This window comes from Paracoccus sp. (in: a-proteobacteria) (assembly GCF_035556475.1).
Lineage (GTDB): Bacteria > Pseudomonadota > Alphaproteobacteria > Rhodobacterales > Rhodobacteraceae > Paracoccus.
The window spans coordinates 1-55,272 of the sequence record NZ_DATMFA010000107.1 but is presented as its reverse complement, the minus strand read 5'-3'; the positions used below and the strand labels follow the sequence as shown (position 1 = coordinate 55,272).

The 55,272-nt window shown below is 66.5% G+C and carries 55 protein-coding genes (1 of these 55 only partly in view); 34 read left to right on the top strand and 21 right to left on the bottom strand.

Going from position 1 to position 55,272, the window contains the following annotated elements:
* Positions 1–225: the 5' end (the start) of an Rrf2 family transcriptional regulator gene (locus VNQ78_RS14890; RefSeq protein ID WP_325691162.1), read on the bottom strand. The gene continues 225 nt to the left of window position 1, outside the view; only the first 225 of its 450 coding nucleotides appear in the window; its start codon is at positions 223–225; its stop codon lies off the left edge, out of view.
* 152 nt (positions 226–377) lie between these two features.
* On the opposite strand from VNQ78_RS14890, the gene VNQ78_RS14885 reads away from it, so the two are divergent.
* The 8 genes from VNQ78_RS14885 to VNQ78_RS14850 all read left to right on the top strand — a co-directional run bounded on the left by VNQ78_RS14885 (position 378) and on the right by VNQ78_RS14850 (position 6,469).
* Positions 378–1,595: an NAD-dependent epimerase/dehydratase family protein gene (locus VNQ78_RS14885; RefSeq protein ID WP_325691160.1), complete on the top strand. Its 1,218-nt coding sequence runs from the start codon at positions 378–380 to the stop codon at positions 1,593–1,595.
* Entirely contained in the window at positions 1,592–2,431 is an 840-nt protein-coding gene (locus VNQ78_RS14880) for a glycosyltransferase (protein WP_414694084.1), read from the top strand. Before VNQ78_RS14885 ends, VNQ78_RS14880 begins: the two co-directional genes overlap by 4 nt.
* Positions 2,428–3,258, top strand: coding sequence for an NAD(P)-dependent oxidoreductase (locus VNQ78_RS14875; protein ID WP_325691158.1), 831 nt, complete (start codon positions 2,428–2,430; stop codon positions 3,256–3,258). Before VNQ78_RS14880 ends, VNQ78_RS14875 begins: the two co-directional genes overlap by 4 nt.
* Positions 3,255–3,713, top strand: a complete 459-nt coding sequence (locus VNQ78_RS14870; RefSeq protein ID WP_325691156.1) for a GAF domain-containing protein — start codon at positions 3,255–3,257, stop codon at positions 3,711–3,713. The genes VNQ78_RS14875 and VNQ78_RS14870 overlap by 4 nt, the downstream gene beginning before the upstream one ends.
* Positions 3,691–4,086, top strand: coding sequence for a GFA family protein (locus tag VNQ78_RS14865; protein ID WP_325691154.1), 396 nt, complete (start codon positions 3,691–3,693; stop codon positions 4,084–4,086). Before VNQ78_RS14870 ends, VNQ78_RS14865 begins: the two co-directional genes overlap by 23 nt.
* A 95-nt stretch (positions 4,087–4,181) precedes the next feature.
* Positions 4,182–4,808: a LysE family translocator gene (locus tag VNQ78_RS14860; RefSeq protein WP_325691152.1), complete on the top strand. Its 627-nt coding sequence runs from the start codon at positions 4,182–4,184 to the stop codon at positions 4,806–4,808.
* Complete coding sequence (locus VNQ78_RS14855; RefSeq protein WP_325691150.1) at positions 4,805–5,452, top strand: RluA family pseudouridine synthase; 648 nt, start codon at positions 4,805–4,807, stop codon at positions 5,450–5,452. Before VNQ78_RS14860 ends, VNQ78_RS14855 begins: the two co-directional genes overlap by 4 nt.
* 81 nt (positions 5,453–5,533) lie before the next feature.
* A complete protein-coding gene (locus VNQ78_RS14850; protein WP_325691148.1) occupies positions 5,534–6,469 on the top strand; it encodes an MBL fold metallo-hydrolase in 936 nt (311 codons plus the stop codon).
* 44 nt (positions 6,470–6,513) lie between these two features.
* On the opposite strand, the gene truB is transcribed toward VNQ78_RS14850, so the two are convergent.
* Genes truB through rbfA form a run of 3 tightly spaced genes read right to left on the bottom strand, consistent with a single transcriptional unit; the run spans position 6,514 to position 8,573 of the window.
* Positions 6,514–7,407: a tRNA pseudouridine(55) synthase TruB gene (truB, locus tag VNQ78_RS14845; protein ID WP_325691146.1), complete on the bottom strand. Its 894-nt coding sequence runs from the start codon at positions 7,405–7,407 to the stop codon at positions 6,514–6,516.
* Between the two features lies 1 nt (position 7,408).
* Positions 7,409–8,164, bottom strand: a complete 756-nt coding sequence (locus VNQ78_RS14840) for a phosphodiester glycosidase family protein (RefSeq protein WP_325691144.1) — start codon at positions 8,162–8,164, stop codon at positions 7,409–7,411.
* A complete protein-coding gene (gene rbfA, locus VNQ78_RS14835) occupies positions 8,154–8,573 on the bottom strand; it encodes a 30S ribosome-binding factor RbfA (RefSeq protein ID WP_325691142.1) in 420 nt (139 codons plus the stop codon). The genes VNQ78_RS14840 and rbfA overlap by 11 nt, the downstream gene beginning before the upstream one ends.
* Before the next feature lie 69 nt (positions 8,574–8,642).
* On the opposite strand from rbfA, the gene dapB reads away from it, so the two are divergent.
* Genes dapB through trxA form a run of 6 tightly spaced genes read left to right on the top strand, consistent with a single transcriptional unit; the run spans position 8,643 to position 18,252 of the window.
* On the top strand, positions 8,643–9,449 hold the full coding sequence (dapB, locus tag VNQ78_RS14830) for a 4-hydroxy-tetrahydrodipicolinate reductase (RefSeq protein WP_325691139.1): 807 nt from the start codon (positions 8,643–8,645) through the stop codon (positions 9,447–9,449).
* 33 nt (positions 9,450–9,482) lie between these two features.
* Entirely contained in the window at positions 9,483–10,901 is a 1,419-nt protein-coding gene (gene tsaE / locus VNQ78_RS14825) for a tRNA (adenosine(37)-N6)-threonylcarbamoyltransferase complex ATPase subunit type 1 TsaE (protein ID WP_325691137.1), read from the top strand.
* Positions 10,898–11,569, top strand: coding sequence for a nucleotidyltransferase family protein (locus VNQ78_RS14820; RefSeq protein WP_325691135.1), 672 nt, complete (start codon positions 10,898–10,900; stop codon positions 11,567–11,569). Before tsaE ends, VNQ78_RS14820 begins: the two co-directional genes overlap by 4 nt.
* On the top strand, positions 11,499–14,498 hold the full coding sequence (gene addB / locus VNQ78_RS14815; RefSeq protein WP_414694083.1) for a double-strand break repair protein AddB: 3,000 nt from the start codon (positions 11,499–11,501) through the stop codon (positions 14,496–14,498). The genes VNQ78_RS14820 and addB overlap by 71 nt, the downstream gene beginning before the upstream one ends.
* Positions 14,491–17,877, top strand: coding sequence for a double-strand break repair helicase AddA (gene addA, locus VNQ78_RS14810; RefSeq protein WP_325691129.1), 3,387 nt, complete (start codon positions 14,491–14,493; stop codon positions 17,875–17,877). The genes addB and addA overlap by 8 nt, the downstream gene beginning before the upstream one ends.
* Before the next feature lie 54 nt (positions 17,878–17,931).
* A complete protein-coding gene (trxA, locus tag VNQ78_RS14805; RefSeq protein WP_325691127.1) occupies positions 17,932–18,252 on the top strand; it encodes a thioredoxin in 321 nt (106 codons plus the stop codon).
* 35 nt (positions 18,253–18,287) lie between these two features.
* On the opposite strand, the gene VNQ78_RS14800 is transcribed toward trxA, so the two are convergent.
* On the bottom strand, positions 18,288–19,190 hold the full coding sequence (locus tag VNQ78_RS14800) for a hypothetical protein (RefSeq protein ID WP_325691125.1): 903 nt from the start codon (positions 19,188–19,190) through the stop codon (positions 18,288–18,290).
* A gap of 86 nt (positions 19,191–19,276) precedes the next feature.
* Between VNQ78_RS14800 and hslV the strand changes: the two genes are divergently transcribed.
* From hslV to VNQ78_RS14785, 3 genes are all read left to right on the top strand, one after another.
* A complete protein-coding gene (hslV, locus tag VNQ78_RS14795; protein ID WP_325691123.1) occupies positions 19,277–19,831 on the top strand; it encodes an ATP-dependent protease subunit HslV in 555 nt (184 codons plus the stop codon).
* 95 nt (positions 19,832–19,926) lie between these two features.
* The gene (gene hslU, locus VNQ78_RS14790) at positions 19,927–21,234 is read left to right on the top strand and encodes an ATP-dependent protease ATPase subunit HslU (protein ID WP_325691120.1); all 1,308 of its coding nucleotides are present in this window, start codon (positions 19,927–19,929) and stop codon (positions 21,232–21,234) included.
* Positions 21,235–21,289: 55 nt separating this feature from the next.
* A complete protein-coding gene (locus VNQ78_RS14785) occupies positions 21,290–21,469 on the top strand; it encodes a PLD nuclease N-terminal domain-containing protein (RefSeq protein ID WP_325691117.1) in 180 nt (59 codons plus the stop codon).
* A gap of 29 nt (positions 21,470–21,498) precedes the next feature.
* On the opposite strand, the gene VNQ78_RS14780 is transcribed toward VNQ78_RS14785, so the two are convergent.
* The gene (locus tag VNQ78_RS14780; RefSeq protein WP_325691114.1) at positions 21,499–22,101 is read right to left on the bottom strand and encodes a Smr/MutS family protein; all 603 of its coding nucleotides are present in this window, start codon (positions 22,099–22,101) and stop codon (positions 21,499–21,501) included.
* Positions 22,101–22,757, bottom strand: coding sequence for a Tim44/TimA family putative adaptor protein (locus VNQ78_RS14775; RefSeq protein WP_325691111.1), 657 nt, complete (start codon positions 22,755–22,757; stop codon positions 22,101–22,103). The genes VNQ78_RS14780 and VNQ78_RS14775 overlap by 1 nt, the downstream gene beginning before the upstream one ends.
* Positions 22,758–22,865: 108 nt before the next feature.
* Between VNQ78_RS14775 and VNQ78_RS14770 the strand changes: the two genes are divergently transcribed.
* From VNQ78_RS14770 to VNQ78_RS14760, 3 genes are all read left to right on the top strand, one after another.
* Complete coding sequence (locus tag VNQ78_RS14770) at positions 22,866–23,426, top strand: FxsA family protein (protein WP_325691108.1); 561 nt, start codon at positions 22,866–22,868, stop codon at positions 23,424–23,426.
* Between the two features lie 67 nt (positions 23,427–23,493).
* On the top strand, positions 23,494–23,994 hold the full coding sequence (gene secB, locus VNQ78_RS14765; protein ID WP_414694086.1) for a protein-export chaperone SecB: 501 nt from the start codon (positions 23,494–23,496) through the stop codon (positions 23,992–23,994).
* A 112-nt stretch (positions 23,995–24,106) separates the two neighbouring features.
* Entirely contained in the window at positions 24,107–24,718 is a 612-nt protein-coding gene (locus VNQ78_RS14760) for an HD domain-containing protein (protein WP_325691102.1), read from the top strand.
* Between the two features lie 32 nt (positions 24,719–24,750).
* Here VNQ78_RS14760 and VNQ78_RS14755 read toward each other — a convergent pair whose 3' ends face one another.
* Together VNQ78_RS14755 and VNQ78_RS14750 are read right to left on the bottom strand one after the other, a co-directional pair.
* Positions 24,751–25,059: an H-NS histone family protein gene (locus VNQ78_RS14755; protein ID WP_325691100.1), complete on the bottom strand. Its 309-nt coding sequence runs from the start codon at positions 25,057–25,059 to the stop codon at positions 24,751–24,753.
* 86 nt (positions 25,060–25,145) lie between these two features.
* A complete protein-coding gene (locus tag VNQ78_RS14750) occupies positions 25,146–25,697 on the bottom strand; it encodes an ActR/PrrA/RegA family redox response regulator transcription factor (protein WP_325691098.1) in 552 nt (183 codons plus the stop codon).
* A gap of 156 nt (positions 25,698–25,853) precedes the next feature.
* Here VNQ78_RS14750 and VNQ78_RS14745 point away from each other — a divergent pair, with 156 nt between their 5' ends.
* The 3 genes from VNQ78_RS14745 to VNQ78_RS14735 all read left to right on the top strand — a co-directional run bounded on the left by VNQ78_RS14745 (position 25,854) and on the right by VNQ78_RS14735 (position 29,568).
* Entirely contained in the window at positions 25,854–27,194 is a 1,341-nt protein-coding gene (locus VNQ78_RS14745; RefSeq protein WP_325691096.1) for an ActS/PrrB/RegB family redox-sensitive histidine kinase, read from the top strand.
* A 72-nt stretch (positions 27,195–27,266) separates the two neighbouring features.
* Complete coding sequence (locus VNQ78_RS14740) at positions 27,267–28,850, top strand: PAS-domain containing protein (protein WP_325691094.1); 1,584 nt, start codon at positions 27,267–27,269, stop codon at positions 28,848–28,850.
* Positions 28,851–28,917: 67 nt separating this feature from the next.
* Entirely contained in the window at positions 28,918–29,568 is a 651-nt protein-coding gene (locus VNQ78_RS14735) for a 5'-methylthioadenosine/S-adenosylhomocysteine nucleosidase (RefSeq protein WP_325691092.1), read from the top strand.
* Positions 29,569–30,043: 475 nt separating this feature from the next.
* Here the strand turns inward: VNQ78_RS14735 and VNQ78_RS14730 are convergent, their stop codons facing one another.
* From VNQ78_RS14730 to VNQ78_RS14685, 10 genes are all read right to left on the bottom strand, one after another.
* Positions 30,044–31,066: an aspartate-semialdehyde dehydrogenase gene (locus VNQ78_RS14730; protein ID WP_325691090.1), complete on the bottom strand. Its 1,023-nt coding sequence runs from the start codon at positions 31,064–31,066 to the stop codon at positions 30,044–30,046.
* Between the two features lie 76 nt (positions 31,067–31,142).
* Positions 31,143–31,760, bottom strand: coding sequence for a glycosyltransferase family 29 protein (locus tag VNQ78_RS14725; protein ID WP_325691088.1), 618 nt, complete (start codon positions 31,758–31,760; stop codon positions 31,143–31,145).
* Positions 31,757–32,788, bottom strand: a complete 1,032-nt coding sequence (locus tag VNQ78_RS14720) for a glycosyltransferase family 4 protein (protein ID WP_325691086.1) — start codon at positions 32,786–32,788, stop codon at positions 31,757–31,759. Before VNQ78_RS14720 ends, VNQ78_RS14725 begins: the two co-directional genes overlap by 4 nt.
* A complete protein-coding gene (locus tag VNQ78_RS14715; protein WP_325691084.1) occupies positions 32,775–33,974 on the bottom strand; it encodes an MFS transporter in 1,200 nt (399 codons plus the stop codon). The genes VNQ78_RS14720 and VNQ78_RS14715 overlap by 14 nt, the downstream gene beginning before the upstream one ends.
* 70 nt (positions 33,975–34,044) lie before the next feature.
* Positions 34,045–35,289 carry an MFS transporter gene (locus VNQ78_RS14710; RefSeq protein ID WP_325691082.1) on the bottom strand — a complete coding sequence of 415 codons (1,245 nt, stop codon included), beginning with the start codon at positions 35,287–35,289 and terminating at the stop codon, positions 34,045–34,047.
* Between the two features lie 65 nt (positions 35,290–35,354).
* Entirely contained in the window at positions 35,355–36,530 is a 1,176-nt protein-coding gene (locus tag VNQ78_RS14705) for a TIGR03862 family flavoprotein (RefSeq protein ID WP_325691274.1), read from the bottom strand.
* Positions 36,531–36,544: 14 nt separating this feature from the next.
* A complete protein-coding gene (gene holA, locus VNQ78_RS14700; protein WP_325691080.1) occupies positions 36,545–37,573 on the bottom strand; it encodes a DNA polymerase III subunit delta in 1,029 nt (342 codons plus the stop codon).
* Positions 37,570–38,055 (bottom strand): LPS assembly lipoprotein LptE, encoded by a 486-nt coding sequence (gene lptE / locus VNQ78_RS14695; RefSeq protein WP_325691078.1) that lies wholly within the window; start codon positions 38,053–38,055, stop codon positions 37,570–37,572. Before lptE ends, holA begins: the two co-directional genes overlap by 4 nt.
* Entirely contained in the window at positions 38,042–40,579 is a 2,538-nt protein-coding gene (leuS, locus tag VNQ78_RS14690) for a leucine--tRNA ligase (protein WP_325691076.1), read from the bottom strand. The genes lptE and leuS overlap by 14 nt, the downstream gene beginning before the upstream one ends.
* A 65-nt stretch (positions 40,580–40,644) precedes the next feature.
* Positions 40,645–41,109, bottom strand: coding sequence for a DUF3576 domain-containing protein (locus VNQ78_RS14685; RefSeq protein ID WP_325691074.1), 465 nt, complete (start codon positions 41,107–41,109; stop codon positions 40,645–40,647).
* A gap of 434 nt (positions 41,110–41,543) precedes the next feature.
* Between VNQ78_RS14685 and VNQ78_RS14680 the strand changes: the two genes are divergently transcribed.
* The 6 genes from VNQ78_RS14680 (at position 41,544) to VNQ78_RS14655 (ending at position 47,966) form a co-directional block, all read left to right on the top strand.
* Positions 41,544–42,575, top strand: a complete 1,032-nt coding sequence (locus tag VNQ78_RS14680) for a porin (protein WP_325691072.1) — start codon at positions 41,544–41,546, stop codon at positions 42,573–42,575.
* Positions 42,576–42,644: 69 nt separating this feature from the next.
* Entirely contained in the window at positions 42,645–43,298 is a 654-nt protein-coding gene (locus VNQ78_RS14675; protein WP_325691070.1) for a YggS family pyridoxal phosphate-dependent enzyme, read from the top strand.
* 104 nt (positions 43,299–43,402) lie between these two features.
* Positions 43,403–44,263, top strand: a complete 861-nt coding sequence (locus VNQ78_RS14670) for a calcium-binding protein (RefSeq protein ID WP_325691068.1) — start codon at positions 43,403–43,405, stop codon at positions 44,261–44,263.
* Positions 44,264–44,409: 146 nt separating this feature from the next.
* Positions 44,410–44,679 (top strand): 30S ribosomal protein S15, encoded by a 270-nt coding sequence (gene rpsO, locus VNQ78_RS14665; RefSeq protein WP_325691066.1) that lies wholly within the window; start codon positions 44,410–44,412, stop codon positions 44,677–44,679.
* Positions 44,680–44,951: 272 nt separating this feature from the next.
* A complete protein-coding gene (gene pnp, locus VNQ78_RS14660; RefSeq protein WP_325691064.1) occupies positions 44,952–47,096 on the top strand; it encodes a polyribonucleotide nucleotidyltransferase in 2,145 nt (714 codons plus the stop codon).
* Between the two features lie 72 nt (positions 47,097–47,168).
* Positions 47,169–47,966 carry a hypothetical protein gene (locus VNQ78_RS14655; protein WP_325691062.1) on the top strand — a complete coding sequence of 266 codons (798 nt, stop codon included), beginning with the start codon at positions 47,169–47,171 and terminating at the stop codon, positions 47,964–47,966.
* On the opposite strand, the gene VNQ78_RS14650 is transcribed toward VNQ78_RS14655, so the two are convergent.
* Both VNQ78_RS14650 and VNQ78_RS14645 read right to left on the bottom strand, forming a co-directional pair.
* Positions 47,963–48,601, bottom strand: a complete 639-nt coding sequence (locus VNQ78_RS14650) for an FMN-binding negative transcriptional regulator (protein ID WP_325691060.1) — start codon at positions 48,599–48,601, stop codon at positions 47,963–47,965. The two genes, VNQ78_RS14655 and VNQ78_RS14650, sit on opposite strands and share 4 nt — an antisense overlap.
* Positions 48,602–48,700: 99 nt before the next feature.
* Positions 48,701–49,357 carry a peroxiredoxin gene (locus VNQ78_RS14645; protein WP_325691058.1) on the bottom strand — a complete coding sequence of 219 codons (657 nt, stop codon included), beginning with the start codon at positions 49,355–49,357 and terminating at the stop codon, positions 48,701–48,703.
* A gap of 173 nt (positions 49,358–49,530) precedes the next feature.
* Here VNQ78_RS14645 and VNQ78_RS14640 point away from each other — a divergent pair, with 173 nt between their 5' ends.
* The 5 genes from VNQ78_RS14640 to VNQ78_RS14620 all read left to right on the top strand — a co-directional run.
* Positions 49,531–50,973 carry an aldehyde dehydrogenase family protein gene (locus tag VNQ78_RS14640; protein WP_325691273.1) on the top strand — a complete coding sequence of 481 codons (1,443 nt, stop codon included), beginning with the start codon at positions 49,531–49,533 and terminating at the stop codon, positions 50,971–50,973.
* 132 nt (positions 50,974–51,105) lie between these two features.
* Positions 51,106–51,999, top strand: coding sequence for a sugar kinase (locus VNQ78_RS14635; RefSeq protein ID WP_325691056.1), 894 nt, complete (start codon positions 51,106–51,108; stop codon positions 51,997–51,999).
* Positions 52,000–52,133: 134 nt separating this feature from the next.
* Positions 52,134–53,180, top strand: coding sequence for a sn-glycerol-3-phosphate ABC transporter ATP-binding protein UgpC (locus VNQ78_RS14630; protein WP_325691054.1), 1,047 nt, complete (start codon positions 52,134–52,136; stop codon positions 53,178–53,180).
* 77 nt (positions 53,181–53,257) lie between these two features.
* Entirely contained in the window at positions 53,258–54,571 is a 1,314-nt protein-coding gene (locus VNQ78_RS14625) for an ABC transporter substrate-binding protein (RefSeq protein ID WP_325691052.1), read from the top strand.
* 47 nt (positions 54,572–54,618) lie between these two features.
* A partial coding sequence (locus VNQ78_RS14620) for a sugar ABC transporter permease (protein ID WP_325691050.1) occupies positions 54,619–55,272 on the top strand: 654 nt, incomplete at its 3' end.

Genomic DNA, 55,272 nt, shown 5'->3' with positions numbered 1-55,272 from the left:
GATTTCCTTGGGTTGCTTGATCAGGATGTATCCGCCGGCGCGCCCACGGCGCGAGCCGACATAGCCCGCATTGCGAAGCTCCAGCATGATATGTTCGAGGAAGCGCTTGGGCGCGCCGGATCGCTGCGCGATCTCTTCGATCGTCAGCGCGCTTCCGCCTGCGGCAACCTCATCTGCCAATGCCATCAGGGCCTTGATGGCGTATTTCGTTTTCTGCGAGATCATAGGAAAATCAATACTGATCGCGGCGACGTCTTGCAATCGTTTCGCATATTGAAAGGAAGCGCAGATTGCATGGAACACAGGGCTATCGTCAAAGCGTTATAATCCTGAAACATTGCGCGGGCATTCCTGCCGCGCAACAGAAGGAGATGGTGATGCGCATTGCAGTCCTCGGAGGAGACGGTTTTGTCGGTTGGCCGACCGCCCTTCATCTTTCCAGCCTTGGACATGAAATCCATATCGTCGACAACCTGTCGCGGCGCTGGATCGACACGGAACTGGGCGTGCAATCGCTGACCCCGATGGATTCGATCCAGGAACGCTGCCGGATCTGGCATCAGGAAACCGGGCGCAAGATCCATTTCCACCTCCTGAACCTCGCGACCGAATATGAACGCCTCAAGGGCTGGCTGGCCGAGCAACGCCCCGATGCGGTGATCCATTTCGCCGAGCAGCGCGCCGCGCCCTATTCGATGAAGACCGACCGCCACAAGGTCTATACCGTCAACAACAACACCAACGCGACGCATAACCTATTGGCGGCGCTGGTGGAAACCGGCATCGACGCGCATCTGGTCCATCTTGGGACGATGGGAGTCTATGGCTATTCCTCGGTCGGTGCGCCGATCCCCGAGGGCTATCTCGACGTGCGGATCGACACGCCGACAGGCCCGCGCGATCAGCAGATCCTGTATCCGACGCGCCCCGGCTCGGTCTATCACATGACGAAAAGCCTCGATCAGATCCTGTTCCAGTTCTACGCCCAGAATGACGGGCTGAGGATCACCGACCTGCATCAGGGCATCGTCTGGGGCACCCATACCGACCAGACCCGCCGGCACGAACAGCTGATCAACCGCTTCGACTATGACGGCGATTATGGCACCGTGCTGAACCGCTTCCTGATCCAGGCCGCGATCGGCTATCCGCTGACCGTGCATGGCACTGGCGGCCAGACCCGCGCCTTTATCCACATCCAGGATTCGGTGCGTTGTATCGAGCTTGCGCTGAAGGATGCCCCCCCGGCGGGCGAACGTGTGCGCATCTTCAACCAGATGACCGAGACCCACCGCGTCCGCGATCTGGCCGAACTGGTGGCGAAGCTGACCGGGGCCGAGGTTGCCTATCTGCCGAACCCCCGCAAGGAGGCGGACGAGAATGAGTTGGTCGTCAAGAACGATCAGTTCCTCGCGCTGGGTCTGAAGCCGATCACGCTGGCCGAGGGGCTGCTCTCGGAAGTGGTCGAGGTGGCGAAGAAATACGCCCACCGCATCGACCGCTCGCGCGTTCCCGCCGTCTCGGCATGGACCAAGGACATCGCGAAGCGGATCGAGCATGATCCCGAAGGCAAGAGGCTGCGTTCCGTATCGTGACCACCGGCGTCCATCCCGAAGGCAAGGCGCGGTCCGACCGCGCCTTTGTCACATTGGCGACCAATCCCGACTACGCGACCGGCGCGGCGGCGCTCTTCCGGTCGCTGCGTCGCACCGGCACGACGGCGGATCTGGTGCTGCTTTACACCGACCTGCCCGCGGGGGCCGTGCAAGACCTGCGCGCGCAGGGGGTTCGGCCCGTGCGCGTGGACCTGCTGCCGACCTCGGACGGGTTCAACCAGCGCCATGCCCGCGACCGCCTGCATGGCGCAGCCCCCTTCACCAAGGGCGAGAAGCCGCCCTTTCACACCCCGCTCGACAATTTCGCCAAGCTGCGGCTGTGGCAGCTCGACTATAACCGGGTGGTTTTCATCGACGCCGATGCGATCGTCTTGCAGAACATCGACCGGCTCTTCGACTATCCCGAGTTTTCTGCCGCGCCGAATGTCTATGAAAGCCTTGGCGACTTTCACCGGCTGAATTCGGGCGTGTTCACGGCGCGCCCCGCGCAGGCGACTTTCGATGCCATGCTGGCGCGGCTGGATCAGCCCGGCCAGTTCTGGCGGCGCACCGACCAGACCTTCCTCGAGAGCTATTTCCCGAACTGGCACGGCCTGCCGGTTTTTGACAACATGCTGCAATATGTCTGGCTGAACCTGCCGCAACTCTGGCGCTGGCAGGATATTCGCGTGCTGCATTTCCAATATGAAAAGCCGTGGCAGGACCATGCCAAGGCGGACAGCCTGCGGGTGCTGATCGACCTGTGGCACGCCCATGCCGGCGAGGGGCCGGTGCCCGACCTGCGCGACCTGCCCCTGCCCCCCGGTGCGGCATGAGGATCGCGCTGACCGGGGCCACGGGCCTTGTCGGCCGCTGGATCGCCCGCGCGGCCGAGGCGGCGGGCCATAGCGTTGATCCGCTGCCCGGCTGGCGGCTGGGCGAGGTGCCCGATCTGGCAGGTTGCGACGCGCTGGTTCATGCGGCGTTCCGGCACGTTCCGGGCCGGTATCGTGGCGGTGAGGGCGACGACCCGGAGGGCTTTGTCCGCACCAATCTGGATGGCTCGCGCGCGCTTTTCCACGCGGCGCGGGATCAGGGCGTGGGGCGGGTGCTGTTTCTGTCCTCGCGCGCGGTCCATGACGGGCACGCGCCCGGAACGGAACTGGCCGACGACCTGCCCCCCGCCCCGACCAGCCTCTACGGAGAGGTGAAGGCCGAGGCCGAGGCCCTGCTGGCCGCGATGGAGGGACCGGACTTCCGCACCGCCAGCCTGCGCCCGACCGGGGTTTTCGGGCCGGGCCAGCCGCAGAAATGGGCGGGGCTGATCCGCGACTTTCTGGCCGGGCGCTCGGTCCCGAGCCGAGTCGCGACCGAGGTTCATGGCGCCGACCTTGGCGCGGCGGCGCTGCTGGTTCTGGATGATCCGGCGATGGGCGGCAGCTATAATGTCAGCGACCTGATCCTTGACCATCACGATCTGCTCTCGGGCATCGCGGTGCTGACGGGCAGCCACATGCAGCCGCCGCGCCGCGCCGATGCCGGCAGCCTTCGGGTGCCGGTCTGCGCCCGGCTTGACGCGCTTGGCTGGCGCCCTGACGGGCTTGCGCGCCTTCACGCGGATCTGCCACAGATCCTTCGGGACGCCACCGGGGAAGAATCATGAAACAGGTCGATTACGACGAACTTGGCCGCACCATCGCCAGCCTGACCCATGGTGAAACCGACGAGGTCGCGCTGATGGCGACGCTGGCTTGCGAGATCCATCACGCCGACGACCGCTTCGACTGGACCGGCTTCTATCGCGTGACCGGGCCGGAAATGCTGAAGATCGGACCCTATCAGGGCGGTCACGGCTGCCTTGTTATCCCCTTTTCGCGGGGTGTCTGCGGCGCGGCGGCCCGGACGGGGGAAACCCAGCTTGTCCCCGATGTCGATGCCTTCCCCGGCCATATCGCCTGCGCCAGCTCGACCCGGTCGGAGCTGGTCATTCCCGTCTTTGGCCCCGGCGAGCGTCTGATCGGCGTCCTTGACATCGACAGCAACCAACCCGACGCTTTCACGCAGCAAGATGCGGACCGCCTGCGGGAGATTCTGGATGCCAGCTTCGGAAGATACTGAATTCACCGGCCACTGCCTCTGCGGAAAGATCCGCTTTCACGGCACCTATGACGACAGCCACGGCCTGAACGCCTGCCATTGCAGCCAGTGCCGGCGCTGGTCGGGCCATGTCTGGGCGGCGATCCTGCCGAAATCCATGGTGATCGAGGGCGAGCCAAGCTGGTATCGCGCCTCGGACTTCGCGCGGCGCGGGTTCTGCGCGACCTGCGGCTCGTCGCTGTTCTGGCAGCGCGACGGATCGGACATCATCGACGTGGCGGCGGGGGCGCTCGACAGCCCGACACGGCTGCATCTGCTGGGCCATATCTTCGTCGCCGACAAGGGCGATTACTACGACATCTCCGACGGTCTGCCGCAGTTCCAGACGGAGTGAGGCGGACGTGAAAGGTTGACGTTCCGGCGGCTGCGTCCGATACGCCCGCCAAAGGTGGCCTGCATTCCGATGGCCGCCGCGTGACGGGGTCTGGGATGATCTGGGATACACTCGCGAATTTTCCGGCCGAGCATCTGCTGGCTTTCATGGCCGGCGCTTTGGTGCTGAACTTCGCGCCCGGTCAGGACGTGTTCTTCGCCAGCGCCTGCGGCATCCAGAACGGCCCGCGCGCCGGCGCGCTTGCGGGGCTGGGCGTCGGACTGGGCGTGGTCTGCCATGTCATCATGGCGACGATCGGGCTGGGTGCGCTGGTTGCCGCCCATCCCGGCGCGCTGGTCGCGATCAAGTTCGCCGGCGCGGGCTACCTGCTGTGGCTGGCGTGGAAAAGCTGGACCGCGGGCGAGGTCGACCCGCGCGCCCGCGCCGCAAGCTCCACCTGGAACATCCTCCGCCGCGGCGCGCTCTCGAACCTGCTGAACCCCAAGCCGGTGCTGTTCCTGCTGGCGTTCCTGCCGCAATTCACGCGGCCGGAATTCGGCCCGATCTGGCAGCAGATCCTGGGGCTTGGCCTGATGTTCATGGCCTCGGGCACGCTGGTCACGATGGGATACGGCATCGTCGGCGGCTATGCCGGCCATGTCATCGGCAAGCGTCTGGGGATCGTCAACCGCATCGCCGCCGTGATGTTCGCGGGCCTTGCCCTACGGCTGGTGGCGAAATGAGCTTTGTCTACCAGCCCACGGACGAACAGCCCGAGATCATCCATGCCGATCATGAGGTTCTGGTGGTCTCGAAACCTGCGGGTCTGCTTTCCGTGCCGGGTCGCGGCGACGATCGCAGCGATTGCCTGATCGAGCGGCTGCGCGGCGCCTTTCCCACCGTCCTGCTGGTGCATCGGCTGGACATGGACACCTCGGGTGTCATGGTCTTTGGCTTGACCCCCCATGCGCAGCGCCACCTGTCAAAGCAGTTTGAGGACCGCAAGACCAAGAAAACCTATGTCGCGCGGTTGTGGGGCCGGCTGGAGCCGAAGACCGGCACCGTCGACCTGCCCCTGATCGTCGACTGGCCGAACCGCCCCCGGCAGATGGTTGACCACCAGAACGGCCGTCCGGCCCAGACCGATTGGCGCGTGGTCCGGGCCAATGATCAGGAGACGCGGGTGCGCCTCTCGCCCATCACCGGGCGCAGCCACCAGTTGCGCGTGCATATGGCCGAGCTGGGCCACCCGATCCTTGGCGATCCGCTTTATGCGACCGGCGCGGCGGCGGATTTCCCGCGCCTGATGCTTCATGCCGAAAGCCTGCGCTTCAAGCATCCCGAAACCGGGGTCATGCACAGCTTTACCGCGCCCGCGCCTTTCTGAGCCTGTCACGACAGTTTCACTCGGGCATCCTCGCCTTTTCGCGTAAGATTGTGCCGGATCAATCAATTGGAGAGCGAAGAGATGTCGAAAACCGAAATCAGCCGTCGCGATGCCATTCTGATCGGGGGATCGCTGCCCGTGCTGCTCGCCTTGCCGTCGGTCGCTCTGGCGCAGGCCGCCGAACCGCAGAAGGCGGGGCCGGTCGGTCAGGCCCATACCGTCAAGCTTGGCAGCTTCGAGGTGACGACGCTGCTTGGCGGCGCGTCGATGCGGGAAAACCCGATCGAGACCTTCGGCATCGGCGCCGAGCCGGCCGAGTTCGCGACCCTCAGCGAGGCGAACTTCATTCCCGCCGACCGCTCGGGCCAGTCCTTCACCCTCACGCTGGTCAAGACGCCCGATGCGCTGGTGCTGTTCGACACCGGCATGGTCCCCGATACGAACGCGGCCGCGATGGCCGCGGCAGGCTATGCGCCCGGCGATGTCACCCATGTCGTCCTGACACATATGCATGGCGACCATGTCAGCGGGCTGATGCAGGGCGAAACGCCGGTCTTTGACAATGCCAAGCTGATCGTGCCCAAGGACGAGAACGACTATTGGGCCGCCAATCCCAGCGAGGCCTATACCACCCATGTCGCGCCGCTGATCGGTGCCGCGACGCAGATCGGGGACGGGGACGAGGTTCTGCCCGGCATCACCGCCGCTGCGGCCTATGGCCATACGCCGGGGCACACGACCTACCTTCTGGAAAGCGATGGGCAAAAGCTGCTGATCACCGGCGACAGCTTCAACCACTATGTCTATTCGGTCCAGCGGCCCGACTGGCATGTCAGCTTCGACGTCGACAAGGAAAAGGGTGCCGAGACCCGCAAGGCCGTTCTGGCGCGGCTGGCGAGCGAGCGGATCCCCTTCATCGGCTATCACATGCCCTTCCCCGCCATCGCCTTCATCGCGCCGGGCGAGGGCGAGGGCAGCTTCCGCTATGTGCCTGCGACCTATCAGTTCGCGGGCTAGCGCCGATTGCCAGCCTGCCGTCGCGGCGGGCTGGCCTTCATGCGTCAGAGATTGAACACCCGGCTGGGCTGGACCTCGCCGCCCATGTAGCGGCCGATGCAGAGGGCGCGGCCCTGACGGCTGACCCAGACCTCCTCGCCGAACTCGGCATGGCCGAGGACCTGGCCCGGATTGCCGTTCAGGATGCGGATCTCGCCCATCTCGGTCGCCTGCATTTCGGGCAGGTCGGCCAGCGCGGACTGGATCGGCAGCAATGCGGCCTCAATCTCAGCCTGATTGGCGCGGTCGATGCGGTCGAAGGCGATGCCGTCCGATGCCTCGAACGGGCCGGACCAGATGCGGCGCAGATGCGCGACATGGCCAAGGCAGCCCAGCTTGCGGCCAAGGTCGCGGGCAATCGCGCGGACATAGCCGCCCTTGCCGCAGACCATGCGCAGGTCGGCGGAGTTTTCGGAAACCCCCAGCAGCTCCAGCGACTCGACCCAGAGGGGGCGGGCGGCAAGCTCGACCACCTCGCCCTCGCGGGCAAGGTCATAGGCGCGCGCGCCCTCGACCCGAACGGCCGAGACGGCGGGCGGAACCTGCATGATGTCGCCGGTGAAGGCGGGCAGCGCGGCCTCGATCGCGGCGGCGTCGGGGCGGGTCTCCGAGGTTTCGCGAACCTCGCCCGAGGCGTCGTCGGTCGAGGTTTCGGCCCCCCAGTTCACCCGGAACTCATAGGCTTTCAGCGCGTCGGTCAGGATCGGGACGGTCTTCGTCGCCTCGCCAAGCGCAATCGCCAGCACGCCGGTCGCGTCGGGGTCCAGCGTCCCGGCATGGCCGGCCTTCTTCGCGTCCAGCGCCCAGCGGACCTTGCCGACCACGTCGGTCGATCCCACGCCGGCGGGTTTGTCCACGATCAGCCAACCGTGGATCTCGCGTCCCTTCTTGCGGGCCATGTCAATTCTTTCCTGTATATCCGATGATCGGGCCGAGCCGGCGCCCGAAATCCGAGCGCCTGAGCTCGGGCGAGTAGAGCCGCGAGATCGAGCCGTCGAAGTAAAGCGCATCGCGCGCGCCAAGCCCGTCGCGGAACAGCCGCCCGAACTCGTGAAACGTCACCGCGTCGTCCGAGATCGCGAACCACGCCATCTGCCCGTCGGGCGACACGCCGACGCCGTTCCTGATATAGCGGCTGTCGCTGTCGACCAGAAAGCGCGGATGGAGGTCGCCGTCGATGACCAGCATCGGCCCCGATTGCGTGGCGATGCGGCATTGCGGCTGGGCCTTCTGGAAGGCGCGGCTCTCGACCACCTGATAGGGCCGCGCGCCGCCCGCGCAAAAGACGCCGTTCGGCAGCAGGCCGAAATTCCCGCCGCCGCCTGCCGTGACCAGATCATGTTCCTTCTGCCCCTCGCTGACATAAAGGCCGACGGGGCTGTAATCGGGGTGATACATGCCGGCATTCATCGCAAAGGCCAGAACCTCGCCCTCGGGCAGGGTCTTGCGGACGCTGTGGAAGTCGCCCAGCACCTTGCCATTGGCATCGTTCAGCCACAGCTTCAGCCCCGGCTCCTGCCCGGCGGCAAGCGTGCAGATGACATAGCCGCGCCCGTCGAAATCGCGTTTCTCGCAGATGCCGGCCATGGCGGGCAGCGTCATCGCGACCAGCGCGCCGATCGCAAGGCCCAGCCGCCGCTTCAGGTCAATCTTCATCGTCTTCTTCGTCGTGATGCTCGACATCGCGGCGCACGCGGTCCTCGTTCAGAAGGCGGCGGGTGTCGTCCATGCGGTCGAAGGTCTCGTCCAGCACGAAGCGAAGCTGCGGCGCGTATTTCAGCGTCATGGCCTTGGCGACCAGATGGCGCAGCTCGCCCGCATTGCGGCGCAGCGCGGCCAACGCTTCCTCGGCGCCCTGACCGCCCAGCGGCAGGACATAGGCGGTCGCGACCTTCAGGTCGGGAGACGTCCTGACCTCGCCCACCGTGATCGAGTGGCGGTTCAACTCGGGGTCATGGACGTCGCCGCGCAGCAGGACGTCGGACAGCGTGCGGCGGATCAGTTCGCCCACGCGCAGCTGACGCTGCGAGGGACCTGTGCCGGAATGAAAGCGGTTCTGTGCCATGCGCGCAGATGTAGGGGGTCGCGGCGCGCGCCGCAACGGGATAGACCATGCCAAAACGGGGGTATGGACATGGAAAAGCCGGGAATCGTCATCACGGGTGCGTCGGGTCGCATGGGACAGATGCTGCTGCGGACCGTGCTTGCCTCCGATCAGGCGCGGCTGGTCGGCGCAATCGTGCGCGAGGGCAGCCCTTGGGCCGGCAGCGACATCGGCGAGGCGATGGGCGGCGCGGCGGTCGGCGTCATCGCCACCGACGATCCGATCGACGCGATCGCGAAGGCGCAGGCGGTGATCGACTTCACCACCCCCGCCGCGACCGTGGCATTCGCCGAGCTGACCGCGCAGGCCCGCGCCGTCCATGTCATCGGCACCACTGGCTTTGCGTCCGCGGACCTCGCCCGGATCAAGGCCGCCGCCCGCCACGCCCCGATCATCCGCGCCGGGAACATGAGCCTTGGCGTCAACCTGCTGGTCGGCCTGACCCGCAAGGTCGCGGCCGTGCTGGGCGAGGACTGGGATGTCGAGGTGGTCGAGGCCCATCACAACCGCAAGGTGGACGCCCCCTCGGGGACCGCGCTGATGCTGGGCGAGGCCGCGGCCGAGGGGCGGGGCCGCGACCTCGACGAATTGCGCACGCCCGCGCGTGAGGGGATCACCGGCGCACGCGTGCCGGGAACCATCGGCTTCTCGGCCATCCGGGGCGGCGACGTCGTGGGCGAGCATGACGTGATCTTCGCCACCGGGGGCGAGCGCGTGGTGCTGCGCCATCTTGCCACCGACCGCGCCATCTTCGCGCGCGGCGCGCTTCACGCTGCCCTTTGGGGTCAGGACAAGGGGCCGGGCGAATATGACATGGCCGATGTGCTGGGGCTTTGACGCCCGGCCGCGCTGCCCTTTAAGTTCACCGACATGACCCTGCTTGCGACGCTCGACCCCGCCGATGCCGACCTGACCGCCTGCCTTGCGCGGGTGATGGCGGCTGTCCTGAAACCCGGCGACGTGGTCGCCCTCGGAGGGCCGGTGGGGGCGGGCAAGACGCATTTCGCCCGCGCCTTCATCCGCGCGCGTCAGGGCGACATGGCCGAGGATGTGCCCAGCCCGACCTTCACGCTGGTCCAGACCTATGACGATCCGATGGGGACCGAGATCTGGCATGCCGACCTCTACCGCCTGACCCATCCCGATGAGCTGGTCGAGCTGGGGCTGGACGAGGCGATGCGCGAGGCGATCGTCCTGATCGAATGGCCCGATCACGGCGGCCCCCTGCCCGACCCGCTGGTGCTGGGGCTTGAGCCGCTGGCCGATTTTCCCGATCTGCGCCGCATTACCCTTGCCGGGGCCGCGCCGCGCTGGGGCGGCATGGCGCGGCTTCCGGCCATCGCCCGGCTGATCCATCGCGCCGGCTGGGGCGAGGCGCGGGTGCTGCCGCTGGCGGGCGACGCCTCCTCGCGCCGCTATTTCCGGTTGATCGAGGACGGGCGCAGCGCCGTCCTGATGGATGCCGCGCCCGGCAGCGTCGGACCCTTTGTCGCGATGGCGCAATGGCTCCGGGGTCGCGGGCTTCACGCGCCCGAGATCCTCGCCGCCGATCAGCCCGAGGGGCTGCTGCTGATCGAGGATCTGGGCGACGACCTCGTCGCCCGGGTGCTCGAGGCCGAGCCGCAGCTTGCCCCGCGCATCTATGACCGCATGACCGACCTGCTGGTCGAGCTGCATGGCCATGCGCCGCCCGATTTCGTGCAGGCGCTGGACGGGCCGGAACTGGCGCGGCAGGTCGGGCTTTTCGCCGAATACTACCCCGCCGCCGCGGGCACGCCCGGCCTTGGCGCCGAGGTCGCGCCGCTGATCGAACGGCTTCATGCCGAACTGGCCGCCGACATGCCGCCGGTTCTGGGCCTGCGCGATTTCCATGCCGAGAACCTGATCTGGCGCGACGACGTCCCGCTGGGCCTTCTCGATTTTCAAGACGCGGTGGCGGTGCATCCGGCCTATGACCTCGTCTCGGGGTTGCAGGATGCGCGCCGCGACGTCGACCCGGCGCTGGAGGAGGCCGAGATCGCCCGCTACATCGCCGCGACCGGCGTGGATGGCGCGCGTTTCCGCGCCGCTTATGCCTTGCTGGGCGCGCAGCGGAACCTGCGGATCATGGGGATATTCACCCGCCTCGCGCAGCGCGATGGCAAGCCGCGCTATCTGGCCTTCATGCCAAGGGTCTGGAATGCGATCGAGCGCGACCTCGCGCATCCGGCGCTGGCCCCATTGGCCGCGGCGCTGGAGGGGATTCCCGCGCCCTCGCCGGAGGTGATCGAAAGGATCGCGCTAGGATGACGCTGCCCCTGATGATCTTTGCCGCCGGCAAGGGCACGCGGATGGCCCCGCTGACCGATGTGACGCCAAAGCCGCTGATCCGGGTGGGCGAGCGGACCCTCCTCGACCGCGCGCTGGATCTGGGCCGCGCGGCCGGGGTCGGGCGCATCGTTCTGAACACCCATCATCTGGGCGATCAGATCCGCGACCATGTCGCGGGGCAGGGCATCCTGATCTCGGACGAGGCCGAGTTGCTGCTGGAAACCGGCGGCGGCCTCAGGAAGGCGCTGCCGCTGCTGGGGCCGGGGCCTGTGATCACAATGAATCCCGATGTGATCTGGACCGGCGCGAACCCGATCCGCGCGCTTCTGGATGCCTGGGACGACAGCATGGATGCGCTGCTGATGCTGGTCCCGATCGCGCAGACGCATGGTCGTCAGGGCGGCGGCGATTTCAGCCTCGACCCTGAAAGGCGGCTGATCCGCAAGGGCGATCTGGTCTATGGCGGCGCGCAGATCATCCGCCCCGACCGGCTGGCCGGGATCGAGGGGGAGGGGTTCTCGCTCAACCGGCTCTGGGATCTGCTGATTGCCGATGGCCGGGCTTATGGCCTGATCCATGATGGCGAATGGTGCGATGTCGGTCGCCCCGACTGCATCCCGCTGGCCGAGGCGCTGCTCGATGGCTGACTGGGAGAGCGGCCTGTTCGCCCTGCCCTGCGGCGCGGATTTCGCCGGCGCCTTCGCCGATGGGCTGATCGCGCGGATGCGGTCCCGGCCGCCGCAGGACATGGCGCGGGTCACGGTCTTTGCCAATTCCGGGCAATCGCTGATGGCGCTGCGCGATGCGCTGATCTGGCGCGGGCCGCTGATCCTGCCGCAGTTGCGGCTGATCGCCGATATCGGTGGCGGCGCGGCGACCCCGCCCCTTCAGCGGCGGCTGGAGCTTGGCCGGCTGATCGACGCGGCGCTGCGCGCCCAGCCTGATCTGGCGCAGGGCCAGTCCGTGCCCGAGCTTGCGACCTCGCTGGCGGGGCTGATGGCCGAGATGCAGCTTGAGGGGCTGGGGCCGGAGGCGCTGGACCGGATCGACGCGGGCGAGCACGCCCAGCATTGGGGCCGGGCGCTGGCCTTTCTGCGCATCGCCGCCGGCTATTACCATTCGGACCCGCCGCAGGACCGCGAGGCGCGCCAGCGCGCCGCCGCCGAAAGCCTTGCCGCCGACTGGGCGCAGGGCCGGAACCTGCCCGACGGACCGGTGGTCATCGCCGGTTCGACCGGCTCGCATGGCGCGACGCGGGATTTCATGCGCGCCGTCGCCCGTCTGCCGATGGGCGCGGTGGTGCTGCCGGGCTTCGATCCCGACCTGCCGGCATCGGTCTGGGACGGCCTAGACGCGCTGGAGGATCATCCGCAGGCCCGCTACGCGCCTTTCGTGGCCGAATTCGGCATACCGTCGGACTGGGTCGCGGGGACGGCCCCCGATCCGGGGCGGAACCGGCTGATCTCGCTGGCGCTGAGGCCCGCGCCGGTCACCGACCAATGGATCGAGGAAGGCCCCGATCTTGGCCCGCTGGTCCCCCTGACGCAGAACCTCACGCTGATCGAGGCTGAGAGTCCGGGCGAGGAGGCCGAGGCGATTGCGCTGATCATCCGCGAGGCGGTGGAGCGCGACCACCCGGTCACGCTGATCACCGCCGACCGGATGCTGACGCGGCGCGTGCAATCCGCGCTGGACCGCTGGGGGATCATCCCCGACGATTCCGCGGGACGGCCTTTGCCCCTGACCGCGCCCGGCCTGTTCCTGCGCCATGTCGCCGATCTTTACGGCGCCGAGATGATGATCGACGGGCTGCTGGTCCTGCTGAAGCATCCGGTCATGGCGACCGGCCTTGGCCCCGAGTTCCGGCGCGAACACCTGCGCCACAGCCGCGATCTGGAACTGGAATTGCGCGCGAACGGTCCGGCATTTCCGGGTGGCGACGCGCTGAGGGACTGGGCCGATCGCGGGGACGAACGGCGCAAGCCCTGGGCGCTGTGGTTGGCCTCGCTGCTCGACCGGATCGTGCCGCTGGCGCTGGACCGCGGCCCGCGCCCGGTCGCGGCGCGGCTGGCCGACCTGCGCCGTCTGGCCGAGGATCTGGCCGCCGGGCCTGAGGGCAGCGCCGACGCCTCCGAGCTCTGGGGCAAGGCGGCGGGCGGGCTGGCGCGCGGTGTCCTCGACCATCTGGCGCGGCACGCGGATCACGGCCCGCCGCTGCGTCCGGGCGAGTTCGGCGACCTGCTGCGCGGAGAGTTGCAGGCTCAGGCGGTGCGCGAGGACGTGGCCTCGCATTCCCGCGTGCGCTTCCGTGGCCCGCGCGAGGCCCGGACCGAGGCGGTGTCCGAGGGGGCGGGGCTTGCGATCCTTGCCGGGCTGAACGAGGGCGGTTGGCCGCAGGCCTTGCCGCCCGATCCCTGGCTTTCGCGCCCGATGCGGCTTGCGGCGGGGCTGACCCTGCCCGAGCGGCGGGTGGGTCTGGCCGCGCATGACTTCCAGCAAGCCGTCGGCGCGGCCGAGGTGATCCTGACCCGCGCCCGTCGCGATGCCGAGGCCGAGACGATCCCCTCGCGCTGGCTGAACCGTCTGGTGAACCTGCTGGGCGGGTTGCCCGACCAGCAGGGGGGCGAGGCGCTGGCCGATATGCGCAAACGTGGGCAGGACTGGCTCGATCTGGTCGAGGTTCAGGGCCGCCCGCGCCGGCAGCTGGAACCGGCGCGCCGCCCCTCGCCCATTCCGCCCGCGCCCGCGCTGCGGCAGATGTCGGTCACCGAGGTCAGGACGCTGATCCGCGACCCCTATGCGATCTATGCCCGCCGCGTGCTGGGACTGCGCGCGCTGGACCCGCTGCGCCCCGAAGCCGATGCGGCCGAACGCGGCACCGTCCTTCACGACATCATGGACCGTTTCCTGCGCGGCCTGCCCGAACTGCCCGAGACGCCCGAGGTGATGAAGGCGCGGCTTCTCGGGATCACCGGCGAGGTGCTGGAGGTGGGGGTGCCCTGGCCCTCGGCCCGGCTGTTCTGGCGCGCGCGCATCGCGGGCATCGCCGACCGGCTGATGGCGGACGAGGCGCGGCGTCTGGAGCAGGGCCGCCCCACCGTGGTCGAGGAATATGCCGAGCTTGGCATCCCCGGCGTCGATTTCCGCCTGATCGCCAAGCCCGACCGGCTGGACCGCCTGCTGGACGGGCGGGTGCATGTCTATGACTACAAGTCCGGCAAACCGCCGAGCGACGCCCAGGTCCGGCATTTCGACAAGCAGTTGCCGCTGGAGGCCGCGATGGTCGAGGAAGGGGCCTTCAAGAGCCTTGGCCGGGCCGAGGTCGAGGGGATCAGCTATATCCAGCTTGGCGGCGAGGGCAAAACCGAGACGCGCGACTTTCCCCCCGGCTTCGCGCGCGAGACATGGGTGGGCTTTGTCGACCTGATCGGCCGCTATCTGCGGGGCGAGCGCGGCTTTACCGCCCGCCTCGCGATGGAGCGGACCGGGAATGCCAGCGATTACGACCATCTCTCGCGCCACGGCGAATGGGACGCGACGCAGATTTCCGTGCCCGAGAGGTTCCGCGATGACTAGCCCGGCATTCGACGACGCGACGCGGGCGCAGGTTCAGGCCGCCGACCCGCTGCGCTCGACATGGCTCACGGCGAATGCCGGCTCGGGCAAGACGCGGGTGCTGACCGACCGGGTGGCGCGCCTCTTGCTGGCCGGGACCGCGCCCGAACGCATCCTCTGCCTGACCTATACCAAGGCCGCCGCGACCGAGATGCAGAACCGCCTGCTGGCGCGGCTGGGCAAATGGGCGATGCTGCCCGAGGCGGAGCTGCGCGCCGAACTGGCCCGGCTGGGCGAGGCGCGCGCCCCCGACCTGCGCGCCGCCCGCCGCCTGTTTGCCCGCGCGATCGAGACGCCGGGCGGGCTGAAGGTCCAGACCATCCACAGCTTCTGCGCCGGTGTCCTGCGCCGCTTTCCGATCGAGGCGGGCGTCCCGCACGGCTTTACCGAGCTTGACGACCGCAGCGCCGCGCTGATCCGGGCCGAGATCATCGAGGATATGGCGCGCGAGGATGCGCCCGAACTGGCCGACCTGCTGGCGCTGCATTCGGGCGTGCAGCTGGACGGCTTCCTCTCGGGCCTCAAGGGGTTCGAGGAGGCGGCCGACATGGGTGCGATCTGGACCGCCTGCGGGCTGGAGCCGGGCGAGGATCTGTCCTCGCTGATCGCGCGCACCTTTGCCGATGGCGCGCTGGTGATCGCGGCGCTGATCCCGCATCTGTTGAAAAGCGGCACGAACGACCAGAAGGCGGCGGCGAAGCTTTCCGTGGGTGACTGGACTCGGCCGGGACTGGCCGAGCTTCTGATCCTCGAGACGGTTCTGCTGAACGGCGATCGCACCAAGGAACCCTTCTCGGGTAAATACCAGACATTTCCGACCAAGGCCCTGCGCAATGGCCCCTGCGCCGAGCTGATCGACGACCTGATGATCCTGATCGAGCGCGTGGAAACGTCCCGCCCGCGCCGCGTCGCGCTGAGCCATGCCGAAAGGACGCTGGCGCTGCATCGCTTTGGCCATGCCTTCCTGTCGCGCTATCGCGGGGAAAAGGCGCTGCGCGGCTATCTCGATTTCGACGACCTGATCGACCGGACGGCGCGTCTGCTGTCGGAGGGCAGCATGGCGCAATGGGTGTTGTTCCGGCTGGACGGCGGCATCGACCATATTCTGGTCGACGAGGCGCAGGACACCAGCCCCGGCCAATGGCAGGTGATCCAGAGCCTGACGGATGAGTTCACCTCGGGTCAGGGCGCGCGCGAGGCAGGCTCGCGCAGCCTGTTCGTGGTCGGCGATCCCAAGCAGTCGATCTATTCCTTCCAGGGTGCCGACATCAAGGTGTTCGAGGACCGGCGCGTGGGGTTCTCGGAGGCGTTCGCGGCTGTCCAGAACCCGATGCAGGTGCTGGAATTGCGGCACAGTTTCCGGTCCTCGACCGCGATCCTGTCGTTGGTGGATCAGGTCTTTGCCGGTGCGGCCTCCGACGGGCTGGGCGATCCGCCCCGCCACCTCGCCTTCCGGTCCGGGATGCCGGGACGGGTCGATCTGTGGCCGCCGGTCCCGAAGCCCGAGAAGCCCGAAGCGGGCGACTGGACCGATCCGGTGGACCAGCCAGCCGAGAATTCCGCGACCACGCAGCTTGCCCGCGCCATCGCCCGTGCCGTCCGCGACATGCTGGGCAGCCCGATCTTCGACGCGAAAAGCGGCGAGGTCCGGCAGATCCGCGCGGGCGACATCCTGATCCTCGTCCAGCGCCGGTCCGAGATTTTCGCCGAGGTCATCGCGGCCTTGAAGGCGGCAAGCCTGCCGGTCGCGGGCGCCGACCGTCTGAAGCTGGCCGGAGAGATGGCGGTGCGTGACATCCGCGCCGTGCTTTCCGTCCTTGCCACGCCCGAGGACGATCTGGAACTGGCCGCCGCGCTGCGCTCGCCCTTGTTCGGGATCTCCGAGGAACAGCTTTACCGGCTGGCCGCCGGGCGGAAGAAGGGCGAATACCTGTGGCGGCGTCTGCGCGATTCCCACCATCGCGCGGCGGTGGACCTGCTTTCGGACCTGATGGGCCAGACCGGTTTCATGCGGCCCTATGACCTGATCCAGCGCCTGCTGATCCGTCATGGCGGGCGCGAGCGGTTGATCGCCCGGCTTGGCTCCGAGGCCGAGGACGGCATCGACGAGCTGCTGTCGCAGGCGATGAATTATGAAAGCTCGGAAACGCCGTCGCTGACCGGCTTCCTCGTCTGGCTGAGCGGTGACGATGTCGAGGTCCGCCGCCAGCCCGGCAGCGCGGGCGAGGATGGCGAGGGGCTGATCCGGGTGATGACGGTCCACGGCTCGAAGGGTCTGGAAAGCCCGATCGTCATCATGCCCGATGCAGCCAAGCGCAAGCCTCCGCGCGAGGATCAGGTGATGGTCGGCCCGGGTGGCATGGCGCTCTGGCGCGGCACCAGAGGCGAGCGTCCCGAGATGGTCGAGGCACTCGCTGCCGAGCGCACCGCGCGCCAGTTGCAGGAGCGCAAGCGCCTGCTTTATGTCGGGCTGACGCGGGCGGAAAGCTGGCTGATCGTCGCGGCCGCGGGCGTTACGGATGCGGAAAGCTGGCATTCCATGGTCGAGGCCGGTGTCTCCCGCAGCGACCTGACCGAGACGCGCATCCCCGCAAGCTGGGGCGGCGAGATCCGGCGTCTGGCATTCGGCGACTGGCCCGAAACCGCGCCCGAGAGGGTGCAGGTCGCGCGTCCCGAGATCGCCGAACCCGCATGGCTGCGCGCCGCGCCGCCGCCAATGCCCCCGAAGCGGCGCCCGGTCGCGGCGACCGGCCTTGGTGGCGCGAAGGTCATGCCGGGTCAGGGCGAAGGCGATGGCGAGGCCGCGATGCTGTTCGGCACCCGCCTGCATCTGCTGCTTGAGCATCTGCCGGGGCGCGATGCCGGCGACTGGCCGGCCATCGCCCGCGACCTGCTGGCCGATGCCGAGGGCGGGCTGCCCGAGCCCGCGCTGCTCTCGGCCCTGCTCGATGAGGTGCGTGAGGTTCTGACCGCGCCCGCGCTCTCCGAGGTTTTCGAGCTGCCCGAGGGTGCGGAGGTGTTTCAGGAACTGGCGCTTTCCGCGCCGCTGCCGGGGATCGGGATGCTCTGGGGCAAGATCGACAGGCTGGTGGTCGCGCCGGATCGGATTCTCGCCGTCGATTACAAGTCGAACCGCGACGTGCCTGCGCGCGCCGAGGACACGCCCTTGGGCATCCTGCGGCAGATGGCGGCCTATCGCGCGGCGCTGCGCCAGCTTTGGCCCGACCGGCGGGTCGAAGCGACGGTCCTCTGGACCGCGCCGCGCCGCCTGATGACATTGCCCGATCCGCTGCTTGATGGCGTCATTGCGGCCCTTGACCGCACCCCCCCGCATGCCTAGCTCTGGTAGGACATGCCCTGCCGGACCCTACCCGGCGTATTGCAGGAGTTCTTCATGGCCACCCAAGCCGTTTCCGATGCCGAATTCGACAGCGAAGTCCGCCAGTCCGCCACCCCGGTCGTGGTCGACTTCTGGGCCGAATGGTGCGGCCCCTGCCGTCAGATCGGCCCTGCCCTCGAGGAACTGGCCGCCGAATATGGCGACAAGGTCAAGATCGTGAAGGTCAATGTCGACGAGAACCCGGAAAGCCCGGCCGCGCTTGGCGTGCGCGGCATTCCGGCGCTGTTCCTGTTCAAGGACGGACAGGTCGTCTCGAACAAGATCGGCGCGGCACCCAAGGCGGCGCTGAAAGCCTGGATCGACGACGCGATCTGATCGCTAGCGGAATTCGAACGAGTGAGGGGCGGCGGTCAGATTGGCCAGCCGCCCCTTCTCATTGCGGCGCGGATGCGTTCGGCGGCATCGGGGAGCGTCGCGTTGACCGATTTCTCCTGCAGGAACCAGTAGACATAGCGGTCGAAATCCGGCGCATGGCGCAGGGCGGCGTCAAGGGCCGGCCTCGCCTCCATATCCGCGACATTAAGGCCGATATGGTGGAAGTCGATCTGGGCGAAGAGGACCGCGGGCTTGCCGAGGATATAGCCGTCGAAGGCGACCGCGCTGTTCTCGGTCGCGACGAAGGCGCAGTCGCGCAGGATGTCGGGCGTCCGCCCGCCGATCGTGAGATGTGCGTGCCGCTGTGCCAGGTGCCGGAGGGCCTCGATCTCCGCCTCCGGCAGGTCGAGCTTCGGATGCAGCGTCGCGGTCACCGGCCGCCCGGTCGAGGCCACGCGGTCGAGCATGTCGAGCGGGCTCATGGTCTGGAAGCTGCGGCATTTGCGCAATTCGGCCTGGAGGGGGACGAGGATACGCTCGCCCCGCCGGGGCGGTGGGCCGGGCAGCACGCGTTCGCGCAGACGGTCCATGAAGCGGCGCGCCTCCTCCGGGTCGATCGCGCCGGGGTCGAAATGGCTGCGGGCCACGTCGAATCGCCAGCGCTGCTGCGCGCGTTCGATCTGCCAGAACGGATAGTGATAGGCGCGGCGGAAGGTCAGCGCCCGGTCATGGGTCGGAGCCTCGGCATGGTAGAGCGCATATCCGTCGAAGTCCGGGGCGCGGTTTCGCGCCTCGCGCCCGGTCTCGCACCATTCGACGCGCCAGCCCACCTCCTCGACCGCGCGGCGAAGCACGTTCAGGAAGTTGAAGCTGCCCTCGCGGGCGGAGTTGAGCATCGGGGCTTCGAGATAGACGCGTAGCGGGGTCGGTGGGCTCATGGTCAGGAAGCCTAGCGGCAGTGGTCGGGTTGCGAAAGACCCGCGTGACCCATATCTGACGGCCAAGACGAAAGCGGAGAATACCGATGTCCGATGAGAAATTTCCCGGCTGGCACGGCACCACGATCCTGGCGGTGCGGCGTGGCGGCAAGGTGGTCGTCGCCGGGGACGGTCAGGTCAGCGTAGGCCCGACCGTGATGAAGGGCACGGCGCGCAAGGTGCGCCGCCTGTCGCCCGGCGGGCATGACGTGGTCGTGGGCTTCGCCGGCTCGACCGCCGATGCCTTCACCCTGCTGGAGCGGCTGGAGAAGAAGCTGGAGGCCGCGCCCGGCCAGCTTGCCCGCGCCTGCGTCGATCTGGCCAAGGACTGGCGCATGGACAAGTATCTGCGCAACCTGGAGGCGATGCTGATCGTCACCGACGGCCGCGAGATTTATGTCGTGACCGGGGCGGGCGATGTGCTTGAGCCCGAGCATGACGTGGCGGCGATCGGATCGGGCGGGAATTTTGCGCTGGCCGCCGCGCGCGGGCTGATGGAGAGCGGGCTGGATGCCGAGGGCGTCGCCCGCAAGGCCATGGCCATTGCCGCCGATATCTGCGTCTACACCAACGGCAATCTGACGGTCGAGGTTCTGGGCTGAAGAAGGGGGCGCTGCCCCCCGTCCTGCGGACTCCCCCCGGGGTATTTTGGAAACGGTGAATTCCAGCCGGTTTCCGCGAAGAAGAAAGGTTCAACATGAGTGATTTGACGCCGCGCGAGATCGTGTCCGAGCTGGATCGCTTCATCATCGGGCAGAAGGAGGCGAAGCGCGCCGTCGCGGTCGCTCTGCGCAACCGCTGGCGTCGGCGCCAGCTGGGCGACGATCTGCGCGATGAGGTCTATCCGAAGAACATCCTGATGATCGGGCCGACCGGCGTTGGCAAGACCGAGATCAGCCGGAGGTTGGCGAAGCTGGCGCGCGCGCCCTTCCTGAAGGTCGAGGCGACGAAGTTCACCGAGGTCGGCTATGTCGGGCGCGATGTCGAGCAGATCATCCGCGACCTTGCCGATGCCGCCGTCATCGAGACGCGCGAGCGGATGCGCGAGGAGGTCAAGGCCAAGGCCCATAAATCCGCCGAGGACAGGGTCGTGGCGGCGCTTGCCGGCGAGGGCGCGCGCGAGCAGACCCGCGAGATGTTCCGCGACAAGCTGAAGCGGGGCGAGCTGGACAATACCGTCATCGAGCTTGAGGTGCAGGACAATTCCAATCCCTTCGGCATGATGGAGGTTCCGGGCCAGCCGGGGCAGGCCATGGGTGGGATGATGGATCTGTCGGGCCTGATGAAAGCCTTTGGCGGAAGGCGCGTGCGGCGCAAGGTCACGGTGGCGGAAAGCTATGAGCTGCTGATCTCCGAAGAGGCGGACAAGCTGCTGGATGACGAGGCGGTCAAGGCCGCCGCGCTGGAATCGGTGCAGGAGAACGGCATCGTCTTTATCGACGAGATCGACAAGGTCGCGGCGCGGACCGATGCGCGGGGCGGGGATGTCAGCCGCGAGGGTGTGCAGCGCGACCTGCTGCCGCTGATCGAGGGCACCACGGTCTCGACCAAATATGGCCCGGTCAGGACCGACCATATCCTGTTCATCGCCTCGGGCGCGTTCCATATCGCCAAGCCCTCGGACCTGCTGCCGGAATTGCAGGGCCGCCTGCCGATCCGGGTGGAGCTGCGGGCGCTGACCGAGGAGGATTTCATCCGCATCCTGACCGAGACGGACAATGCCCTGACCCGGCAATATACCGCGCTGATGGCGACCGAGGGGGTCGAGGTCAGCTTCACCGAAACCGGCATCCGGGCGCTGGCGCGGATCGCGGCCGAGGTGAACAGCTCGGTCGAGAATATCGGCGCGCGGAGGCTCTATACCGTGATCGAACGGGTCTTCGAGGAGCTGTCCTTCAGCGCGCCGGATCGCTCGGGCGAGGCGGTGGTCGTCGACGACGCCTTTGTCGAGAAGCATCTGGGCGATCTTTCGCGCTCGACCGACCTGTCGCGCTACGTCCTGTGAGGAACTTCCCGCTGCCGCCATCGTTCTTATGGCGGCAGCAGCTTGGGGAAGGCTCATGGGTTATGTCATCAGCGCGATCATCTTTGCCCTCGACATCTGGGCGATCGCTTCGATCATCAACACGGATGTCCAGACATCGACCAAGATCATCTGGATCCTGCTGGTCGCGATCCTGCCGGTGCTGGGGCTGATCATCTGGTGGTTTGCCGGGCCGAAGGCCAATTACCGGTCCTGACAGGGCGGCCTTCGGGCCGCCTTTTTTCGTCAGCGCCGCAGATAGACGTAATAGGCGCCCTCGCCGCCATGACGCCGATGCGCCGGGCGGACCTGCAGGACCAGCTGGTTGAGTGGCGCCATATGCAGCCAGAGCGGCACGTTATGGCGCAGCGCGCCGGGGCGGACGGGCAGCGGCGCCTCGGGTCCGCCCTCGCGCCCCTTGCCGGTGATCACCAGAACCAGCCGCAGACCCGAGGCCTGGGCGTTCAGCACGAAGCGCATCAGCGCCGGCTGGGCGACGGCCAGTGTCATGCCATGCAGGTCGATGCGCGCCTCAGGCGCGAGCTTGCCCTGGCTCATCCGGCGATGGGTCTTGTGGTCCATGCGGACAGGCTGGTCGCGCAGCGCGTGGCCGGGATGCGGGGAAAGGTCGATCCGGGTCGCGGCGGGCTTCAAGGGCCGCGATCCGATGCGGAAATCGCCGAGCGGCAGGGGATCCGGGGCGGGCGTGACCGCAGGAACCGTGGGCGCGGGCCTGGGAGGCTCGGGCTGGATCGGGGCCTTGCGTGCCGGGTCGAGCGGGACCGCCGTTGCGGCGATGCGGGACCACAGGGCCTTTTCGTCGGCCGTGAGGCCCCGTCGCCGTGCCATTACGCGGTGGCGACGAGCTGCCAGTTCGGATCCTCGGCGCCCATCTGGCGCGCGAAGGTCCAGGTGTCGCGCTGCTTGCGCGCGGCCTTGGCATCGCCTTCGACGACATTGCCCTCGGCATCGCGGGTCGCGATGATCACCTCGCCCACGAAGCGGACCGAGATCTCGGCCTCGCCGGTCGTGGGGTTGAATTCGGCATTGGTCAGGGTCGTCTCGCGCGTGCCGAGGAATTGGGCCTCGGTCGTCAGGCCGCGGGCCTTCCGGTCGGCAATGACGCTCTCGAAGGCCTCGGCCACCTGCGGGGCGAGAAAGGCGCGGACCTCGGACAGGTCGCCGCGCTCGAAGGCCATCAGGATCATCTCATACGCGGCCTTGGAGCCGGAGAGGAAGGGGCCGACGACAAAGCTCGGCTCGACCTGTTTCATCGCGGCTAGAGCGCGCGCATTGGCGCTGCCGGGCTCGACATGGTCGTCGATGTCATTGTCGAAATTCTCGGCCGTGCCCTCGATCACGTCGAAGCGACGGGGCGGCGTGGTTTCGTCGGGGACGCGCGGGGCCTCGAAGCCGTCGCGGGTGCCCAGGACACCCCGCAGCCGCAGGATCAGGAATACGGCAATTGCGGCGAGAACGAGAAGCTGCAGCATGGGGTTCGACATCAACGGTCCTGGAGGAGCTTTCTAACTGGGCATCAAATACCTATGTAGGGTGCAGGGCGGGCCAAGTCCAGTTGCCCCCCTGCGAAGTCAGAAGTTAAGGGGGCGCCCATGTGGCTGCTATTGCCATTCGTGATCCTGCCGATCGTCGAGATCGCGTTGTTCATCCAGGTCGGCGGCGCCATTGGTGTTCTTCCGACCATCGCGCTGGTCATCCTGTCTGCGCTGGCAGGGGCCGCGGTGATGCGCCGCCAGGGCGCGGTCGCGATGCTGGATGTGCAGCGCGCGATGCAGGAATTCCGCGATCCCACCGCGCCGATGGCCCATGGCGCGATGAGCATGATCGCGGGCGTACTGATGATCGTGCCCGGACTTTTCACCAGCGCGATCGGCCTGCTGCTGCTGGTCCCGGCGGTCAGGGATCTGGTCCTGCGCTGGATGGGCGGACGGGTCAGGGTCGCGGGTTATGGCTATCCCCGGCGCGGGAACGAGAGTGATTATGCCGGCGATTTTCCGGCCGGCTTCGGGCGCGGGCGTTCACGCGGGGATGGTGTCATCGACGGCGAATACTCGGTCCAGGACGATCCGCCCGCCCCCATCCGCGAAGGACTGACGGACCAGCGGCCGGGCGAGGACGGGACGCGGGGCAAATCCGGCTGGACCCGCCATTGAGCGTGGCCCGAGTGAGTGCTAGAACCTCTCGCAAAATCCAGGGAGAGCCCCAATGAGCGATGAAACCATCACCGACGCACCTGCGGCCAATTCCGGCGCGCAAGCTCCGGTGCGCATGCAGGTCCTGACCCAGTATATCCGGGATCTGTCTTTCGAGAACGCGGTCGCGCAGAAGGGCCTGCCCTCGGGCGACGTGCAACCGGAAATCACCGTGCAGGTCAGCCTCGACGCCCGCAAGCGCGCGGTCGAGCACCAGTACGAGGTCGTGACCAAGTTCCGCGTGCAGTCGACCAATGCCAAGGACAAGTCGCCGATCTTTCTGTGCGAGCTGGATTACGGCGGGATCTTCCATGTCGAGGGCGTCCCCGAGGACCAGCTCCACCCGTTCCTGATGATCGAATGCCCGCGGATGATGTTCCCCTATGTGCGGCGCATCATTTCGGACATGACCCGTGACGGCGGCTTCCCGCCCTTCAATATGGACCCCGTCGATTTCGTGGCGCTCTATCGTCAGGAAATCGCCCGGCGCGCACAGGCGGAACGTCCGGCGGACCAGCCGCTTTCCTGAAGCATCACATTTACGTCAAGGCCCGCCTTTCGACCAAAGGCGGGCCTTATTCATTTGCTGGCGCGGACCCAATTCGCGCGCTAGCCTGCCCGGAATTGACGGAGATGTGATCATGGCAAAGCGCGCCAGGCGTGCATGGCAGAGAATGTTGTCGGGCCGGCGGCTGGATTTGCTTGATCCCACGCCATTCGACATCGAAATCAGTGACATCGCGCATGGATTATCCTTTGTTGCCAGATGGAACGGCCAGACGCATGGCGACTGGCCCTATTCGGTTGCCGAACATTCCCTGCTGGTCGAGGAAATACATCGCCGCACCGAACCTGAAAGCCCGGTGCTCTGGCATTTGGCCGCCTTGCTTCACGATGCACCGGAATATGTGATCGGAGACATGATCTCGCCGGTAAAGGCGGCGCTTGGCAGCGAATATGGCGAAATGGACACGCGTTTGACGGCGGCAATTCACCGGCGCTTCGGACTGCCTGCGCAATTGCCCAAGGAAGTGAAGGGCGCCATCAAGCGTGCCGACCGGGTTTCCGCCTGGCTCGAGGCGGTCCAGATCGCCGGATTTTCGCGCGCGGAGGCCGACAAGCTTTTTCCGGTTCCCGATTCCGGGCTGCTGGAAGGGCTGGAGATCAGGCTGAGGCCGCCGGTCGAAACGCGGAATGCTTATCTTGAGAGATTTTCCGCGATCATTGCGGAAATCGACGCCGGCCGGAAATGAAAACTCCGCCAAGTGGCGGAGTTTTCATTATTTCAGATTTCCAGTTCTTCCAGCTTGCGCCCGGCATCCAGCGCCTCGACCACCCAGCGGGGCTTGCGGCCACGGCCGGTCCAGGTCGCTTCGGGATCGGCCGGATTGGCGTATTTCGGCGCGACCTTGCTGCGGCTCGATTTGGCATCGGCAAGGTCGGCAAGGCTGAAGCCGAATTCGCGCGCGGCGGTTTCGACGGCAGCCAAGGCCTCGCGCTTGCGGCGATCTTCAAAGGTCGAAATTGCTTTTTCGACCTTGTTGCGGAAATCGCGAAGTTCGCGAAGGGACAGTTTGTCCAGATCCAATTCCATAGGTTCGCTTCCTGCCGAGCTATTTATATATGCCCAACACATTAGAAGATGCGTTCGTTCCAATGCAACCTATGTAAAAGGTTAATTCAGCGCGGGCTTCGTTTGGCCAGAATCCGCTGAAGCGTTCGGCGATGCATATGCAGCCTGCGGGCGGTTTCGCTGACATTGCGGTCGCATTGTTCATAAACGCGCTGAATATGCTCCCAGCGGACCCGGTCAGCGGACATGGGGGATTCCGGCGGCGGCGGAAGGACTTCTTCGGTGCTGGAAATCAGGGCACGCATGACTTCGTCGGCATCCGCGGGCTTCGAGAGATAATCCGTCGCCCCCATTTTCACCGCAGCAACGGCAGTCGCAATCGCGCCATATCCCGTCAATACCACGATGCGGGCCTCTGCCCGCGCCTCGCGCAGCGCATCAACCACATCGAGGCCATTTCCGTCCTCGAGCCGCAGGTCGACGACAGCATAGGCCGGCGGAGCCTCAGCGACGATCCCGCGCGCCTCGCTGACCGATCCGGCGGTCGAAACCTCGAAGCCGCGTTTTTGCATGGCCCGCGCCAGCCTGCTCAGAAAGACCTCGTCATCGTCAACCAAAAGGAGGCTGGCATCAGGTCCAATATTCCGGCTTTCCGCCATGTCCAGTTACCCCTGAAATTTACCGACGTGCTTCTATGGGCTTTCGGCGCAGCGGTCAAACCCCGCAGAGGGCGGAGGCGCCGGGACATGTTCCCGTTGTTCAAATCCCGCAGCCGGCGTATCAACCCGTGGTTTTTCGCAAGGGGGAGAAGTCCTTTGTTCATCGGCCTTGTCTCGCGCCGCTTCGATCTGCTGCCGGGCCAGCCCGGGCCCGAGCCGATCCGGCTGCGCACCCTGATCCTGCTGCGCTGGGTCGCGATCGCCGGCCAGTCGGCCGCTGTCGCCGCGGCGCTGATGATCGGCGCGCACCTGCCCTTCCTGCCGGTGCTTCTGGTGATCGGGCTGGCGGTGCTGATGAACCTCGCGCTGATGCTGCGCACCACGCGCCGGATCACCGCGAACGAGGCGGCGTGGCAGCTTGGCTTCGACCTTGCCCAGATTGCGGCGTTGCTGTCGCTGACCGGCGGGCTTTCGAATCCCTTTGCGCTGCTGCTGCTTGCTCCGGTTACGGTGGCGGCGACCGCCCTGCCCGGCCGGCAGCTGATCGCGCTTGGCGTCGCGACCTTCATCATGGTCTCGATGGCGGCATGGTTCGCGCGGCCCCTGACCTTTGCCGAGGGACCGATCCTGACCCTCGCCAATCCGCTTCTGGTCGGCGACTGGTGCGCGATCATTATTGGCGCGGTGTTCTTTGCCTTCTACGCCCGGACCGTCACGGCCGAGATCAGCGCGACCTCGGACGCGCTCTTCGCTGCGCGCATGGCGCTCGAGCGCGAGCAGAAGCTGCAGCATCTGGGCGGCGTGGTGGCCGCGGCGGCGCATGAGATGGGAACCCCCCTTGCGACGATCAAGCTGGTCAGCGCCGAGCTGGAGGACGAGATCGCCGAAAGCCTGCCCGACCGCTCGGACCTCAGCGAGGATCTGGCCCTGCTGCGCCAGTCGGCGGAACGCTGCGCCGCGATCCTGAAATCCATGGGCAGCGCGGGCAGGGATGACCTGCTGATCCGAACGGCCCCCCTGCGCGAGGTGCTGGAGGAGGCGGCAGGCCCGCACCGGGATCGGGGCATCCGCATTCGGATCGAGGTGCCGGGCTCTTCGGTCGGCATCCAGCGCGACGCGGCCCTGATCCATGGCCTGCGCAACCTGATCCAGAATGCTGTGGACTTCGCCCGGGCCGAGGTGCTGATCGAAGCGAGCCTCGGCCGTCGCGAGCTGCGACTCAGGATCGCCGATGACGGGCCGGGATTTCCCGTGCAGCTTCTGCCCCGGATCGGCAGCCCTTTCCTGACCACTCGCCCCCGGGCCGAGGACGGGCGCGGCTATGAGGGCATGGGGCTTGGCCTTTTCATCGCCAAGACGCTGCTGGAGCGGTCCGGCGCGACCGTCCGCTTCGGCAACAGCCAGCGCGGCGCGCAGGTCACGATCGCGTGGCCGCGCGGGTTGATCGAGGCGGACGGGCGCGGCCCGCTGGGGCAAAACCCCGAAATTACCGCCTGAATCCCGTTAACCCTTCATTCAGCTTCTGGGGCTAGCTGTTGGTGGAACGTGATTCACCGGCAGGTCGTCCCGATGCTGACACAGTTCCTGATCGCCTTTGCCGCAGCCCTTGCCGCCGTGATGCTCGCGCGCCTCGCCGCAAGCCGATGGGGTCGGGACGCGCATCCCGCCCAAACCGCCTCGCTGGAGCGGGAGCTGGAGCCGATCGTCTTCCTGTTTCGCGACCGGCAACTGGTCGATGCCACGGCGCCCGCGCGTGCCTTGCTGACCGTTCTGCCGGGCGAGGGGGACTGGCAGCGCCTGCTCTCCTGGCTGGCCTCGCGGATGCCGGATGCGGTCGAGCCGCTGAATGACCTCGGCCGGCGCGACCGGGTCGAGCTGGCGAGCCGCGATGCCGGTCTCTCGGGCCTGCGCGTTCTGGCCGAGGATCTGGGCCAGGGGCATCTCAGGCTGACCCTGACCGATCCGATGGCCGAGAATGCCGGGATCGTGGTCGACTCGCTCACCCTCGCCGCGATGGAGCATGAGCTGGAGATCCTGCGCAGCACCATGGACCATTCCCCCATGCTCGCCTGGCGGCAGGACGAATTCGGCCATGTCACCTGGGCGAACTCGGCCTATCTGCAACTGGCGGATGTCGTGATGCAGGGCCAGACGCTTTGGCCTCTGCCCCGGTTGATCCAGCTGTCACCCCGGAGCGAGGTGGGGCAGGCAACCCATGGCGCGCAGCGCGTCCAGATCCAGGCCGACCGGCAAAGCCGCTGGTATGAATGCCATTCGCACGAGATCTCGGACCAGACGGTGGCGATTGCCCTGCCCGCCGATGCCGCCGTCCGGGCCGAGCGCAGCCTGCGCGAATTCGTCCAGACCCTGACCAAGACCTTTGCCGACCTGCCGATCGGCCTTGCCATTTTCGACCGCGACCGCAATCTCCAGCTGTTCAATCCGGCGCTGATCGACCTGACCGGGCTTGCCACGGGCTTCCTGACCGCCAGACCGACCCTCTACGCCTTTCTCGATCGCCTGCGCGAGGCGCGGATGGTGCCCGAGCCTAAGGATTACCGAAGCTGGCGGCAGCGGATGAACACGCTGGAAACCGCCGCGGCATCCGGCCACCATGTCGAGATGTGGTCCCTGCCCGGCGGCCAGACCTATCGCGTGACCGGCCGGCCCCATCCCGACGGCGCGCTTGCCTTCCTGTTCGAGGACATCACCTCCGAGATTTCGCTGACGCGCAAGTTCCGCGCCGACCTCTCGCTCGGGGCCGAGGTTCTGGACGGGCTGGCGGATGCGCTGGCGGTCTTTGCCGCGAATGGCGAATTGCTGCTCTCGAACCGGGGCTATACCGAGCTTTGGGGCGGGCCGGATCGCGCCGGGGTCGAGGAGCAGGTCGCGCGCTGGATCTCCTCCTGCGGGGACAGTCCGGGCCTCAATGCGCTCTGCGATGCGGTCCGGCTGCCGCTGAACGCCGCCACCCCGTCAAAGGGACTGCTGGTCGGTCCAACGGGCGGGCTGCTGACCTGGTCGCTGCGCTCGCTCTCCGGCGGGCGGCTTCTGGTCAGCTTTCAGCTTCCCGTCAGCCATCCCGCGCGGGATCCGGCGCTGCTTGCTTCGGCCTCGGCCTCCGCGGCGGAAACGCGCGTGATGCCGGGTTGAGGCCGGGGGCGACTTGTGCCAGCACTGGCCGGACCGATCCCGCTTCGCAGCAAAGGTGAGACAAGCGATGCATCCGCTGCCGGTGATAGACAGGATCGCGGGCCATGACGTCCTTTTCGTCATGGCGGTCGATGCGGAATATGGTCCCCATCTTCGCCAGCGGATCACGCCCCTGATGACCGGCGTGGGCCCGGTCGAGGCGGCAGTGGTCCTGACCTCGGCCCTTGCCGGGTTGCAGGCCGTCGGGCGCTTGCCCGCAATCGTGGTGTCACTGGGCTCCGCCGGCTCGCGCGTGCTGGAACAGGCGCGGGTCTATCAGGTTTCGACCGTCGAATATCGCGACATGGACGCCTCTGCCCTCGGGTTTCCCAAGGGGCAGACGCCGATGCTCGACCTGCCGCCGCGGGTGGCGCTGCCGCAGATGCCCGGCCTGCCGGCGGCGAGCCTCGCGACCGGCGCAAGCGTGGTCAGCGGGGTAGGCTATGATGCGACCGCCGCCGAGATGGTCGATATGGAAACCTTTGCCGTCCTGCGCGCCTGCCACCGTTTCGGCCTGCCGATGATCGGGCTGCGCGGCATTTCCGACGGCGCAGAGGAGCTGTCGCATCTGGATCACTGGACGCAATACCTGCATCTGGTCGATGAGCGGCTGGCGGAAGCGGCCGATCTACTGACCGGCGCCCTCGAGCGGGGTCTGCTGCCGGGACTGAAGGCTTAAGCGGCTGCTGCAAAAGTTTTTGGGGACGCGGCGGAAAACGCTCCAGATCCGGTGAAGATCGAGCCGAAAATGGGGGCGGCCGGTTTGCGGCGGCCTCTTTGATCCCGATCCGCGCTGCCCCGCCGCACGGGCTTTTCGGCGGAAACGCTGCCCCATCGGCTTCAACTCATGCGGAAGTTGAGCGGTCCCGAAAGGATGATCTCGTCCGGGCCGCTTAAGGCTCGCCGCCGCTTGGCAGGTTGAAACCGATTCCCGCGCGTCGCCCGGCCATCTTTTCTTGCCCGGCTTCATCCTGCGGACCGTCGACAAGTGCCATGACTACCGCGATCCGCTGTGCCCTTAAGCCGCATCGTCAGAGGCCGCGATCTGCTGCACCCCTCCTTATGAAAGCACAGAAAGAACCCGCCCTCGAACGCCGCGCCCAAATTAAAATGGCGCCCCTTGGGGCGCCATCATCTTGCGAGCGGTGGAAGGCTCAGCCTTTCTTCAGACAGCGGCTCCCCAGCAGTTCCGCGATCTGGACCGCGTTCAGCGCCGCGCCCTTGCGCAGGTTGTCCGAGACGATCCACAGGTTCAGCCCGTTCTCGATCGTGACGTCCTGGCGGATGCGCGACACGAAGGTCGCGAAATCGCCGACGCATTCGACCGGCGTGACGTAGCCACCCGGCTCGCGCTTGTCGATGACCAGGATGCCCGGCGCCTCGCGCAGGATGTCGCGGGCCTCGTCCTCGTCAAGGAAATCCTCGAACTCGATGTTGACGGATTCCGAATGGCCGACAAAGACCGGAACGCGCACGCAGGTCGCCGTGACCTTGATCGACGGATCGACGATCTTCTTCGTCTCGGCCGTCATCTTCCACTCTTCCTTGGTGTCGCCGCTGTCCAGGAAGACGTCGATCTGCGGGATCACGTTGAAGGCGATCTGCTTCTGGAATTTCTTCGGCTCGACCTCCTGACCGGGGACATACATGCCCTTGGTCTGGTTCCACAGCTCGTCCATGCCGTCCTTGCCCGCGCCGGAAACCGACTGGTAGGTCGAGACGACCACCCGCTTGATCCGCGCGCGATCATGCAGCGGTTTCAGCGCGACGACCATCTGCGCGGTCGAGCAGTTCGGGTTCGCGATGATCATCTTGTTGCGGTATTCTTCGACCGCGTCCGGGTTCACCTCCGGCACGACCAGCGGGATCTGCGGGTCGTAGCGGTAAAGCGACGAGTTATCGATCACCACGCAGCCCTGCGAGGCGGCGATGGGCGCATAGATCTTGGTCGCGTCCGAGCCGATCGCGAACAGCGCGATGTCATAGCCGGTAAAGTCGAAACCCTCGATGTCCTTGCACTTCAGTGTCTTGTCGCCAAAGCTGACCTCTGTGCCAAGGCTCCGGCGCGAAGCCAGAGCAACAACCTCATCGGCAGGGAACTGGCGCTCGGCCAGGATGTTCAGCATTTCGCGGCCCACATTCCCCGTGGCGCCGGCGACAACGACCTTGTAGCCCATCTGGGGGTCTCCTCATCTAAGGACATCGCGATATAGGGCAGGAAGCGGGAAAACGAAAGCCTATTCCGGTGACGGATCAGCGGATATGCCGGATACGTTGGTCGTTTTTCTGCAATTCTGCCACCCATTCCGCCTCTTTGCCGAAATCATGCGGCACTTTGCCCGCCGTCCTGCTGCCCGAGAGCGAGAGCGAGGCAAAGAAATCAAAGCCATAGAGGCTGAGGCGGGTCATTTCCGAGCGCGCGATCAGGTCGATCATCATGGCCCCGGTCGTCGGCGGCGCGCCGAGGCGCTGCTTCAGCGCCTCGAAATCGCCAAGCGGATGCAAGTAGAATCCGGGGCTGGTGGCGGTGCGCCAGTCCAGCCGCTTGCGCTTGTGCGACATCCAGAGGATCCGCCCCGGCTGGATGCGCGCGCGATCCGCCTCGCCCAGCCGAACGGCGACGGCGAGCCAGTCGGTCCGCCGCCCGTGGCTTTCGGGGTCGGGCATCGGCGCGCGATTGATCCGCACCACCACATCCGCGCCGTCGATCTCGGCCCCGTGGTGCGTGCGGGAGAGCGCGCGCGCATTCCCGACCAGCGCCACGCTGCGACCCGCCAGATCGTCCAGCAGCAGGGACTGCGGCACTGACAGTCTTTGCAGCGCAGCCTCGTCCCGCAGAGTCCGGGCGAGGAGGAAGCCGAGCCGGTTCACGCCAGCAGCTTCCGATAGACCTCGACGATGGCGCGCGCCTCGCCCTCGATGGCGTGGTTCGCGACGACACGGGCGCGCGCGGCGCGGCCCGCCGCCTTGCGGGCGGCATCGTCGTCCAGCCAATGCGCCAGCGCCGCGGTCAGCGCATCCGCATCCTCGCGCGGGACGAGGCTGCCCGTCTCTCCGTCGCGGATCAGGGTCTCGAAGGCGCCGACCCGTGCTGCGACCACCGGAACCTCGCAGGCCATGGCCTCGAGCGGGGTCAGCCCGAACCCCTCCCATCGGGCGGGGGCGGCGAAAAGGTCGATGGCCTGATAGTTGCGGACCACCTGCTCCCACGGAACCTCACCCAGAAAGCGGATGCGGTCGGAGAGGCCAGCGGCCTCGATCCTTGCCTTGAGGTCGTCGGCGAACTTCTGGTTGTCCGCCGTCACCCGGCCCGTGAAGATCAGTTTCGCGCGCGGACGGGTCGGAAACAGGCGCAACGCCGCCTCGACCAGCAGGTCCACGCCCTTCTGTGCGCGGATGCGGCCGAAACAGCCGATCACGATGTCATCGGGAGAAAAGCCCAGTTCCCGCCGCAATCCGGCGCGATCCGGGGCGGGATGGAAGACCGAAAGATCGACGCCATGCAGGATCACCGTCGCCGGACGCTCCAGATAGCTTGCCGCTTGGGGCGAGGTCGCGATCAGCGCGTCCTGCTGGCGGATCAGCCAGCGCGTGAACCCCGTATGTTGTCTTTGCGCGGCTGAGGTAAACAAAAGCTTGTATTTGCGCCCCAGCAGGCGACGCAGGATCAGGCCCAAAGCCATCTCGGTATTGCGGCGGGCGTGCCAGACGCGCCAGCGGTCGCGGGGCAGCGACGCCGCGCGGCTCAACGGGATATGTGGCAGTTCGGGGGGCAGGCCCGGCCCGGTGGTGACGATGCCGATCATCCGCGACTGGACCGGGATCAGCCGCACCACGGTCGCGGTCACCCCCGAGAGGCGGCGTTTCAGGTTCGGGGCGACGACCTCAATTTCCGGCATGGCGATCCTCGGAGCTGAACAGATAGATAACCAATCCAAGCGCCAGAGGTATCAGGAAGAAGAGGAAGATGTAACCATATGCCGTCGGCGCCTCGTGGCGTTCCGACGCGGCCAGATAGACCGGGCGCGACATGAACTGCATCACCCCCACCCCGGCGATCGAGACCATGTTGAGGAAAGTGATGCCCCGACCGACGAGGTGATGGGGCAGGAACACCCGCCCATGCGACATGATCAGCGAATAGGAACTGTCCGAGATGCAGACCATGACCAGCAGCGTGGCGGAGAGCCCGAGGCTCATCCCCGGCGCGAAGGCGAGCGTCGCGAGGACGGAGCAAAGCAGCGCGGTATTGGCGACCGAGGTGCGCTTGTCCGAACCGAAGAGCCGCACGATCCAGCCCACCGACAGGTTCGCCGTCACCATGGCAAGGCCCATGCCCAGCGTGACCCAGCCGATCAGGTAGTCGCTGGCCCCGAAAACCTCGACCAGATAGGGCCCGGCCCAGAGGCCACGGATGCAGGCCGAGGCGGCATAGGTCACGCTGAGCAGCGGCAGGATCGGCCAAAGCTCGCGCACCTTCAGCAATTCGCGCAGGCGTGCGGGCGGCAGCTTTCCGGCGGGCCGGTCGGGGTTCTTGACATAGAGGAAGATGGTCGCGGCAACCGCCAGCGTGACCACGGCCAAGACCAGCAGCGTCTCGCGCCAGCCGATCTGGTTGACGACCCAGACCAGAGGTGCGGCGCCCAGCATGTTGCCGAGCGAGCCGAGCCCGACCACCGCGCCGCCCGCCGCGCTCATCGAGGCGGGGGGAAGGGTGCGGGCAAAGATGAAGAAGCTGCCCATCATCACCGGGGCGCAGCCGACGCCCAGCAGCGCCATGGCGACATGGGCATGCCAGGGCGCGGTCGCCAGCGCAAAGACCAGCGCGCCGCCCCCGCCTCCCAGCGCGAGGAGGAAGGCCACCGTCTCGCGCGGACCATAGCGGTCGAGGCCCCAGCCGACCGGGATCTGCATCGCCGCGAAGGCGATATACCAAAGCCCCGATGACAGCGCGAGATCGGCCGGCCCTGCCCCAAGCTCGCTTTGCAGCGTGGGGGTCAGCACGGCAAGGAAGGCGCGGTAGAACTGGCTCAGCGCATAGCCAAGCACAAGGGACATGAGTCCCGGCGTCATGATCCAGCGCATGTTCTCCCCCTCCGCTTGGTGGCCGGCAAACTGCGTCAGCGGGGCGGCAAGTTCAAGCCGCCCGCGACGGTCAGGCGGCCGCCAGACGCGCGGGGGCCTCGCGCACCGGCAGGTGGATCAGGGCGCTGAACGCGCCGACCCCGACGCCGACCCACCAGACGAGGGTGTAATCGCCGTAAAGGTCATACATCTTGCCGCCCAGCCAGACCCCCAGGAACGAGCCGAGCTGGTGGCTGAGAAAGACGAAGCCATAAAGCGTGCCCATATAGCGCAGCCCGTAGATATAGGCGACGAGGCCCGAGGTCAGCGGCACGGTGGCCAGCCACAGCGCGCCCATCACCAGCGAGAAGATGATGACGCTGGTGGGTGTGATCGGCAGCAGGATGAAGGCGGCCGCCGCGATGGTGCGCAGGGTATAGATCCCCGCCAGCAGGTATTTCTTGGTATAGCGCTTGCCGAGCCAGCCGGCGAAGATCGCCCCGGCGATATTCGCAAGCCCGATGAGCGAGATCGCGGCCGCGCCAAGGGCCGAGGTCGTGGTGATCCCGATGCTGGCCAGCGTGCCCATCGGACTGATCGGGCCGCACATCTCGGTAATCATCGCGGGGAAATGCGCGGTGATGAAGGCAAGCTGATAGCCGCAGGAGAAGAAGCCCGCGAAGATCATCAGGTAGGAAGGATCGGTGAAGGCGCGCTTGAGGACGGTGCCCATGCTCTCCTCAAGCTCGTGGCGCGAGGCAGGCTTGCGCCCGCCCAGCATCGGCAAGAAAAGCAGGCAGGTCAGCACGACCACGCCGAAGATGACGAAGACCGTCTGCCACGGATAGACCGAGAGCAGCCCCTCGGCCAAGGGCGCGCCAAAGACCTGCCCGGCCGAACCCGCCGCCGTCGCGATGCCAAGCGAGAGGCTGCGGTTTTCGTCGCTGGAGGCGCGGCCGATCACGGCGAGGATAACCCCGAATCCGGTGCCGGCGACGCCGAAACCGACCATGATTTCAAGCAGTTGCATCGTCGCCGGATCGCTGGCGAAGGAGGTCAGGATCAGGCCCGCGGAATAGAGGAATGCGCCGATGATGATCGACCAGCGATCACCCCAGCGTTCCCCCAGCGCGCCAAAGATCGGCTGGCCGATGCCCCAGGCAAGGTTCTGGATCGCGATGGCAAGGCTGAACTCGGCCCGCGGCCAGCCGAATTCGGTCGCGATCGGGATCTGGAATACGCCGAAGCTGGCACGCAGCGCGAAGTTGATCAGCAGGATGAGCGACCCGCCGATCAGGACCGGCGTGAAGAGTTGCGCGCGCGTGGCGTTGGTCATGGCGTGATCCTTGGTATGGCAGTCCCAATTCCTGCGCCCGGCCGCAGGGGAGGTCAATGGCCCGCCTATGGCCGCGAGGGGCGCAGGCGCAGTTTTTCCGCCGCCGCCTGCCCGGCCAGCCGCCCGGAGGCGAGGCAGGCGGTCAGAAGATAGCCGCCGGTCGGGGCCTCCCAGTCAAGCATCTCGCCCGCGGCAAAGACGCCCGGCATGGCCCGCAGCTCCAGCCCGTCGAGGCTTGTCGCGGTGATGCCCCCGGCCGAGGATATGGCGCGCTGAAGCCCCATTGCGCCCGAATGGATCAGCGGCAGCGCCTTGGCGCGCCGGGCCAGCTGGAGGGGATCCGTGGGCAGGGGCCGTCCCCATTCCATCAGCAGCGCCGCTCGGACCGGATCGCCCAGCACGCGCCGCAGCCGGTTCCCCACCGAAAGCTTCGCGGGCGCGTTCGCAAGGCGGCGGGCAAGTTCCTCGGACGAGAGGTCGGGGGCGAGGTCGATCGTGGCGGCGGAGCCGTCGCGGATGACCTGTGCGACCTCGTAGATGCCGCCGCCCTCGATCCCGGTCTGCGTCACGACCCATTCGCCCCGGCTGGAAAGCCTGCCCGCGTTCAGGGCGACGCCCTTGACCGCCTGCCCGAAATGCCGAGCCATTGCCGGCGACCAGTTGACGCGGAAACCCATATTCGCCGGGCGGAAGGGCGCGATCCCGACCCCGCGCGCGGCGAGCCACGGCACCCATGCGGCGTCGGAGCCGAGGCGCGGCCAGCTTGCCCCGCCAAGGGCGAGGATGACGGTTTCGGGTTGCAGCACGGCCGCGCCCTCAGGCGTGTCGAAGCGCCAGCCCTGCCCGTCGAACCCGGTCCAGCGCCAGCGCGTCCGCAGGTCCACGCCCAGACCGGCCAGCCGCGACAGCCATGCGCGCAGCAGCGGCGAGGCCTTCATGCCCAGCGGAAAGACCCGCCCGGTCGATCCGGTGAAGAGAGCAATCCCAAGCCCCTCGGCCCATGCCATGACCTCGGCCGGTCCGAAGGACTGCAACCCGAGGTCGATTTCGCCGGTCACGCGCCGGGAAAAGGCCGCGGGCGATTCGCTCTTGGTCAGGTTCAGGCCGGACTTGCCCGCCATCAGGAATTTGCGGGCCGGGGTCGGCATCGCCTCGGCCACGACCACGCGGGCGCCCTGCCCGCCCAGGACTTCCGCCGCCATCAGACCGGCAGGACCCGCGCCGATGACCAATGCGTCGATCCGTTCGACCGGACTCACCGGCCCCCCCGGGGCATCATGGTAAGCCGCAGGAGCATCCGCTCCATCACCGCCATGGCGGGCGCGCGAGAGGCGGAGCGCAACTGCAGGTCGGTGTCGATCAACTGGTGGACCGCATCCTCAAGCGCGCGCATACCCCAGGCTTGTGCCTGCCGCAGCATCCGGTCGCGGCGCGGCCCGAAGACCGGCGGACGCAGGCGCGCGAGTCCCGCCCCCGGCCCGCCCGGATCCGAGGCGCCGGCATGGAGCGCCCGGAAATGGCGCAGGGCGGCGATGCAGAGCGTGACCGGCAGGATGCCCTGCCCCTCGATCCGGCGCATCAGCAGGCCGAACTCGCCCGCCCGACCCTCGGCCACGCAGTCGATCAGTTCGTCCACCTCGGTCTCGATCGTGGCGGGGGCAAGCAGGGCGATTTCGGCCGGGGTCAGCGGGCTCGGGTCGTCGTATTTGTAGAGGCCGATCTTCTCGACCGTCTGGCGGAAATCGCCGGGATCGAGCGCGCGGCTGAGCGCGACCAGATCCCGCATCGCGTCGCGCGGCACCTCGCGCAGCCCGGCATCGGACAGCCAGCGGGTGATCTCCTCCTCGCCCGGCGGGTCGTCATAGATCGGCGCGGTCACGGCGGCGGGATGCGGCTCGAAGAGCTTGCGCAAGGCGGAAGATTTGGAGAGCCCGCCCGCGGCAATGACGATGACCGCGTCGCCGCTGCGCCATTCCTTGATCGCGGTCGCGATGGCGGGGGCCGCCGCATCGGGCGTGTCATCGACAAGGACGAGGCGCTGGCCGGGAAAGAAGCCGACCGCCTTGACCGCATCGAGCAGCGCGGCCGGATCCTTGCGCAGGTCGCTGCCGGGCAGGCGGGTCAGGCGCATCTCCTCCTCGGCACCCTCGCCGACGAGGGCCTTGACCGCCTCGGCCCGCTTCAGGGCGACGCGCATCGCGTCCTGACCATAGATCAGCAAGGCAGGGCGCGTCGGATCGGGGCGCGCCAGATAGCGGGCGATCTCGGCGCCCTTCAGGATCATGGAATCGTTGCTGGATCGACTGCCAGCAGACGCGTCACGACCATGTCGGCCAGAAGCCGGGCCAGACGCTTATGCGCGTCCTGCTCGGCCGTCATCGTGGCGATCGTGGTGCCCGTGGTCGAATAGGAGGTGAAGCTGCTGACCTGCCCGCGCGTGACCGCCCGCCCGGTCGCAAGCTCGGTCAGCGTGTAATAGGCGCTGCCGTTCAGGGCGTAGCGGGTCGTGACCTCCTCGGGCGTGATCGCCTGCGGCACGACGGCGATGCGCATCTGCCATGCCAGCTCATAGGAGGCGCTGGCCTCCGGTCCCAGACGCTCGGCAATGCGCCCGGCAAAGGCGAAATCATCGGGCGAGTTCGGATCGGCGGTGCGCACCTTGCCGAAAAGCCGCCCGCCGGTCCCGCCCGGTCCATAGACCGGGGTGAAGCCGCAGGCAGCGAGCGCCAGCGCGCCGAGGACGAAGGCGCGCCTAGACCACGACATTGACGATACGTCCCGGCACGACGATCAGCTTTTTCGGCGCTGCGCCGTCCATGAAGCGCAGGACGGTTTCATCCGCCAGCACCATTGCCTCGATCTGTTCTTTCGGCATGTCCTTCGGCACCTCGATCTCGGCCCGACGCTTGCCGTTGATCTGGATCGGCAGAACGACGCTGTCCGAAACGAGCAGCGCCGGGTCCGCCTCGGGCCAGGCGGCATTGACCACCATGCCCTCTCCACCGGCTTTCGACCAGAGTTCTTCGGCAAGATGCGGCACCATCGGCGCAAGCAGCCTTGCGAGGATGCGCAGCGCCGCGCGCCGCTCCTCGCCGCCTGCCTTCGACTTGCCGATGGCATTGGCAAGTTCGTAGAGCTTGGCGACGGCCTTGTTGAAGGCAAAACCCTCGATCGCCTTGGTCACATCGGCGATGGCGCGATGCGCGGCGCGCAGCAGGTCTGGATCGTCGCCTTCCGCGGGGATCTCGTCGGCAAGGCGCCAGACGCGGGACAGGAACTTGTTCGCGGCCTCGGCCCCGGCGGCGGTCCATTCCACGTCACGCTCGGGTGGGCTGTCCGAGAGCATGAACCAGCGCGCGGTATCGGCGCCGAAGCTGGCGACGATGTTGACCGGATCGACGACGTTCTTCTTGGATTTCGACATCTTCGCCGAGGGCACGATCTCGACCGCCGTGCCGTCGGCCAGCTTTCCGTCCGTCACCGCCTCGGGCAGGTGATAGACTGGCCGGCCGCGCTCGTCCCGGGTCATGTAGATTTCATGCGTGACCATGCCCTGCGTGAAGAGCGCGTCGAAGGGCTCCTTCGCGCTCTCAGGCAGGTGGCCGGTCTTGACCATCGCGCGGGCGAAGAAGCGCGAATAGAGCAGGTGCAGAATCGCGTGTTCGATGCCGCCGATATACTGGTCGACATTCATCCAGTAATCGGCTTCCTCGCGCACCGTCGGGGTCGAGGCGTGAGGTGCGGTGAAGCGCGCGTAATACCAGGACGAATCGACGAAGGTGTCCATGGTGTCCGTCTCGCGCCGGGCGGGCTTGCCGCAGACCGGGCAGGCCACGTTGCGCCAGGTCGGGTGGCGGTCAAGCGGGTTGCCGGGCACGTCGAAGGTCACGTCCTGCGGCAGCAGGATCGGCAGGTTTTCCTTTTTCTCGGGGACCGTGCCGCAATCGGGGCAATGGACGACGGGAATCGGGCAGCCCCAATAGCGCTGGCGCGAAATGCCCCAGTCGCGCAGGCGGAACTTGGTCACGCCCTCGCCATAGCCTTCGGCCTCGGCGTGCTGGATGGCGGCGTCGACCGCCGCCTCTCCGGTCTGCTCGACCGCGCCCGAGAAGCCGCGCACATAGGTCACGACCTCGGATTTCAGCGGCACATAGGGGGCCTCGGCGACAAGCGCGTCCGCCTCGGCCAGCGTCGCGCCTTTCGGTCCGAAGGTGGCGCGGATCGGCAGGCCGTATTTCTGCGCGAATTCATGGTCGCGCTCGTCATGCGCGGGCGAGCCGAAGATCGCGCCGGTGCCGTAATCCATCAGCACGAAATTCGCGATCCAGATCGGCAGTTTCCATTCTGGATCAAGCGGATGGCGCACGGTCAGGCCGGTGTCGAAGCCAAGCTTCGGCGCGGTCTCGATCGCTTCCTCGGTGGTGCCGATGCGGCGGCATTCGGTGCAGAAATCGGCGATCTCGGGGCGGGTTTCGGCCAGCGCCTTGATCAGCGGGTGATCCGGCGACAGCGCGACGAAGCTTGCGCCCAGCAGCGTGTCGGGACGGGTCGTATAGACCTCGATCCGGTCGAAGCCCTCGGGCGCGTCCACGGTCTCGAAGCCGAATTGCAGCCCGCGCGACTTGCCGATCCAGTTCTGCTGCATCAGCCGGACCTTTTCCGGCCAGCCGTTCAGGTTGTCCAGCGCCGAGAGCAGCTCCTCGGAATAGTCCGAGATGCGGAAGAACCATTGCGTCAGCTCGCGCCGCTCGACCAGCGCGCCCGAGCGCCAGCCGCGCCCGTCCTCGACCTGTTCGTTCGCAAGGACGGTCATGTCGACCGGATCCCAGTTCACCATCGCCGACTTGCGATAGATCAGCCCGGAATCGAGGAAATCGAGGAACAATGCCTGTTGCTGGGCGACATAATCGTCGTCGCAGGTGGCGAATTCGCGGCTCCAGTCGATCGAGAGGCCCAGCGGCTTCAGCTGCTCGCGCATGGTGGCGATATTGGCATAGGTCCAGGTGCGGGGGTGGCCGCCCTGCTCCATCGCGGCGTTTTCGGCCGGCATCCCGAAGGCGTCCCAGCCCATCGGATGCAGCACGCTGAAGCCCTGCGCGCGCTTGAAGCGCGCCACCACGTCGCCCATCGTGTAGTTGCGAACATGGCCCATATGGATGCGCCCCGAGGGATAGGGAAACATCTCGAGGACGTAGTATTTGGGCCGCTCGTCCCGCACGGCAAGGAACGTGCCGGCTTCGTCCCACGCCTGTTGCCAGTGCGGCTCGCTGATTGCGGGATCATAGGGCATGGGAACCTCCGGGCGTCAGATTGCCCGCAGGGTATTATATGCTGCTTGCCCGCAGGTCCAGCCGGTCAGAGCTTGCCGTCGCGGACGCGCATCTGACGCGCGCGGGTCAGGATCGCATCCTCGACCGCGCGGACGGTGTCGGGGGCGACTGCGCTGCCGCCCGGTCCCTGCAGCGAGACCTTGAGCGCGCGGGCGTCAAGCGACGGGTCCGAGACCTTGATCGTCGCGCGATAGGAACGGCCTCCGCCAGGGGGCGTGCCGTAGCCCGTGACGATCACCCCGGTAAAGGGATCGACCGTCTGGATCGGCAGGAAGTTCAGCACCTCGAGGCTCGCGTTCCACAGATAGCGGTTCACCGCCACCGTGTCGTTCGAGCTGCGGCGATTGCCGAACAGATCCCAGAGCGAGGCATCGTCAGGCGCCACCTCGTCCTGCCGTCCGGTGTTCTGGCTGGAGCCGGAGCCCGAACAGGCGGCAAGCCCTGCGCAAAGAAACAGGGCGGCGGTCAGCCGTGCGGCGCGTCTGGTCATCTGTCATCCCCCGGATCGTCCTTCGCCGAGCCATAGCGCAAATACGGCCCTAGCGACAAGAGAGGGGATTTCAGCCCCGGAAGGCCGCTGGCCTGCGTCCAGAGGGCCACTTCCGGTGTGGCGCATGCGTGCCCGCGTCGGTTCGGAGCATCCGCAAGTCACGATCCGGGGGTCCGCCCTGCGCGCTGCCTTCCATACCGTATGTCGCGACGATTGCAGAGAAAATCCCGATAATCCCCGCCCTTCCGACCCATTCTGGCGGCGCGGCTTCCGGGCGGTTTCAGCTGGTGTGGCCCTTGTGCATCACAGCCATCGCTAAACAGAGAGTTCGAACCTGAATCCGTTGCAATGAAATGGGGAACAGGCGACATACCGGTCCATACCTCATGCCGGCGTGCCGGTTGGGGCACACGAGAGAGACAAGAGGGAAAACCATGAAAAAGGTTCTTTTCGCCACCAGCGCCCTGGTGCTTTCGGCGGGCTTCGCCTCGGCCGAAGTCGCTGTTTCCGGCGACGGCCGCATGGGTGTGATCTATGACGGCAACGACGCGCAGTTCTCCAGCCGCGCTCGCGTTCGCTTCACCCTGACCGGCGAATCGGATGCTGGCCTGTCGTTCGGCGGTGCGTTCCGCGTCGACCAGGAAAACTACAGCGACTACCCGGACTCGCTGCGTTCGGCCGCTCGCGGCACCGCTGGCGCCGTCTGGGTTTCGGGCACCTACGGCAAGCTGTCGATGGGTGACGTCGTTTCGGCTTCGGAAAACGCGATCGGCGACCTGTACGAAGTCGGTTACACCGACGGTACGTTCGGTAACGACATCGAAGAAATCTCGTACCTGACGGGCGACGGTGAAAACCTCGACCAGGGTCCGAGCATCCTGTACGAATACACCTTCGAGAACTTCTCGGTCTTCGCTTCGGCTTCGGACGGCGTGAACACCAGCGGCCCGGCCATCACCGGTCGCGGCGACGCAGTTTTTGACGAAGACGGTGCGTTCATCGGTTACGAAACCGACGTTGACACCGCTTCGACCGCCTGGAACATCGCGGCGAAATACGAAGCCGACAACTTCTGGGTCGCTCTGGGCTATGCCAAGCATGACGACGCAGACGAAGTCGTTCTGGGCGCCGAAGGCACCTTCAACAACTTCTCGGTCAAAGGCGTCTACTCGAAATACGGCGACCGCTACTCCGCGTTCGGCGACGACGGTACCGCCACGGAAGAATACGATCAAAGCTATGGTATCGCTCTGGCCTACCAGATGGATGCGATCCTGATCGAAGGCTTCTACCGTCGTGACGAATACAACGGGCTGGTCGACGGCGTCTCCGACTCCGACTACGACTCGTTCGGTATCGGTGCCGAATACGACCTGGGCGGCGGCGCTGTCCTGGCTGGCGGTATCATCGACAGCGACTTCATGGACGACACCGTTGCCGACCTCGGTGTGAAGTTCAAGTTCTGATCCTTCGGGACAACGAACGGATGAAGAGCGGGCCTTGTGCCCGCTCTTTTCTTTTGGGAATTTCGCATCATGGGACTGGAACAGATCAGAAGCCGCATTGCCGCGGCCGAAATCGCCGCCGGCCGGCCGCAAGGCTCGGTTCGGCTGATTGCCGTCAGCAAGGTCCAGCCGCCCGAACGGGTCGAGGCCGTGCTGAACGCCGGCCAGCGCGTCTTTGGCGAGAATTATGTCCAGGAGGCTGCCGGGAAATGGCCTGAATGGCGTGAGCGCTATCCGAATGTCGAATTGCACATGATCGGGCCGCTGCAGACCAATAAACTGAAGCTGGCACTGGATCTGTTTGACGCGATCCACACGCTCGACCGTCCCTCGCTGGCGTCGAAGCTGGCGCGTCAGATCCAGGCGCGTGGGGCCGCACCCCAGCTTTTCGTGCAGGTGAATACCGGTGCCGAACCGCAGAAGGCGGGAATCCTGCCGGACGAGGCGGATGGTTTCATCGCGGAATGCCGGCGCCTCGACCTGCCTTTGACGGGCCTGATGTGCATCCCGCCCGAGGACGCGGATCCGGTTCCGCACTTCGCCGCCTTGCGCGGGATTGCGGCGCGGAACGGCCTTACGGGCCTCTCGATGGGCATGAGCGCCGATTTCGAGAGCGCCATCGCCGAAGGGGCGACCCATATCCGCGTGGGCAGCGCGATCTTTGGCGCCCGCGACTATGGTTGAGGCAACCTTCGGACTCCGTTAACCTTTTCGGCCGAAACCGGATGCGTTCCGGCCAGCACCAGCCTAGGCTTTCCTGAGGGGTTCACGATTCTCGAAGGTGTCTCATGCTGCTTTTGGGTGGCCTGATCGGGCTTTTGTTCATGGGCGTCGCGATCGACGCGATCAGCGCCGATGAAGACGAAGAATCGCCGCCGGAAGCTGATGAGCCGGGCCTGCGGATCGACGGCGGCGAAGGCCCGGACGGGCTGACGGGCGCCGCGGGTGACGACCTGCTGGCCGGGCAGGGCGGCGATGACGACCTGCAGGGCGGGCAGGGCGACGACACGCTCAGCGGTGGCGACGGCAGTGACTGGATCCATGGCGACGGCGATTTCGGTCCCGGAGGCAACGACTTGCTGCTGGGCGGGGCAGGCGACGACCTGCTGGCCGGGCAGGGCGGCGATGACACGGCCCGCGGCGGCGGGGGCGACGACACCATCTTCGGGGGCGAGGGCGATGACCTGCTCTTGGGCGGGGCGGGAAACGACTGGATCTCGGGCAATGCGGGCAATGACACATTGGTCGCCGGTCCGGGTGAAGACGATCTCGATGGGGGCGAGGGTAACGACCTGCTGCTGGGTTGGGACGGAGCCGGCCGGGCCTGGCTGCATGGCGGAGCGGGGCAGGACACGCTCAACCCCCGGTCCGGCGATTTCGCCGAAGGTGGCGCGGGGCGTGATCTGTTCCTTCTCGACGAACCCGGTGTGGGGATGGTCGAGATCGGCGATTACGACCCGGTGGAGGATCGGATCGAATTGCGATGGCCGGGGAATGAGGGCGACCCGCCGCCAGAGGTGAAGCTGGAACCCGATGGCAATGGCGCGACGATCATCCGGCTGGATGGCGAGGCGGTGGGGCGCGTGCTTGGCGCCGAGGGGTTGACCCTCAGCGACATCATCCTGACAAAGATCACTCCGCAGGGGTGATCCGGCAGAAATACCTTTCATTTCCACGGGATTTCGCCTATATGCCCGCATCCTTCGGGGCCAGCCCCGGCGGATATCTCCACGGGCCCGCGCTGGACGACATCCCGGCCGGAGCCATAACCCTTTGTTTCTGAAAGGAGACCCCGATGTCGATCACTGTCGAGGAAAAGAATCGCCTGATGGCTGAATTTGCGACCAAGAAAGGCGACACCGGTTCGCCCGAGGTTCAGGTTGCCATCCTGTCGTCGCGCATCGCGACGCTGACCGAGCATTTCAAGACCCACAAGAAAGACAACCACTCGCGTCGTGGTCTGCTGAAGCTGGTCGCGCAGCGCCGCAAGCTGCTGGACTATCTGAAGCGCAAGGAAGAAGCCCGCTATACCGATCTGATCGCCAAGCTGGGCCTGCGCCGTTGATCCGCGCCGGAACTTTCTGACCTTACGCCCGCGACGAAAGCCGCGGGCGTTTTTCGTGGAAGGTCAGGCGGGGTGGTCCGCGCCATCTCCCTGCGCAATCCGGCCCGGTCCTAGCCACTTCCCAAAACCCTTGTTTTGCTGTATGCCCCGCGCATCTGTGACGTGACGCCCAAGCCCCGGGGCACATGCAAAGGATAGGGGCAGGCGGCAATGGGGCCGCCATATGACACGGGACGCGACCGGAGGGGCCGGCCGTTCCCAGAGGAAATCAGATGTTTGATGAAGTGAAGAAATCGATCCAGTGGGGCCAGGAAACGCTCACGCTGGAAACGGGCAAGGTTGCCCGTCAGGCCGACGGCTCGGTCATCGCCACGCTTGGCGAAACCAGCGTCATGGCCAACGTCACTTTCGCGAAAGAGCCGAAACCGGGGCAGGACTTCTTCCCGCTGACGGTTCACTACCAAGAGAAATACTATGCCGCCGGCAAGGTGCCGGGCGGCTTCTTCAAGCGCGAGGCGCGCCCGACCGAGAAAGAGACGCTGACCGCGCGTCTGATCGACCGTCCCTGCCGCCCGCTCTTCGCCCCCGGCTTCAAGAACGAAGTCCTGGTGATGTGCACCGTGCTGTCGCACGACCTGGTCAACGATCCCGACATCGTCGCGATGATCGCCGCCTCGGCCGCGCTGACCATCTCGGGCGTGCCCTTCATGGGTCCGATCGGCGCCGCGCGCGTGGGCTTTGCCAATGGCGAATATGTGCTGAACCCGGAAGTTCAGGACATGGACCAGCTGCGCAACAACCCCGAACAGCGTCTGGACCTTGTCGTCGCCGGCACCAAAGACGCCGTGATGATGGTCGAATCGGAAGCCTATGAGCTGACCGAGGAAGAGATGCTGGGCGCCGTGAAATTCGGCCACGAGCAGATGCAGCCGGTGATCGACCTGATCATCGACCTGGCCGAAGCCGCCGCGAAAGAGCCCTTCAACTTCCAGTCGCCGGACTATTCCGCGCTTTACGCCCGCGTGAAATCGCTGGGCGAGACCCAGATGCGCGCCGCCTATGCGCTGCGCGACAAGGGTGAGCGTCATGACGCGATCGAGGCGACCAAGGCCGCGATCAAGGCGGGCCTCTCGGAAGAAGAGCTGGCCGATGCCAACCTCGGCTCGGCGCTGAAGAAGCTGGAATCGGGCATTCTGCGCGGTGACATCATCAATGGCGGCGCCCGCATCGACGGTCGTGACACCAAGACCGTCCGCGCGATCGACAGCGAAGTCGGCATCCTGCCGCGCACCCACGGTTCGGCGCTGTTCACCCGCGGCGAGACGCAGGCGCTGGTCGTGACCACGCTGGGCACCGGCGACGATGAGCAGATCATCGACGCGCTGCACGGCAACTTCCGCTCGAACTTCCTGCTGCATTACAACTTCCCGCCCTATTCGGTCGGCGAGGTTGGCCGCGTGGGTTCGCCCGGCCGCCGCGAGATCGGCCACGGCAAGCTGGCATGGCGCGCGCTGCAGGCGGTGCTGCCGGCGGCGACCGACTTCCCCTATACCATCCGCGTCGTGTCCGAGATCACGGAATCGAACGGCTCGTCCTCGATGGCTTCGGTCTGCGGCGGCTCGCTGTCGATGATGGATGCGGGCGTTCCGCTGAAGGCTCCGGTCGCCGGCGTCGCCATGGGCCTGATCCTTGAGGAAGATGGCAAATATGCGGTCCTGACCGACATCCTTGGCGACGAGGATCACCTCGGCGACATGGACTTCAAGGTCGCGGGCACCGAAAACGGCATCACCTCGCTGCAAATGGACATCAAGGTCGCGGGCATCACCCCGGCGATCATGGAGCAGGCTTTGGCGCAAGCCAAGGACGGCCGGATGCACATCCTGGGCGAGATGGCCCATGCCCTGACCGAAGGCCGCCGCGAGTTCAGCGCCCATGCGCCGCGCATCGAGACGATGACCATCCCGACCGACAAGATCCGTGAAGTGATCGGCTCGGGCGGCAAGGTCATCCGCGAGATCGTGGAAACCTCGGGCGCGAAAGTCGACATCAACGACGACGGCGTCATCAAGATCGCCTCGGCCAATGCCGATTCGATCAAGAAGGCCTATGACATGATCTATTCGATCGTGGCCGAGCCGGAAGAGGGCAAGGTCTATGTCGGCAAGGTCGTGAAGCTGGTCGATTTCGGCGCCTTCGTGAACTTCTTCGGCAAGCGCGACGGTCTGGTCCACGTGTCGCAGATCGCCAACAAGCGCCTGACCCATCCGAACGAGATCCTGAAAGAGGGTCAGGAGGTCAAGGTCAAGCTGCTGGGCTTCGACGATCGCGGCAAGGTCCGCCTTGGCATGAAGATGGTCGACCAGGAGACGGGCGAGGAGATCGTCCCCGAGAAGAAGGAAGAATCGGCCGAGTAATCGGGCGTTCTTTCCCCTGATATGGCCGGCCCGGCAGAAAATCCGGGCCGGTCTTTTCATGCGAGGCAATTGATGCGGAATTCCCTTGCGACGCTTTGGGTCGGAGAGCGTCTTGGCCCGATCGAGCTGGCCTCGGTCGCATCCTTCCTGCGGGTCGGCAATCCGCTGACCGTCTACAGCTATGCGCCGATTGCGAACCTGCCTGCGGGGGTTACGGCGCGGGATGCGCGCGACGTGTTGCCGGGCGAACGGATCGCCATCTATGCGCGCGAGAAAAGCCCCTCGCTGCATTCGAATTTCTTCCGCTTTGCCCTGATGCGAAACACCGACCATATCTGGGTCGATCTGGACATGATCGCGCTGAAGCCCTTCGAGTTCGAGGGTGAGCGCGTCTATGGCTATGAAAAACCGGGGCAGGTGAATTGCGCGGTGCTGCGTCTGCCGAAGGACTCGCCGGTGCTTGCGGCGCTGTCGCTGCTGACGCCCGAGACGCGCGGCATCGCGCCCCATATCACCGGCCTTCGCCGCGCGAAATACTGGGCAAGGACGCTGGGTCGCGGCGTGCCGATCGACCGCTGGCCCTGGGGCAGCACCGGCCCGCGCGCGCTGACCGCCTATCTGCGCCAGCATGACGAGCTGAAGCACGCCCTGCCGATGGATGTGCTTTACCCGGTGCTGACGCGCGAATGCAGCCGCTTCATCGAACCGGGTGCGCTGAGCGATGAAAGTTTCGGGCCGCAGACCCGCGCCGTCCACCTGACCGCGAGCAATATCAACAAGCTCTTGAAGCGCGAGGGCCTGACGGAAATCCCCGAGGATTCCTTTCTGGGCCATCACGTCGCGCGGGCACGGGCGGCGGGCTTCCTCTAGGCCGTGTCGCCGTCTTTTCCGCGCAATTCGGACATGCGCCGGGCCATACCGGCCTGGCCCGTGGCCTCAAGCCCCGCGATGACGCCAAGATAGTCGCGCGCGTCGCGGTTCTGGCTCAGCTTCGACTTGGCGAGCGTCCGCGTGACCGTCAGCCGGAAGGCGACGATGTTCCCCAGCATTTGCTCCATGTAATCCGCGGGCGCATCGGCCATGCGCCAGGCATCCTTGCCGTTCAGCCGCCGTTCATGGATGCGGGTCAGCAGGCCGACCGCGGCGCGCTTGGCCTGCTCGTCATGCTGGAAGCCGAGCGTGCCATAGACATGCACGACCTGATAATTCCAGGTCGGGACATGGCGGTGATGCTCGGGCTTCGAGGGGTAGAAGTTGGGCGAGACATAGGCGTCCTCGCCCCGGAAGATCGCCATGACCTCCTGCCCCTCGGGGATCAGGCGGTGCATGTCATTGGCCAGCGCGACATGACCGATCAGCGTGCCGTCGGGCGCGGCCAGCAAGGGGACATGGTTCGCGATCAGCCCCTCCGCCGTCTGGGCCACGATGCAGGCCAAGGGCGCGTCCTGCATGATGCCCGCGATCTCGTCCGGGCTGATTTCCTTGAAATGCGGGGGAATATACATCTGTCCGTCCGAAGCCTGTCCGGCGGACAGAATCGCGCGTTTCCCCCGAACTGTCCAGTCGGGGAGGGGCCGCGCCCGAAGGCGCGGCGGGGCCAGGAATCAGGCCGGATCCTTGGCAAAGCGCAGATAGGGCAGCTTCTTGTCGAGCTGGCCGTATTTCGCCTCGGCCGCCGCGTCGTCGAGCGCGAGCGCCACGATCACGTCCTGACCGGGGATCCAGTCCGCCGGGGTCGCCAGCGGAACGCCATCGGTCTTTTGCACGGCGTCGAGGGCGCGCAGGATCTCGGCAAAGTTGCGACCGACCGACATCGGATAGGTCATGGTCAGCCGCACCTTCTTGTCCGGGCCGATGATGAAGACGGTCCGCACCGTCGCCGAATGGGCCGGGGTGCGGCCCTCGGCCGGAAGGTAGTAATCGGCCGGCAGCATGTCATAGGCCTTGGCGACGTTCAGTTCGCTATCGTCGATGATGGCGAAGTTCGCGGGGACGCCGGCGACCTTCTCGATATCCGCTTTCCAGCGGGTATGGTCGGCGGCCGAATCGACCGAGACGCCCAGAACCTTGGTCTTGCGCTTCTCGAACTCGGGGACGAGGCGGGCGACGGCGCCGAACTCGGTCGTGCAGACCGGCGTGAAATCGCGGGGATGCGAAAAGAGGATGACGTAGCTGTCGCCGATCCAGTCGTGGAAATTGATCTGGCCATCGGTTGAGTCGGCGGTGAAATCCGGGGCGGTGTCGTTGATGCGCAGGGACATGGCAATGGTTCCTAATTGGTTGATCCGCTGCCACACCATATTCAAGCGGCAGGCATTGTCCAACACGACTTGCCCGGTCGTGAAAGTCCTCCTCCCGCCGCGGGTCTTGAAGCGCAGGTGCGGGAGTGTCACCTTGTCGCCAGTCAATGAAAGGGGGTCCGCTCATGGGCGAGCTGGCAGACAAGCGGAAATTCTACATCAATGGCGCCTGGGTTGCTCCGGCGGTACCGAATGATCTGGAGGTCATCGACCCCTCGAACGAGGAGCCGGTAGCGATCATCTCGCTGGGCGGGCAGGCCGATACCGATGCGGCGGTCGCCGCCGCCAAGGCCGCGTTCCCGGCATGGTCGGCCACCCCTCCGGCCGAGCGGCTGGCCTATGTCGAAAAGATCCTCGCCGTCTACAAGCGCCGTCAGGCCGAGATGGGCAAGGCGATCGAGGACGAGATGGGCGCCCCCCATGACATGGCGATCGACGATCAGGCGGGCTGCGGCATCGGCCATATCGAGACGTTCATCGACTCCTTCCGCGAGTTCGAGTTCATCCGCCCCCTCGGCCCGAACACACCGGGCAGCATGGTCGCATGGGAGCCGATCGGCGTCGTCGGCCTGATCACGCCCTGGAACTGGCCGATGAACCAGGTCACGCTGAAGGTGATCCCGGCGCTTCTGGCGGGCAATACCGTCGTGCTGAAACCGTCCGAAATCGCGCCGCTGTCCTCGATCCTCTTCGCGGAATTCGTGGACGAGGCGGGGCTGCCTCCGGGCGTCTTCAATCTGGTGAACGGCGATGGCGTGGGCGTCGGAACGCAGCTTTCGGTCCATCCCGATGTCGAGATGATCAGCTTCACCGGCTCGACCCGCGCCGGCATCGCGATCACCAAGGCGGCGGCGGATTCGCTGAAAAAGGTCGCGCTGGAGTTGGGCGGCAAGGGCGCGAACCTGATCTTTGCCGATGCCGACGAAAAGGCGGTGACGCGCGGCGTGCGCCATGTGTTCTACAACAGCGGCCAGTCCTGCAACGCGCCGACCCGGATGCTGGTCGAGCGGTCCTTCTATGAAACCGCCGTCGAGCAGGCGAAGAAGATCGCCGAAAGCACCGAGGTCGCGACCGCCCACCAGTCGGGCCGCCATATCGGTCCGGTGGTCAGCAAGCAGCAATGGGACAAGATCCAGGACCTGATCCAGAAAGGCATCGACGAGGGCGCGCGACTGGTTGCCGGCGGCCCCGGCCTGCCCGAAGGCGTCAATCGCGGCTATTACGTCCGTCCGACCGTCTTTGCCGACGTGACGAACGACATGACCATCGCCCGGCAGGAGATCTTCGGCCCGGTCCTGTCGATCATCCCCTTCGACACCGAGGAGGAGGCGGTCGGGATCGCGAATGACACGATTTACGGCCTGACGAACTATGTCCAGACGCAGGATGGCCACCGCCGCAACCGCCTCGCCCGGCAATTGCGCGCCGGCATGGTCGAGACGAACGGCCAGAGCCGCGGCCGCGGTTCGGCCTTCGGCGGCGTCAAGGCCTCGGGCCGGGCGCGCGAAGGCGGCGTCTGGGGCCTCGAGGAGTTCATGGACAGCAAGCAGATCAGCGGCTGGGACGCGGACGCCTGATCATTCGGGCCATGAGATGCGTGGGGCCGGGGGCAGATCGCCTCCGGCCCGTCTCTTTCTGCCCATCACGGCAAGGGTTTCGCTTTCCCACCGGCCGCTCTAGTTTGCCTGCGCAAAGCAGCGGGGGAAGACATGCGCGTGGTTTCGGTCGGAGAATGCATGGTGGAACTGTCGGGCGCGGGGCAGGGGCTTTGGCGTCAGGCGTTCGCGGGCGACACGTTCAACACTGCATGGTATCTGCGCGCCCTGATGCCGCAGGACGCAAAGGTCGACTACCTGACCTGCATCGGGCAGGACGCGATCTCGACCGCGCTTCTGGATTTCATCGCCGGGGCGGGGATCGGCACCGGCTGCATCACCCGGCATCCGACCCGCGCGCCGGGGCTTTACATGATCGACCTGAAGGATGGCGAGCGCAGCTTCACCTATTGGCGCGACAGCAGCGCCGCGCGCTGTCTGGCCGATGACGTGGACCATCTGGCGCGCAGCTTTCACGATGCCGACCTGATCTATTTCTCGGGGATCACGCTGGCGATCCTGACCCCCGACCGGCGCGAGGCCCTGCTTGCGGCGCTGAAAGCCGCGCCCGGCAAGGTCGCCTTTGACAGCAACATGCGCCTGCGCCTCTGGTCGGGGGCCGAGGAGATGCGCGACTGGATCGTCAAGGGCGCGGCAGTGGCCGATATCGCCCTGCCCAGCTTTGACGAGGAGGCGCAGTTCTTCGACGACGCGACCCCGCGCCAGACCGCCGAGCGTTATCTGGGTGCCGGCGTGGCCGAGATCCTGGTCAAGAACGGCGGCGAGGACATGCTGGGGCACACCCCCGACGGCGACTGGCTGGACCTGCCCTGCGGCGAGCGGATCCAGCCCGTCGACACGACCGGGGCAGGGGACAGCTTCAATGGCGGCTATCTTTCCGCCCGGCTCTCCGGTCTGGACATGGCCGGGGCCGTCGCGCGCGGCCACGCGACCGCCGCCCGCGTCATCCGCCATCCGGGCGCGCTGATCCCGCATGAGGCACTTTGACCGGATTGACGTATACATTGGCCGGGCTCACGGCCCGACCTGTCTTTTCGGATTTGTTCCAATAAAAGGCTTGATCGACCCGCGGCTTCCTGCCAGCCTGCCCGCCAATGGATACCTTTGGGAGGAGGGATCGCATGGCCTCGGTCACTATCCGCGAGATAAGAAAATCCTATGGCGCGGTCGAGGTGATGCATGGCGTCTCGGTAGACATCGACGAGGGGGAGTTCGTGGTTCTGGTCGGCCCGTCCGGCTGCGGCAAGTCGACCCTGCTGCGGATGCTGGCAGGGCTTGAGCATATCACCTCGGGCGAGATTCTGATCGGCGAGAAGGTGGTCAACGACCTGCCGCCCAAGGATCGCGACATCGCGATGGTGTTTCAGAACTACGCGCTCTACCCGCATCTGACCGTGGCCGAGAACATGGGCTTTTCGCTGAAGCTCAAGGGCACCTCGCGTGCCGAGATCGAGGAGAAGGTGCGCCCCGCCGCCAATATCCTCGGGCTCGCGCATCTGCTGGACCGCTATCCGCGCCAGCTTTCGGGCGGCCAGCGCCAGCGTGTCGCCATGGGCCGCGCCATCGTGCGCGATCCGCAGGTCTTTTTGTTCGACGAGCCGCTGTCGAACCTCGATGCCAAGCTGCGGGTTTCGATGCGCACCGAGATCAAGAACCTGCACAACCGCCTCAAGACCACGACGGTCTATGTGACCCATGACCAGATCGAAGCCATGACCATGGCCGACAAGATCGTCGTCATGCATGACGGCCGGGTCGAGCAGATCGGCGCCCCGCTGGAGCTTTACGACAGGCCCGCGAACCTGTTCGTCGCCGGTTTCATCGGCAGCCCGGCAATGAACATGATCAATGGCCGCGCAGAGGGTGGGGCCTTCGTCGCCGCCGATGGCCAGCGCCTGCCGGTGACGCGCGCGCCCGAGGGGCGCAAGCTGGTCTATGGCGCCCGCCCCGAGGCGATCACGCTGGGCGGCGACATTCCCCTGACGATCGAGGTCACGGAGCCGACCGGGGCCGAGACCTATGTTGCGGGCAGGCTGGGCGGCGAAGCCGTCACCTGCGTTTTCCGCGACCGCGTGACCGCCCGGCCGGGCGAGGTGATCCATGTCGCCATCGACCCCACCGCCGTTCATCTTTTCGACGCTGACAGCGGGGTGCGCCTGACGGACTGAGGACGACCCCGCGCCTTCGGGGGCGGGGCAGAACAGGCCGGAAGCCGGCCGCATTGCACTTTGGGAGGAGTTAAGCAATGTCCATAGACCGCAGAAAGCTCTTGCAGGGCGGCGCCGCCATCGCGGCGGGTGCCGTGTTGACCAGCCCCTTCATCCGACCGGCCCTCGCACAGGCGGGCGGCGCGATGTTCACCCCGGAAGAGGGCGCGAGCCTGCGCCTGCTGCGCTGGGTGCCCTTCGTCAAGGGCGAGGAGGATGCCTGGAACGCCAACACCAAGGCCTTCACCGAGGCCACCGGGGTTGAGGTCAGGATCGACCAGGAAAGCTGGGAGGATGTGCGCCCGAAAGCTGCCGTCGCCGCCAATGTCGGCTCTGGCCCCGACATGGTGATGAGCTGGTTCGACGACCCCTTCCAATATCCCGACAAGCTGGTCGACGTGACCGACCTCTGCACCATGCTGGGCGAGAAGAACGGCGGCTGGTATGACGGCTTGCGCGGCTATGGCGAGCAGGACGGCAAGTTCATCTCGACCCCGCTCTGCGCCATCGGCAACGCCATCTGCTATCGCGACAGCCATATGAAGGCGGCGGGCTTCGACACCTTCCCGACCGATACCGAGGGTTTCCTCGCGCTTTGCACTGCGCTCAAGGAAAAGGGCACGCCGGCCGGCTTCCCCTTCGGCAAGGCCGTGGGCGACGGCAACAACTTCGTCCACTGGCTGCTCTGGAGCCATGGCGGCCAGACTGTCAACGAGGCGGGCGAGGTCGCGATCAACAGCCCCGAGACCGCGGCGGCGATCGAATATGCCAAGAAACTCTACGCCGTCTTCGTGCCCGGCACGGAAAGCTGGCTCGACATCAACAACAACCGCGCCTTCCTGGCCGGGGATATCTCGCTGACGGCGAATGGCGTGTCGCTCTATTACGCCGCGATGAAGGAGGAGGCCACCAAGGCCCTGGGCGAGGATATCCGCACCTCGAACCTGCCCATCGGCCCGGTCGGCAAGTCGATCGAGCTGCACCAGACCTCGACCATCTCGATCTTCCAGCATTGCAAGTTCCCGAACGCGGCCAAGGCCTATCTGGAATTCATGTATCAGCCCGACCAGATGAACGCCTGGCTGACCGGGGCCAGCGCCTATTGCTGCCAGGCCCTGAAAGGCTTTGCCGACAACCCGGTCTGGACCTCGAACCCGATCCACGCGCCCTATGCCAAGGCGTCTGAATCGCTGCGTCCGAACGGCTATGCCGGACCGCTGGGGCCGGCATCGGCCGGGGTGATGGCGGATTACGTCCTCGTCGACATGTTCGCCGAGGCCGTGACCGGCCAGCGCTCGACCGAGGAAGCGATCGCCAATGCCGAGCGTCGCATTTCCCGCTACTATCGCTGAGCTTCCGGGGCGCCTCCGGGCGCCCCCTTTTCGGAAAGGAGCCGGGGATGCCCGACCTGCCTGAGCCGCGCGCCCCATTCTGGCGCCGCCTTGTCGAAAGCCGAAACGGCCTTGGCCTGCTGTTCATGCTGCCTGCGGCGGTGTTTCTTCTGTGCTTCCTGACCTATCCCTTGGGCCTTGGCGTCTGGCTGGGCTTCACTGATGCCCGCATCGGCCGGGCCGGTCAGTGGATCGGGCTCGAGAACTATGCCTGGCTGATGGATGATCCGGTCTTCTGGCTCTCGGTCTTCAACACGCTCTTCTATACCGTCGTCGCCTCGATCCTGAAATTCGGGCTGGGCCTGTGGCTGGCGCTCCTCTTGAACCGGCATTTGCCCTTCAAGAACTTCTTCCGCGCGATCATCCTGCTGCCTTGGGTGGTGCCGACGGTCCTATCGGCTCTCGCCTTCTGGTGGATCTTCGACAGCCAGTTCTCGATCATCAGCTGGGTGCTGATGAAATGGGGCCTGATCAGCCAGCCGATCAACTTCCTGGGCGATCCCTGGAACGCACGCCTCTCGGTGATGGCGGCGAACGTCTGGCGCGGCATTCCCTTCGTCGCGATCTCGCTGCTGGCCGGGTTGCAGACCATCCCGCAATCCCTGAACGAGGCCGCGGCCATCGACGGCGCGACGCCCTGGCAGCGCTTCCGCCGGGTGACG

Bases quoted from the DNA above. Each gene is read 5' to 3' on its own strand.
- VNQ78_RS14885 (WP_325691160.1), top strand. From the start codon at position 378: ATGCGCATTGCAGTCCTCGGAGGAGACGGTTTTGTCGGTTGGCCGACC.
- VNQ78_RS14875 (WP_325691158.1), top strand. From the start codon at position 2,428: ATGAGGATCGCGCTGACCGGGGCCACGGGCCTTGTCGGCCGCTGGATC.
- VNQ78_RS14870 (WP_325691156.1), top strand. From the start codon at position 3,255: ATGAAACAGGTCGATTACGACGAACTTGGCCGCACCATCGCCAGCCTG.
- VNQ78_RS14865 (WP_325691154.1), top strand. From the start codon at position 3,691: ATGCCAGCTTCGGAAGATACTGAATTCACCGGCCACTGCCTCTGCGGA.
- VNQ78_RS14860 (WP_325691152.1), top strand. From the start codon at position 4,182: ATGATCTGGGATACACTCGCGAATTTTCCGGCCGAGCATCTGCTGGCT.
- VNQ78_RS14855 (WP_325691150.1), top strand. From the start codon at position 4,805: ATGAGCTTTGTCTACCAGCCCACGGACGAACAGCCCGAGATCATCCAT.
- VNQ78_RS14850 (WP_325691148.1), top strand. From the start codon at position 5,534: ATGTCGAAAACCGAAATCAGCCGTCGCGATGCCATTCTGATCGGGGGA.
- truB (WP_325691146.1), bottom strand. From the start codon at position 7,407: ATGGCCCGCAAGAAGGGACGCGAGATCCACGGTTGGCTGATCGTGGAC.
- VNQ78_RS14840 (WP_325691144.1), bottom strand. From the start codon at position 8,164: ATGAAGATTGACCTGAAGCGGCGGCTGGGCCTTGCGATCGGCGCGCTG.
- rbfA (WP_325691142.1), bottom strand. From the start codon at position 8,573: ATGGCACAGAACCGCTTTCATTCCGGCACAGGTCCCTCGCAGCGTCAG.
- dapB (WP_325691139.1), top strand. From the start codon at position 8,643: ATGGAAAAGCCGGGAATCGTCATCACGGGTGCGTCGGGTCGCATGGGA.
- tsaE (WP_325691137.1), top strand. From the start codon at position 9,483: ATGACCCTGCTTGCGACGCTCGACCCCGCCGATGCCGACCTGACCGCC.
- VNQ78_RS14820 (WP_325691135.1), top strand. From the start codon at position 10,898: ATGACGCTGCCCCTGATGATCTTTGCCGCCGGCAAGGGCACGCGGATG.
- addB (WP_414694083.1), top strand. From the start codon at position 11,499: ATGATGGCGAATGGTGCGATGTCGGTCGCCCCGACTGCATCCCGCTGG.
- addA (WP_325691129.1), top strand. From the start codon at position 14,491: ATGACTAGCCCGGCATTCGACGACGCGACGCGGGCGCAGGTTCAGGCC.
- trxA (WP_325691127.1), top strand. From the start codon at position 17,932: ATGGCCACCCAAGCCGTTTCCGATGCCGAATTCGACAGCGAAGTCCGC.
- VNQ78_RS14800 (WP_325691125.1), bottom strand. From the start codon at position 19,190: ATGAGCCCACCGACCCCGCTACGCGTCTATCTCGAAGCCCCGATGCTC.
- hslV (WP_325691123.1), top strand. From the start codon at position 19,277: ATGTCCGATGAGAAATTTCCCGGCTGGCACGGCACCACGATCCTGGCG.
- hslU (WP_325691120.1), top strand. From the start codon at position 19,927: ATGAGTGATTTGACGCCGCGCGAGATCGTGTCCGAGCTGGATCGCTTC.
- VNQ78_RS14785 (WP_325691117.1), top strand. From the start codon at position 21,290: ATGGGTTATGTCATCAGCGCGATCATCTTTGCCCTCGACATCTGGGCG.
- VNQ78_RS14780 (WP_325691114.1), bottom strand. From the start codon at position 22,101: ATGGCACGGCGACGGGGCCTCACGGCCGACGAAAAGGCCCTGTGGTCC.
- VNQ78_RS14775 (WP_325691111.1), bottom strand. From the start codon at position 22,757: ATGTCGAACCCCATGCTGCAGCTTCTCGTTCTCGCCGCAATTGCCGTA.
- VNQ78_RS14770 (WP_325691108.1), top strand. From the start codon at position 22,866: ATGTGGCTGCTATTGCCATTCGTGATCCTGCCGATCGTCGAGATCGCG.
- VNQ78_RS14760 (WP_325691102.1), top strand. From the start codon at position 24,107: ATGGCAAAGCGCGCCAGGCGTGCATGGCAGAGAATGTTGTCGGGCCGG.
- VNQ78_RS14755 (WP_325691100.1), bottom strand. From the start codon at position 25,059: ATGGAATTGGATCTGGACAAACTGTCCCTTCGCGAACTTCGCGATTTC.
- VNQ78_RS14750 (WP_325691098.1), bottom strand. From the start codon at position 25,697: ATGGCGGAAAGCCGGAATATTGGACCTGATGCCAGCCTCCTTTTGGTT.
- VNQ78_RS14740 (WP_325691094.1), top strand. From the start codon at position 27,267: ATGCTGACACAGTTCCTGATCGCCTTTGCCGCAGCCCTTGCCGCCGTG.
- VNQ78_RS14735 (WP_325691092.1), top strand. From the start codon at position 28,918: ATGCATCCGCTGCCGGTGATAGACAGGATCGCGGGCCATGACGTCCTT.
- VNQ78_RS14730 (WP_325691090.1), bottom strand. From the start codon at position 31,066: ATGGGCTACAAGGTCGTTGTCGCCGGCGCCACGGGGAATGTGGGCCGC.
- VNQ78_RS14720 (WP_325691086.1), bottom strand. From the start codon at position 32,788: ATGCCGGAAATTGAGGTCGTCGCCCCGAACCTGAAACGCCGCCTCTCG.
- VNQ78_RS14715 (WP_325691084.1), bottom strand. From the start codon at position 33,974: ATGCGCTGGATCATGACGCCGGGACTCATGTCCCTTGTGCTTGGCTAT.
- VNQ78_RS14710 (WP_325691082.1), bottom strand. From the start codon at position 35,289: ATGACCAACGCCACGCGCGCGCAACTCTTCACGCCGGTCCTGATCGGC.
- holA (WP_325691080.1), bottom strand. From the start codon at position 37,573: ATGATCCTGAAGGGCGCCGAGATCGCCCGCTATCTGGCGCGCCCCGAT.
- lptE (WP_325691078.1), bottom strand. From the start codon at position 38,055: ATGTCGTGGTCTAGGCGCGCCTTCGTCCTCGGCGCGCTGGCGCTCGCT.
- leuS (WP_325691076.1), bottom strand. From the start codon at position 40,579: ATGCCCTATGATCCCGCAATCAGCGAGCCGCACTGGCAACAGGCGTGG.
- VNQ78_RS14685 (WP_325691074.1), bottom strand. From the start codon at position 41,109: ATGACCAGACGCGCCGCACGGCTGACCGCCGCCCTGTTTCTTTGCGCA.
- VNQ78_RS14680 (WP_325691072.1), top strand. From the start codon at position 41,544: ATGAAAAAGGTTCTTTTCGCCACCAGCGCCCTGGTGCTTTCGGCGGGC.
- VNQ78_RS14675 (WP_325691070.1), top strand. From the start codon at position 42,645: ATGGGACTGGAACAGATCAGAAGCCGCATTGCCGCGGCCGAAATCGCC.
- VNQ78_RS14670 (WP_325691068.1), top strand. From the start codon at position 43,403: ATGCTGCTTTTGGGTGGCCTGATCGGGCTTTTGTTCATGGGCGTCGCG.
- rpsO (WP_325691066.1), top strand. From the start codon at position 44,410: ATGTCGATCACTGTCGAGGAAAAGAATCGCCTGATGGCTGAATTTGCG.
- pnp (WP_325691064.1), top strand. From the start codon at position 44,952: ATGTTTGATGAAGTGAAGAAATCGATCCAGTGGGGCCAGGAAACGCTC.
- VNQ78_RS14655 (WP_325691062.1), top strand. From the start codon at position 47,169: ATGCGGAATTCCCTTGCGACGCTTTGGGTCGGAGAGCGTCTTGGCCCG.
- VNQ78_RS14650 (WP_325691060.1), bottom strand. From the start codon at position 48,601: ATGTATATTCCCCCGCATTTCAAGGAAATCAGCCCGGACGAGATCGCG.
- VNQ78_RS14645 (WP_325691058.1), bottom strand. From the start codon at position 49,357: ATGTCCCTGCGCATCAACGACACCGCCCCGGATTTCACCGCCGACTCA.
- VNQ78_RS14635 (WP_325691056.1), top strand. From the start codon at position 51,106: ATGCGCGTGGTTTCGGTCGGAGAATGCATGGTGGAACTGTCGGGCGCG.
- VNQ78_RS14630 (WP_325691054.1), top strand. From the start codon at position 52,134: ATGGCCTCGGTCACTATCCGCGAGATAAGAAAATCCTATGGCGCGGTC.
- VNQ78_RS14625 (WP_325691052.1), top strand. From the start codon at position 53,258: ATGTCCATAGACCGCAGAAAGCTCTTGCAGGGCGGCGCCGCCATCGCG.